Origin of the sequence: Actinoplanes cyaneus (genome assembly GCF_016862095.1) — a bacterium.
Classification (GTDB): Bacteria; Actinomycetota; Actinomycetes; order Mycobacteriales; family Micromonosporaceae; genus Actinoplanes; species Actinoplanes cyaneus.
In genome coordinates, this window is the sequence record NZ_BOMH01000017.1 from 1 (window position 1) to 56,588 (window position 56,588).

A 56,588-nucleotide genomic window follows, 5' to 3' on the forward strand; every position below is an offset into this window, starting at 1 on the left:
TGGATAAGGTCATGAGGGAGCTGACCGGACGGCCTCTGGGGGCAGGCGATGGGTGCGGGGTCTTTCGTGGTCACCGGCGGCGGCCGGGGAATCGGGCGGGCCATCGCCGAGCGGCTGGCCGCCGGCCAGGACACGGTGGTGGTGCTGGACAGCGACGCCGAGGCCGTCGGCTGGGTGGCGGCGCATCCGGCGCGGGAGCGGATCATCCCGGTGGTCGGTGACGCCACGGACCAGTCGGTGGCCGAGCTGGCGGCCGGGACCGCGGCGGCTGCCGCCCCGCTGCGGGGCTGGGTCAACAATGCGGCCGTCTTCCCTGCGGCGTGGCTGCACGAGACCTCGGCCGCCGAGATGAGCGCGTTGATCCGGCACAATCTCGACCTCGCGCTGACCGGATGCGCGGTGGCGCTGCGCTGGTTGCTGCCCGCCGGTGGGGCGATCGTGAACATGTCGTCACACCAGGCGCAGCGGGCGGTGCGCGGTGCTTTGGCGTATTCCACGGCGAAGGCTGCGATCGAGGGGCTGACCAGGGCGTTGGCGGTCGATTACGGGCCCCGGGGCGTACGCGCGAATGCTCTTGCCCTGGGGTCTGTCGCGACCGAGCGGTCGGCGGCGTACCTCCGGGGGCTCCCGGAAGCGGACCGCCTCGCCTTCGACCGGGAGATCCGGTTGCTGCAACCGCTGGGCCGGATGGGGAGTCCGGCGGAGGTGGCCGAGGTGGTCGCGTTCCTGCTGTCGGATGCGGCGGGCTTCCTGAACGGGGCCGTCATCCCGCTGGACGGGGGCCGTTCGGCGGTCGGGCGGGATCCGGAGGAGGCTTGAGCCCCGGCCATTCCTGAAGCGCTCCCCAATACCGGGATGCGGCGGGGACGGCGGGACCTCCGAGCGCACCGGCCAGGGCTGGACGGTGGGCAACCGCGCTCACGGCATGGCGGGGCCGCCTCTAGACTTCACGGGATGGAGTCGCCCACGACGATCCGGGACCGGGCTGTCGCGGTCGCCGACTACCTCCTCGCGGTGCGCGCGCAGATGGACCGCCCGGCTCGCACCGTGCCCTCGGATGCCCATTGGCTGAACGGGTTGCCCGCCCACCCGGACTGCCAGGCCGGTCCCGGTGCGGACGGTGCGTCCTGGCTGCGGGTGGGCCGGCCCGAGTTGCCGGGGCCGGTGAAGGTTCCGGCTGACCTGCGCCGGCGTCTTCGTGGCGATGTCACCGCCGCTGCCGAACCCGCGGTGGATCGTGGCGCGGCAGTCGCCGGATCCAGCGTGGACCAGGCGCGGGAGGCCGCCGCTTCAGAGCCGGCGGAGGATCACGCGGATGCGTTCGAGCGGTGGCGTGACGAGACCTGGCGCCCCTGGTCGCAGCTGACCACGGCGGCCGAGCAGACCCGTGAGCTGCACCGGAAGCTGTTCGACCGGATGCACCAGCTCGACATGGCCGCCGCGACCACCGAGATGGTCTGGGGTCACGGCATCCTGGAGACCACGATCGACGGGGCCCGGGTGAGGTATCCGCTGGTCGCGACGCCGGTCCTGATCGAGTACGACGCGGACCGCGCCCTGATCTCCGTTTCCCCGGCTGGGCCGTCGCGGCTGCAGACGGATGCTCTGCACGGGCTCGACGAGCGTCACCTCGGCCAGCTCCAGGGACTGGCCGGCCCCGGTGGGGTGGTCGAAGTGGATCTGTGGAACGACTTCGAACGCCGGGAGTTCTTCGAGCGCGCGCTGACCCGTCTCGGCTACGACCGGCTGATCCTCAAGCCCGGCGAAAGGCCGGAAACGGGCCAGGAGTCAGCGTCCGGCAGGCAGCCGACGCCCGGCGAGGAGGCAGCGGAGGCGGTGCCTGGCCAAGGCCCCGCGACCGGCGACAAGGCGACTGGCGGAAGAGCGAGCGGCGATAAGGCGACCGGCGGAAGAGCGAGCGGCGACAAGGCGACCGGCGGAAGAGCGAGCGGCGACAAGGCAACCGGGAAAGCGGATACCGCAAGGAGCGCCACAACCTTCATCAGGGACACCGCCGTCCTCTTCGCCCGTCCCCGCCAGCGCCAGCTCCGCGGCTTCCTGGAGAACCTCCGGAACCGCCTCACGGAGAAGCACGCCACCGACGGTGTCGGCGCCCTGGCCGCCGTTCTCGCCCACGAGCCGAGCCGCCTGGTCATGCCCGACGACCATCCGGAGGCCTGGACCCGGGTCGGCGAGCGTCTGCTGATGCCGCTGCCCACGAACGAGGCCCAGGAGTCGATCGCGCGAAGGCTGGCCCAGCATCGCAACGTCGCTGTTCAGGGTCCGCCGGGCACCGGCAAGACGCACACCATCCGCAACCTGATCTGCCACCTGATGGCGAACGGCAAGCGGGTCCTGGTCGTCGCGCAGAAGGAGGAGCCGCTCCGGGTCCTGCGGGACGGTCTGCCCGAGGAGGTCCAGGCGCTCTGCCTCGCGGTTCTGGGTCGCACCACCGATCAGCTGGTCCAGTTGCAGCTGGCCGCGCGGGAGCTCTCCGATCGGGCGGCGACGCTGGACAAGGACGCGGAGGCACGCCAGGTCGAGCGGCTCACCGCGAATCTGGAGGAGGCCGAGCGCGAGCTGGCCACGGCGATGGCGGGTCTGCGGCTGATCGCCGAGAGTGAGGCCGCGACGTACCAGATCGGTGGTGTCGGGCTGCTTCCCGCCGAGGTCGGGGCCTGGTTGCGGGAGCGCGCCGCGGCGCACGGTGGCATTCCGGATCCGATCTCGGGCCCGCCGCCGCTGACCATCGAGGAGTTCGCGTCGCTGCTCAAGCTCGCGGCGCGGATCACGCCGGAGGACCGGGCAGCCTCGATGCGGCCGTTGCCGGAGATCGTGGATCTTCCGGACGAGGCCACGGCCTCGGCCCGCCGGGCCGGGATCGCCGAGGCCGAGGCGCGGCTGTCACGGTTGGCCGACCAGGGCGTCGATGTCGATTTTGTACGGTCGCAGCACGGCCCCGCCCACACCGAGCTGATGAACGATCTCCGCGACGCGGTGTCGTGGCTGCGTCGTCGCGAGGGCACCTGGACGGACCGTCTGGGCCGGCTGATGGACGACCAGCACTGGCGCACGTTGTGGGCGGATCACGTCGCGGGGGTCTCGGCTCTGCTCGACGAGCTGGCCGTGAGCGCGAAGGAGCAGGCCGGTCACCGGGTGACGATCGGCGAGCAGCTGATCGCCGAGCCGAAGCTGCTGCTGGCGCGCTTGGGTGAGATCCGTCAGCGGTTCGCGGCCGGCAAGGGGCTGAACCGGCTGTTGCAGTCCGCCCTGTTCCGGGTCGCGGAGGAGATCCGGGTCGACGGCGAGCCGATGCGCACGGCCGGGGACGTGGACCTGGTCGTGGCCCGGGTGCGGCGGTTGCAGGCGCATCGGCGGCTCGGTGACGTGTGGGCGGACTGGGTGGAGCGCCTGCGGATCTCCGAGCCGGCCGGCGGCTGGACCGACCCGGAGGTGTGGTCCGGGTTGCTGCTGACCGAGGCGGCGCAGTCACTCGAGTTCGATCTGCGGCGCTGGCCGCCGCTCGTGGAGCGGATGGCCAGGGTCGTACCGCAAGCTGATCTTGAATTGGATGCCGAGCGACTCGCGGCGGTGGCCGAGCTGATCGACGGCGCCGGCGAGGTCTTCGCTCTGGAGCGGGCGCGGGCCGCCGAGCGGGAGGTGGCCGGGCGGCTGACGCCGTGGCCGGAGCTGGCGCGGGCGTGGCAGACCCTCGACGGGTGGGACGAGGCGATCGTGGAGATCACCCGGGTGGCACTGTTGCAGCCGGACGTGCTGCGGTTCCACGCCGTGCACGACCGGCTGGTGAACGCGGCGCCGGAGTGGGCCGCCAAGATCGCCACGGGGCAGCATCCGGTGGTCTCCGGTCAGGCGTGCCTGGAGGCGTGGGAGTGGCGGCGCGCGCAGACCTGGTTCGACGACGTGGTCGGCGACGTCGACCCGGCGCTGCTGGCCCGGCGGGTCGAGCGGGCCCGGGCGAAGATCCGCCGGCTGACCGGTGAGCTGGTCGTCGCCTCCGCCTGGCTGGAAGTGGCCCGTGCCCTGAACGACCGGCGCCGGGCCGCCCTCGCGGACTGGACCACCGCCCTGCGCAAGATCGGCAAGGGCACCGGTCGCAGCGCCGCGCTCTGGCAGGCGCACGCCCAGCGGGCGATGGAGTCGGCGGTCTCGGCCGTGCCGGTCTGGGTCATGTCGGTGGACCGGGCGATCGAGCAGTTCGCCGGCGGTGCCCGGAGCGGGGTCGGTCAGACCAGCCACTTCGACGTGGTGATCGTCGACGAGGCGTCCCAGGCGGATCTCTTCGCGTTGCCGGTGCTGTCGCTGGCCGAGCGGGCCGTGGTGGTCGGCGACGATCAGCAGATCGGTCCGCAGCTCGGCTTCGTCGGCTCGGTGCAGGGGCTGATCCAGCGGCACCTGACCGACGTGCCGTCAGCCGAACACTTCGACCCGGATTCGTCACTTTATGATCACGCGGTGCGACGGTCGCCGGAGCGGATCCTGTTGACCGAGCACTTCCGGTCGGTGCCGCAGATCATCGAGTTCTCGTCGCGGAACTACTACGACGGCAAGATCATGCCGCTGCGGGCGGATCGTCCGGCGCTGCCGCCGATCCGGGCCGAGTTCTGCGCCGACGGTGCCCGGGTGACCCTGCCGGGCGTCGGTGACATCAACCCCGCGGAGGCAGACGCCCTGGTCGACCGTGTCACGAAGATCATTTCCGATCCGCGGTACGACGGCAGGACGCTCGGCGTGATCAGTCTGCTGAGCACCAGCGGTCAGGCGGGGCACCTGCTCACCCGGCTGCGGGAGGCGATCGGGGAGGACGAGCTCCAGGCGCGGCGGTTGCGGGTCGGTGACGCCTACACATTCCAGGGCGACGAGCGTGACGTGATGCTCGTATCAATGGTCGTGTCCGAGAATGATCCTCGAATCGCGGCGTTCACCAAACGCGATTACCACCGCCGGATCAATGTGGCGGCGTCCCGGGCCCGTGACCAGTTGTGGATTTACCATTCCGTCCGGCCGGAGAGGTTGCTCCCGGATGACGCACGGGCGCTTCTGTTGTCGTACGCGCTGAATGTCTCGGTGGAAACCACGGTGAGCGATCCGGCGGCCCGGTGCGAAAGCGATTTCGAGCGCGACGTGCTGCGCCTTCTCGCGATGCGGGGCCACCGGCCGATTCCGCAGTTCCGGATCGGCGGGTACCGGATCGACTTCGTGCTGAACGCGCCGGACGGGCGGCGGCTGGCGATCGAGTGCGACGGCGACGCCTACCGGGGCCCGGAGCAGTGGGAGAGCGACATGCGCCGGCAGGCGGTGCTGGAGCGGGTCGGCAACTGCGTGTTCGTCCGGATTCGCGGCAGTGTCTTCGCCCGTGAGCCGGAGGCGGCGATGCGGCCGGTGTGGCAGCGGATCGCCGAGTTGGAGATCACGCCGGCCGGGGAGTGAGGATCACCCAGCGCAGGGTTCCGGGGACGGGGTGTGCATGTGGACGGCGCCTTGCGGGTAGGAAACTGCACAAGGTTTTCCACTCGACACAAACAGTGACTGTCTGTCATGGAGGGTGAGACGCTTTTCGGTGCAATTGGGCGGTAAAGCGGTCCGCCGTTCGGTTGTTTCGATACTCTGGATGGGCGATAATTCCCTGCTCCTGGCCTCGCCTGCGGATACGTCAAAACTTTGACTATGGCGTTGACTGTTACTACGGCCCGGTGACAGGTCGTAATAGGTAGGGGACTTCGGTGGCTGGGGGAACAGTCGTGCGCGAGGGGGGAGGTGCTGCCGTATGACCGTGCCCGAGGAACGCGAGCGCTGGGCGCCGCCGGCCGCCTCGCTGCCCGAGCCGCGCCCACCGGCCGAGGACCGGGCGGCCTGGTTCTCCTACACCGCCGCCAACGATCAGATCGTCTGGTCGGCGGCCCTGTCCGCGCTGCTCGGCCGGGTGCCGGCGCAGGGCGGGATGACCCGGCAGGTCCTCGCTCACTTCGTGCACCGTGACGACCTCGCCGCCGCGCTCGGCGCGATCACCGAGGCCTGGACCACCCGGGCCACCGTGCGTGCCACGGTCCGGTTGATGCGCCACGACGGTGGCTGGTTCGACGTCGACTGCCGGATCGAGCCGATGATGAGCCCGGACGGCACCGTCCGCGGCATCCGCGGCACCGTCCGCGACGTCACCGACCGCGAGCGCGCCCGCCGCGAGGACGCCCGGCTGACCCGTCGCGGCGAGACCGTGCAGACCTCTCTGGTCGAGCCGGACCCGGCGACCGGTCTGCTGACCCGGGCCCGGTTCGCCGACGAGATCGACCGGGCGCTGCGCCAGGCGGCCGGCGCGCTGCTCGTGCTGCGCGTGCAGGCCGAGGGCGGCGGCGACGAGCTGCTGCACCGGACCGCCCGCAGCCTGGAGGACCGGGTCGGCCCGGATCAGCTGCTCGGCCGGGTCGGCACCAACGAGATCGCGGTGCTGCTTGCCGCGTGCACCTGGCAGGCGGCGTGCGCGCAGGCGGACACCCTGGTCGAGGCGGTGCGCGCGGACTCCGGCGCGCAGGTCTGGGGCGGTCTGGTCCGCTTCCGGCCGGACGGCGAGGCCGGCAGCCACGACCTGCTGATCGACGCCGAGCAGGCCTGGCGCCAATCACGCGAGGCGGACTGCCCGATCACGCTGGTGGCGCATCCGGTGCCGGCCCGCGACCGGCAGGGCTCCTACCGGAACCGGGTCGCCGACGCGCTCGGCACCGACCGGTTCACGCTCTACTCCCAGCCGATCCTGGAGCTGCAGACGAACCGGGTGACCCGGCACGAGCTGCTGCTGCGGGTGCTCGACGAGGCGGACGGGCCGCAGTCGCCGACCCAGGTGCTGGACGCCGCGGAACGGCTCGACGCGGTCTTCGACATCGACCTGTGGGTGGTCGAGCGGGCCATGCGGCTGGCCGCCGAGCAGCCCGGGATGGGCCTGCAGATCAACCTGTCCGGCCGCTCGGTCGGCGACCCGCGGCTGACCGCCGAGGTGGAGCGCCTGCTCGCGCAGTACGAGGTGAACCCGGAACAGCTCACCTTCGAGATCACCGAGACCGCGCTGATCGGGAACCTGAGCGAGGCCCGCCGGTTCGCCGACCGGATCCGCGACCTGGGGTGCTCGCTCGCGCTCGACGACTTCGGCTCCGGCTACGCGTCGTTCCGTTATCTGCGGCTCTTCCCGATCTACCTCGTCAAGATCGACGGGGAGTACGTCGTCGATCTGGTCGGCAACCCGCAGGATCAGGTGCTGGTCCGGGCGCTGGTCCAGGTCTGTCAGGCGTACGGGATCCACACCGTCGCCGAGTTCGTCCAGGACGAGGCGACCCTGCGGATGCTGCGCGAGCTCGGTGTCGACTACGTCCAGGGATACCTGATCGGCCGCCCGTCCCCGGTGGTTCCGGGCGGCCTGGCGTAGACCGTGGCCCGCCGGGATAGCGTGCTCGGCATGGAGCACTACGTCATCGCCACCGTCGCCGAGCAGAGTCCCGACTTCCGCCGGGTGCTGTGGACCGGTAAGCACACCCAGCTCGTCATCATGACCGTCCCCGCGGGCGGCGAGATCGGCGAGGAGATCCACCACGTGGACCAGATCCTCACCTTCGTCAGCGGCGTCGGCAAGGCGATCGTCGGCGGGGAGACCCGCACGGTGCAGCAGGGCGATCTGGTCGTCGTCCCGGCCGGCGTCCAGCACAACTTCGTCAACGACGGGCCGAACCCGCTGGTTCTGCACACCGTTTACGGCCCGCCGGAGCACGCGGACGGCGCCGTGCACAAAACGAAGGAAGAAGCGGACTCTCTCGAAGAGGCCGGACTTGACAATCCGCCCGCCTGAATTTCGGTTTCTGCGCGTTCATTTCTGAACGCTTTGTTTTCCCTTTAGGTGCACGACGCCGGAACCGGCCGAGGCCCCCCAGCCAGCCGGTTCCGGCGTCGTGTCGAGGTGGAAAGTCCTCGGACAGCCTACTCGGTGAGGTTCACGTAAGTCGATCGATTCGGTGACCCGCTGTGGAATGCTGTCCACCCGGCCCATGCTGGACTGTCCGAACGCCACTAATCTGCCAGCATGGAAGAGCCCCGCTGGTTGTCGCAGGAGCAGCAGGAGGCCTGGCGGAACCTGGTCGAAGTGCTGGTCAAGGTGCCCGCGGCGCTGGAGGCGCAGCTCCAGCGGGACGCCGGGCTCACGCACATGGGCTATCTGGTCATGATGACGCTCTCCGAGCATCCGGACCGCCGGCTCCCCATGAGTCACCTGGCCAGACGCGCCTGCGCCTCGCTGTCCCGGCTCTCCCACGTGGTGGCCCGGCTGGAGGGCCAGGGCTGGCTGCGCCGGGAGCGTGACCGGGCCGACGGCCGGGTGCAGATCGCGGTGCTCACCGACGAGGGGTTCGCCAAGGTCGTCCGGAGCGCCCCCGGCCACGCCGAGACGGTGCAGCAGCTGGTCTTCGACCGGCTCACCCCGGCTCAGGCCCGCCAGCTCGGCAAGCTGGCCGAAGCGTTGCTGAAAACTCCGTAAGGTCTCGGCTATGGGAAAAGGTGCGTGCGACAGATGAGTCAGCGGGTGCGGGGCGTGATCGCCCGGGAGAAGGGCAAGCCGGTCGAGATCGCCACGATCGTGGTGCCCGACCCGGGACCGGGCGAGGCCGTGGTGAAGGTGCAGTCGTGCGGGGTGTGTCACACCGACCTGCACTACCGGGAGGGCGGGATCAACGACGAGTTCCCGTTCCTGCTCGGTCATGAGGCGGCCGGGGTCGTCGAGGCGGTCGGTGACGGTGTGACCGACGTCGCGCCCGGTGACTTCGTGGTGCTCAACTGGCGTGCGGTCTGCGGCAACTGCCGCGCCTGCGACAAGGGCAAGCCGTGGTACTGCTTCAACACACACAACGCGAAGCAGAGGATGACCCTGGAGGACGGCACCGAGCTGTCCCCGGCGCTCGGCATCGGCGCGTTCGTGGAGAAGACGCTGGTGCACGCCGGCCAGTGCACGAAGGTGGACCCGCAGGCCCGCCCCGCCGCTGTCGGCCTGCTGGGCTGCGGCGTGATGGCCGGCCTCGGCGCCGCGATCAACACCGGCGGGGTGACCCGGGGCGACTCGGTCGCGGTGATCGGCTGCGGCGGGGTCGGCAACGGCGCGGTGGCCGGTGCGGCGCTGGCCGGGGCCACCACGATCATCGCGATCGACACCGACGACCGGAAGCTCGAGTGGGCGCGTGGCTTCGGCGCCACCCACACGATCAACGCGCGCGAGCACGACGTGGTCGAGCGGGTGCGGGAGCTGACCGGCGGCTTCGGCGCCGACGTGGTGGTCGAGGCGGTGGGCCGGCCGGAGACGTACAAGCAGGCGTTCTACGCCAGGGACCTGGCCGGCACGGTGGTGCTGGTGGGCGTGCCCACGCCGGACATGACGGTCGAGCTGCCGCTGCTCGACGTCTTCGGCCGCGGCGGCGCGCTGAAGTCCAGCTGGTACGGCGACTGCCTGCCCAGCCGGGACTTCCCGATGCTGACCGAGCTGTACCGGCAGGGGCGGCTCGACCTGGACGCGTTCGTCACCGAGGAGATCCCGCTCGACGGCGTGGAGCAGGCCTTCGCCAAGATGCACACCGGCGACGTCCTGCGCTCCGTGGTCGTCTTCTAGAGGATCAACTTCAAGATCTTCATTGCCTATCTCCGCCGGGGTACGGACCGTCGCTCCCGCGGGGACCCTTCCGGGCTTCGCAGGGCCGCGAGGCGGCCCAGAACGCGAAACCCGCAAGGGCGACGTCCGTGGGTGGTCGCGCTCAGAAGGACCCACGCGATCCCCGCGGGTGGTCCCGGCAGTGCCGCGCTCACCCTCCCGGCTGGTTCTCATGGGCGTTATGAGGCACGAATAACGCCCATGAGAACCAGCCGCGGGCCGCGAGTCACGCCGGACCGGGGGTCCCCTGAGCGCGGAGTGCCGATCGCCGGCGCAGGGGAACGGTCACACCGTCAGTCCGCCCGGGCGTAGGCGGGCGCCGACCGATCGGCCAGCAGGTCCAGGCACAACGCCGCGGTCCAGCTGAACGTCGGCGCGCCCAGCCCCTGCCCGGTCTCCGGGTGGAAGTACTCGTAGTGCCCGTGCTCGTGCACCAGCCGCAACATCGCCCGCCGCAGCTGCTCCGCCTCCCCGCGCCGGCCGTGCACCTGCATCCCGCGGCGCAGCAGCCAGTTCACGTTCACCCAGACCGGCCCCCGCCAGTACCGGTGGGTGTCGAAGCTCCCGTCGGTCCGGTCCACGCTCGGCGCCGGCAGCCCGAACCGCTCCGAGCGGGCCTCGGCCATGATCGCCTCCACCTGGTCGGCGGGCAGGTCGGGCAGCATCAGCGGGAGCAGCCCGCTGACGCAGCGGACCGGGCTGAGCCGTCCGGTGCGGGCGTCGCGGGCACGGAAGGTCCGGCTCTCCGGCTCCCACAGGCGGCGGGAGATCGCCGCGGTGATCTCGCGGGCCCGGTCCCGGTGCCGCCGGGCGTCGCCGGTCCGGCCGAGCACGCCGGCGATCTGGGCGAGGGCCAGCTCGGCGACACCGAGGATGCTGTTGAAGGCCGGGCACTCGACCGCGAACGGGTGCCGCCGCACCAGCTCGGTGTCCGAGTAACCGCCGTCGCGGTAGTTGAGGATCAGGCCGACGTACCGCGCGTGGTCCTCGTCGGTGGGCCGGTGCGCGGCGTCCGAGACGGCCAGGTCACGCCGCGGATGACGATCGAGCAGGGTCAGGTCGGCCGGCACCCCGGCGAGCGCCTGGTCCCAGGCCGGGCTGTTGTCCAGGCCGGATTCCCACGGGTGCACGATCGAGGCCAGACCACCGCCGGCGGCGTCCCGGCGCTCGGTCAGGTACTCCTGCTGCCGCACCAGCCGGGGGTAGAGCCAGGCCAGCTCGGTACGCGCCGCGCCGGCGCAGGCCGCGCCGTGCGCCGACGCATGGCGGTAGACCTCCCACGCGGCGAGGGCGTGCAGCGGCGGCTGGACGATGCCGGTGCTGCGCCGGGCGGGGCGACCGGCCAGGACCGGCAGGTTCCAGAAACCGGGCCCGGGGAAGTAGTCGTCCTCCGCGGTCGCCGGGTCGAACACGATGTGCGGCACCCGCCCGTCCGGCCACTGCGCCTCGAACAGGGTGTGCAGGTCGTGCCAGGCCCGGGTCGGGTTCACGTAGGCCAGCCCGACCGCGGTGAACGCGGTGTCCCAGCTCCACTGATGCGGATAGAGACGCCGGGACGGCACCGTGTGCTCACCGGACCAGTTGGTGTCCAGCACCCGCACCGCGGACTGCCACAGCTCGGCGGCCGGATCGGGGACGGCGACGGGGGACGAGGGCGGGTACGGGTGCATGCTGAGGTCGTTACCCTTTCCACTGCGGTCGCAGGCTTTCCCCCGCCATCGGGCGAGCCGCAGTGCTCCTGAACGAAACTGCCGGTTGCATCTTCGGTACCGCCGCTCCGGGGTGCGCGACCGGGGTGCCCCTCAGCTCACCGTGATCTCGCGCCACAACCGGCTCGCCCGGCCGGGCAGGTAGGGCGAGTCGAGCCGCTTCGCCACCACGCCGGACAGGCCCTGCGACCGGGCCGCGTCCAGGGCGAACTCCCCACCGCCGGGGAAGAACGGCGGGGTCTGCCAGTGCTCCCCGGCGCACGCGAGGCCGTCCAGCAGCTCGCGGCGCTCGGCGTAGCGCAGCAGCTCGGTCGTGGTGTGACCGTCGAGCCACAGAAGGTCGTACAGCAGGAATTGCACCGGGTCCTTCTCGCTGCTCCTCTTCGGATTCTTCGCGGTGGCGCGCCGGGTCAGCCGATCCGGGTCCGGGCGGGCGCCGTCGAACGCCACGAGCTCGCCGTCGAAGACCGCCTCGACCGGCGCGAGCGCCGGGCCCAGCGCCCGCACCTCCGGGAATATAGAGGTCAGATCCTCGCCGCCGGCGCCGCCGAGACGCACCCTTCCCCCGGAGACGTACGCGAGACAGCGCCGCCCCGCCCAGCGCATCTCGTAACCCCAGTCGGCGTCGTCGGTGGGCAGCCCGGCCGCGCGGGTGGCCAGCATCGGCCGCAGATCGGCGGGCATCGGCTCCCAGCCGGGCTCGGGAGGATCCATGCGGCGGACCATCCAGTCGGCGCCACCGGTCCGGAAGAAGACGTACCGCCCCCTGGTCCGATCGCCGTGGAACGTGACGCTGATCTCGTCGTCACGCCATTTGCCGGTCTCGTAGGTGCCGCGGTCGAAGATTGTCATCCGGCCGCCGCCATACTCCCCGGCCGGGATCTCGCCGGCGAAGGTGAGGTATTCCAGGGGATGGTCCTCGGTGTGTTTGGCCAGGTTGTTGCGGGCCTGATCGCGGGGCAGGCCGCGCGGGACGGCGAACGAGACGAGCACGCCGTCACGTTCCAGCCGGACGTCCCAGTGCAGGCTGCGCGCGTGGTGCTGCTGGATCACGAAGCGCGACAGCTCGGTCGGCTTCTCCGATTCCGCGGGAACCGGCTCGGGGGTACGGGCGGGGTCCCGCTTGCGGCGGTATTCGTCGAGACGGTCCGGCATACCGGGGATTCTGCCGGTCGCCGCACGGACCCGGAATTGTCGTACCCCGATGGTTGGGTGCCCGCATGACGGGGATGGAACTGCTGCCGCACCTGCCGCGCCGGGTGATCCGGGCGCGCCGGGCCGTTGCTCTCGCTCGCGCCGGGCGCGCGTTCGCCGCCGTGGAATTACCCGCAGGGGTGACACCACTGTGGTCAGGAGCCCAGGGCCTGGCCCGGACCGGACTCGATGTTGATCGTGGCTTTCCCGCGGAGGTGGCAGGCGGTAGTGTTCTGGCTCCGACGCGTATCCATCGACAGGAAGGCGTTGGCCGATGACCTTGCGCATCCTCGTGGTGGGCGCCGGCATCGCCGGTCTGGCCGCGGCCCGGGGCCTGCGAGTGGCGGGCTTCCGGCCGGATGTGGTGGAGTCGCTACCCGCCAGCATGAGTCCCGGCGCCGGCATCTATCTCCCGGGGAACGCCTCCCGCGCGCTGCGCCTGCTCGGCCTGGACGTTCCGCTGCGCCCGCTCGGCGACCTCATCTTCCGGCAGGTCTTCCTGGACACGCGCGGTCGCGAGCTGTTCGAGATGGACGTCGCCGCGCTCTGGGCCGGCGTCGGCGAGTCCCGCGCCCTCTCCCGCGCCGACCTGCAGCAGGTGCTGCTCACCGGGGTCGGCGGCGAGGTGCGGTACGAGACCGAGGTCCGCGACGTGCAGATCGTCGAGGGCGCCGCCAAGGTCGAGTTCTCCACCGGCGCGATCGCGGAATACGACCTGGTCGTGGGCGCCGACGGCCGCCGCTCGACGATCCGCGACCGGATCGGCCTCGGTGGCCCGGCCACGCCGACGGGTCAGATCGTCTACCGCTCGGTCGTCTCCGGTGGCCCGCCACTGACCGACTGGACCGCGGTGCTCGGCCGCCGGGCCCAGTTCGTCGCGATGCCGATGGGCGGCCGCAAGATCTACTGCTACGCCGACGAGACCGCGCCCGAGACGCCGAACCCGGCCGATCCGCGTGCGCGGCTGCAGGAGATCTTCGGGTCCTTCGGCGGCCCGATCCCGGCGATCCTCGAGCGGATCGAGAAGGTGTCGGTCGCCCGCACCGACGAGGTGGTCCTGCCCACCTGGTCGCGCGGCCCGGTCGTGCTGGTCGGCGACGCTGCGCACGCCACCGCGCCGACCCTGGCCCAGGGCGCCGCCATGTCCTTCGAGGACGGCTGGGTGCTGGGTCAGGAGCTGCGGCAGTCGCAGGCCGACATCCCGGGCGCCCTGCGGGCGTACGAGGAGCGCCGCCGGCCGCGCTGTGCCCAGGTGCGCGACCGCACCCGCGAGCGGGACCGCACCAGGGACGTGCCGCCGACGCTGCGCGATCCGATGCTGCGCCGTCGCGGGCTGCAGATCTTCACCGACCACTACAAGGAGCTCGTCGCGCCGGTCTGAGCGCGGGCCGTTCCGTCGATCATGGATCACCTCGCCGGCGGGCCGGCAAGGGTGGTCGATCTTCGCTGGCTGACGTTCGTCCTGGGTGGCCCTTCGGTCACCCCGCGAGCACCCCGCGAAGGCGAGGGGTCGGTGGGGGACTATTCTGCCAGCGAGGTACGCCTGATCTTTGGTGTGCCGAGTGGGTCGAACGAGACAACGGAGGCAATTCGTGACGACCGTTGCGCCGTCGCCGATCGCGACCCGTCCGTATCCAGTGCGACGGACGGTCAGGGGTTCGGCACTCGCCCGGATCCTGCGCACGACGGACGCGAAGCAGATCGGGATCATGTACATGATCACCGCCTTCGTGTTCTTCCTCTTGGGCGGCCTCATGGCGCTGCTGATGCGCGCCGAACTGGCCCGGCCGGGGATGCAGCTGCTCTCACCGGAGCAGTACAACCAGCTGTTCACCATGCACGGCACGATCATGTTGCTGTTCTTCGCGACACCGATCGTGTTCGCGTTCGGCAACTACGTCGTACCGATCCAGATCGGTGCGCCGGATGTGTCCTTCCCCCGGCTGAACGCCTTCGCCTACTGGCTGTACCTGTTCGGCGGCCTCATCACCATCGGCGGGTTCCTGACCCCCGGCGGCGCCGCCGACTTCGGCTGGTTCGCCTACACCCCGCTGAGTGACTCGCTGCACTCGCCGGGCGTCGGCGGCAACATGTGGGTGGTCGGCCTGGCGATCTCGGGTCTGGGCACGATCCTCGGCTCGGTGAACCTGATCACCACGATCCTGACCCTGCGCGCGCCCGGCATGACCATGTTCCGGATGCCGATCATGACCTGGAACATGCTGGTCACGGCGCTGCTCGCGGTGATGGTCTTCCCGTTCCTGGCGGCCGCGCTCTTCGCGCTGGCTGCCGACCGCGTCCTCGGCGCGCACGTCTTCGACGTGGCGACCGGCGGGCCGATGCTCTGGCAGCACCTCTTCTGGTTCTTCGGCCACCCCGAGGTGTACATCATCGCCCTGCCGTTCTTCGGCATCATCACCGAGGTCATCCCGGTCTTCAGCCGCAAGCCGGTCTTCGGCTACAAGGGCCTGGTCGCCGCGACGCTGCTGATCGGCGCGCTGTCGATGTCGGTGTGGGCGCACCACATGTTCGTCACCGGCCAGGTGCTGCTGCCGTTCTTCAGCTTCCTGAGCTTCCTGATCGCGGTCCCGACCGGCATGAAGTTCTTCGTCTGGATCGGCACGATGTGGCGCGGCCAGATCAGCTTCGAGCCGCCGATGCTGTTCGCGATCGGCTTCCTGGTGACGTTCCTCTTCGGTGGTCTCTCCGGTGTGCTGCTGGCGGCCCCGCCGATCGACTTCCACGTCTCCGACTCGTACTTCGTGATCGCGCACTTCCACTACGTGCTCTTCGGCACGATCGTGTTCGCGGTCTTCGCCGGCATCTACTTCTGGTTCCCGAAGATGTTCGGCCGGTTCCTCGACGAGCGCCTCGCCAAGATTCACTTCTGGCTGACGTTCATCGGCTTCCACACCACGTTCCTGGTGCAGCACTGGCTCGGCACCAAGGGCATGCCCCGCCGGTACATCGACTACCTGCCCAGCGACGGCTTCACCACGCTGAACACGGTCTCCACGATCGGCTCGTTCATCCTGGGCCTGGCCACGCTGCCGTTCCTGTACAACATCTGGAAGTCGTACAAGGTCGGCCGGGTCGCGGTCGCCGACGACCCGTGGGGCTTCGGCAACTCGCTGGAGTGGGCCACCACGTCGCCGCCGCCGCTGCGCAACTTCGACCGGATGCCGCGGATCCGCTCCGAGCGGCCGGCCTTCGACCTGAAGTTCCCGGAGCTCGCGGCCGGTGAGCAGGGCGCGGTCGCCGGCCCGCCCGAGGGTGGGGCCCGGGTGCTGTCGCACGAGTCCGACGGTGGCGCGACCTACCAGGAAGACACCGAGAACAACAAGCACTGATTTTCCGTACGACGCCGGCCCCGCCCTCCCTCATCGGAGGCGGGGCCGTTTCGTTTCCGGATTGTTCCGGGCATTCCTCGCACCGCGCCCGGTGGCCGACGTGAGCTGCACTAAACGCGTTGGTTTATGTCGTACCCCTGGGGGAGGATCGCTGGCGGAGGTCAGGATCGTCATGCTGCTCAAGCCTTACCGGGAAACCCTCGCGCTGCCCAAGGTCACATCCTTGCTGGTGGTCGCCACGCTGGCCCGCATCCCCATCGCGGCCGCCACCGTGGTGCTCACGCTGCACGTCGTCACCGACCTGGGCCGGGGCTACGGTGCGGCCGGGCTGGTGGGCGCGGCGGCGACCATGGGCGGCTCGTTCGGCGCCCCGGTGATGGGCCGGCTCGTCGATCGGCGCGGGCTGCGCCCGGTGCTGGTGCTGACCACCATCGCCGAGGTGATCTACTGGCTGGTGGCCCAGGCGCTGCCCTACTGGGCGCTGCTCCCGGTCGCCGTGATCGGCGGGTTCCTGGCCCTTCCCGCGTTCTCGGTGGCGCGGCAGTCGATCGCCGCGCTCACCCCCGAGTCGCACCGGCTGCCGGCCTTCGCGTTGGACTCGATGACCACCGAGCTGTCGTTCATGGCCGGCCCGGCGCTCGGCGTGCTGATCGCCACCAACGACCACGCCGGCCCTCGCGTGGCCATGCTCACTCTGGCCGGCGGGATCCTGCTCGCCGGTCTCGGGCTGTGGCTGCTCAATCCACCCACCCGTGCCGAGCACGAAGCCCCCGTCTCGGCCGGCGAGCGGGTCCCCCGGCGGGATTGGCTCAAGCCCCGCTTCGTCGCGATCCTCGCCGTCACCATGGCCGCCACGCTGGTCCTCTCCGGCACCGACGTGTCGGTCGTCGCGGTGCTGCGCGCCTCCGGCGAGCTCGGCTGGAGCGGGCTGGTGATGACACTGTGGGCGCTGTTCTCCCTGATCGGTGGCTTCGCCTACGGCACGGTTCGCCGCGGCCTGCCGGTGCTCGCCCTGTTCATCCCGATGGCGGTGCTGACCATCCCGGTCGGTCTCGCCGGCTCGCACTGGTGGCTGCTGGCGCTGCTGCTGATCCCGGCCGGAGCCCTGTGCGCCCCGACGATCACCGCCAGCTCGTCGGCGATCAGCCGGATGATCCCGGCCGCGGCCCGTGGCGAGGCGATGGGCCTGCACAACTCCGCGCTCACCGTCGGTGTCGCTCTGGGCGGCCCGCTGGCCGGCCTGGCGATCGACAACCTGGGGCCGAAGTGGGGCTTCGTGGCGGTCGGCACGGTCGGCGTCCTGGTGGCCCTCCTGGTCCTGCCGGCCGAGCTGCGCCGCCGCAACACGCCTGCCGCCTCGGCCTCCGGCTCGGATCCGTCACCGGCTGCCGCCTCCGAGGCCTCTTCGCCCGGTGGACCCGGTTCGCTGTCTCCCGGTTCGCTGCCTGCCGGCTCGTCGTCTCCCGGCTCGTCGTCTCCCGGCTCGTCGTCTCCCGGCTCGTCGTCTCCCGGCTCGCTGTCTGCCGGCGAGCCTGGCTCGTTCGCGGCCTCCGCTCCGGAATCTGTTCCGGCGGTCACTGAGCCGGCCGCGACCGAGCCGGCTCGCTAGATCGGGCCTCGGGCCGGCGCGTCCACCGCCCGTAAGCGGTGGCGCGCGCGCCGGCGGCCCCTGGCCGCTGGGCCGTCTGCTTCCGGAGCGAGCGCGACCGGGGAAGTGGCTTGCCGTGGTGGCCGGTGAGCCGGGCGAGATGGGCTGCCGTGGTGGCCGGTGAGCCGGGCGAAATGGCTTGCCGCGGTGGCCGGTCAGCCGGGTAGGTTGGGCGGGAACTCCGAATCTCCGGGCCTCGGAAACATGTCGCAGGCGGGCCCGGCGACCTTGCCATGAGCGGGGAGGAGGTGGCGACGTCAGTCGTTGCTACCTGCTTTTCGGAAGGACAGAACCATGGAATTCGGCCTCGGGCTGCCCATCAGTGACCCCGCCCGGCTCCCGGAGTGGGCCCGGCTCGCGGAGGAGCACCGGTTCGCCACGGTCGCTCTGCTGGACCGGCTGGCCTACGACAACCCGGAACCGCTGACCGCTCTCGCCGTGCTTGCCGGTGCCACCACCCGGATCCGGCTCCAGACCGAAGTGCTGCTCGGCCCGCTGCGGTCCACGGCGCTGCTGGCCAAGCAGGTCGCCACCCTGGACCGGATGTCGGCTGGCCGCTTCGTGCTCGGCATCGGCATCGGCGGCCGGGAGGACGATCATGCGGCGGCCGGGGTGCCCCTCAACCGGCGGGGGCGGCTCCTCGACACCCAGCTGGCCGACCTGAGGAGCATCTGGCGCGGCGACCCTTACCGGGCCGCGCAGTCGATCGGCGACGGCGCGAAGCGGGACTGGGGCCTGGGCCCCACGGAGTCGGGCGCGGCTGCCGCGATCGGGCCTCGCCCAGCCGCCGCGATCGGGCCTCGCCCAGCCGCCGTGATCGGGCCCCGGCCGGTCACGGCGGGCGGGCCGCCGATCCTGATCGGTGGGTTCGCTCCGGAGGCGTTGCGCCGGGTGGCGCAGTTCGCGGACGGGTTCATCTGCGCGGCGCCGCTGACCTGGGCCGACGGGCTCGTCCGTACCGTCAACGAGCAGTGGGAACAAGCCGGCCGGGCGGGCCGCCCACGGCTCGTCTGCCAGATCAACACGGCGGTGGGCAGCCCCGGCACGGTCGAGCGCGGCCGCCGGGCGGTCGCCGACTACTACGCCTTCACCGGGCGGCCCGGCTGGGGCGCGCCGCTGTCCGATCCGGCCCTGATCGCCGAGACGGTCGCGGCCTATCACGAGTTCGGCGCCGACGAGCTGATCTTCTACTGCTACGGCGACGATCCCCGCCAGGTGGAGCTGCTCGCCGGGATCGTCAGCGGGTGATCCGCGGGCTGGGCCGGGGCTGACCGCCCACGCGAGCAGGGATCGTCAGCGGCTGATTCGCGGGGCTGGGCCGGGGCTGACCGCCCACGCGAGCAGCGATCGTCAGCGGGTGATTCGCGGGGTCGGGGCGGGACTGACCGCCCACGCGAGCAGCGACGGCCACGGCCCGTACCCGGACTCGTGATTGAGGTGGGCGCCGCCCCGGAGCAGGTCGGTGTCGAGGGACAGCGGCGTGCCGTAGTCCCCGGCGGCGCCCTCCGGCAGGTACGGATCGTCGTCGGCGAAGACCAGCCGGGTGTGACCCGCCGCGGCCGCGACCGACTCCGGCCGCAGCGGCGGGGGCGCGAACGCGGCGATCTCCGGATTCGACAGGGTGACCGACACGGACGGCGGCGCGACCAGCAGCACCCGGTCGACCGGCTCGGTGATCACGCCGCGGGCCACCCCGTTGAGCCAGAGCAGGCAGCCGAGGCTGTGGCAGATCACGGTCCGCGGCTCGTCCAGGCCGTGAACCCGGGTGGCCAGTTCGTCCAGCCACCGGTCCAGGTCGGGCTCGTCGGGGTCGGGCAGTTGCGGGTAGTCGACCTGGTGACCGAGCTCGGTCAGTTGCCCGGCCAGCCAGTGCTGCCAGTGCGCGGGCGGCCGGCGGTTCTGCCAGCCGTGCAGGATGAGGTAGCCCATGCGGCTCAGAGCTCCAGGTACATCACGTGCAGGCCGACCCGCCCGAGCCCGGGATGCTCGAACGCCCGCGGCACGGTGCCGATGATCTCGAACCCGAGGCGGCGGTAGACGGTCACGGCGGCCACGTTCGACTCCGCGACGGCGTTGAACTGGATGCCCGCGAACCCCTGCGCCCTCGCCCAGTCGATCACGAAGCGGCAGAGGGCCGCGCCGACGCCGCGTCCACGGCTGCCGGCCGCGACCATGAAACTCGCGGTGGCGACGTGAGCGCCGGGGCCGCCCCGGTTCGCGCCCATCTTCGCGGTCCCGGCGATGCGTTCCGGGGAGCCTTCGGTCGCGACCACGGTGAGGCCGGGCGGCTGCTCCACCCAGACGGCGCGGGCGTCCGTCTCGCTCATCGTGGTGTCGTAGGTGTACGTGTCACCGGCGCGCACCACGTCCCGGACGATCGGCCAGACCTGTTCCCAGTCGGTGCCGGTGAACGGCCGGATCACCGCCGAGGGCCGGTCGGCGAGCTCAGGACGGGTCGACAACCGGTGCTCCCGTGGTCTCGATCGACGCCGCGCGGAACTGCTCGAGAGCCGCCTCGGTGGTCGCCCTCGCCACCCCGGCGGTCAGCTCCAGCAGGACCGTCGTCGCGAAACCCTCGGCGGCGGCGTCGAGCGCGGTGGCCCGTACGCAATGGTCTGTCGCGATGCCGACGACCTCGACGTCGGTGACCCCCTTGGCCCGCAGCCACCCGGCGAGGGTCTCGCCCGACTCCGTCCGGCCCTCGAAACCGGAGTAGGCGGCCTGGTGCGCGCCCTTGTGGAAGATCGCCTCGACCCGGTCGGTGATCAGCTCGGGGTGGAAGTCGGCGCCCGAGGAGCCGACCACGCAGTGCGCCGGCCAGGTGTCGACGAAGTCCGGGTGTTCGCTGAAGTGCGCGCCCGGGTCGATGTGGTAATCCTTCGTCGCGACGACGTGGTCCCAGCGCTCACCGGCTCGGTCGAGCACCAGCGAGATGCCCTTGGCGACCGCGGCGCCACCGGCGACCGGCAGGGAGCCGCCCTCGCAGAAGTCGTTCTGCACGTCCACGATGATCAGCGCGCGTGACATGGGTAACCCCTAGGCGGTGGGAATGATGACGACGGGGATGGCCGGATCGCCCGCGGAGAGCTTGAGGCCCTCCCACGGGATGGAGATCAGGCACTGCCGCAGGTGATCGCGGGACTCCTGCAGGGTGGGGCGGGTCTGCGGCTCGCCGCCGACGATGAAGGCGCGCTGCAGCAGGCGGTCGTTGGTCTGATGGTCGGGCACGCCCTGGGAGACGATGATCTCCTCGGTGGCCGTGCCGGTGGGCTTGTGCCGGCGCACCGCGGTCTTGCGGCCGCCGACTGTCGCCTTGTTCTCCGAGCGCTTGACGACCGGGCGGCCGGCGACCTCGACCAGCTTGTAGACCAGACCCGCGGTGGGCGCCCCGGAGCCGGTGACGACAGCGGTGCCGGCACCGTACATGTCGACGGGCTCGGCCGCGAGGGTGGCGATCGAGTACTCGTCCATGTCGCCCGAGACGATGATCTTCGTCTCCGTGGCGCCGAGCGAGTCGAGCAGCTCCCGGGACTGCTGGGCGAGCACGGACAGGTCGCCGGAGTCGATCCGGACGGCGCGCAGGTCCGGCCCGGCGACCGCGATCGCGTTCCGGATGCCCTGACTGATGTCGTACGTGTCGACCAGAAGAGTGGTGTTCTTGCCCAGCGCCGCCACCTGCGAGCCGAACGCGGTCGGCTCGTCGTCGTGCAGCAGGGTGAACGCGTGCGCCGACGTGCCGGTGGTCGGGATCCCGAACTGCCGGCCGGCGGCGAGGTTGGACGTGGACGCGAAGCCGGCCAGGTACGACGCGCGGGCGGCGGCGACCGCGGCCTGCTCGTGGGTGCGCCGGGAGCCCATCTCGATGATCGGGCGGCCGCGGGCCGCGGTGACCATCCGCGCGGCGGCGGCGGCGATCGCGGAGTCGTGGTTGAGCACCGACAGGATCAGCGTCTCCAGCACCACGCACTCGGCGAACTTGCCGCTCACGGTGAGGATCGGGGAGCCCGGGAAGAAGAGCTCACCCTCGGTGTAGCCGTCGATGTCACCGGTGAAGCGATAGTTCGCCAGCCAGTCGGCGGTCGTCTGGTCGACCACGCCCGAGGAGCGCAGGAAGTCGATCTCGGCCGGGTCGAACCGGAAGCCGGCGATCATGTCGATCAGCCGGTCCGTGCCGGCGACCACGCCGTACCGCCGGCCGGTGGGAAGCCTTCGGGCGAACACCTCGAAGACGCATGGGCGCTCCGCGGTGCCGTCCCTGAGGGCAGCACTGATCATGGTCAGCTCGTAATGATCGGTCAGCAGAGCCGGCCCCGAGGTATTCACGGCACCTACCCTAATGCGTGTCTCCGGACGGCGCCGCGACCTGCGGTTCGGTGCTCCGGTTCACAGATCCGGCGGCAGCGGTGGCACCATGGGGGCATGGCGTTGCCTCAGGTTGCTCCCGTCGAGACGCCGGAGATCGAAGAAGTCCCCGCCGAGGACCGGCCTTGGGTGACCATCGTCTGGGACGATCCGGTCAATCTCATGTCGTACGTGACGTGGGTCTTCCAGAAGCTCTTCGGCTATAACAAGGACAAGGCCGAGAAGCTGATGATGGACGTGCACACCAAGGGCAAGGCGGTCGTGTCCAGCGGCGCCCGCGAACGTATGGAGATGGACGCCAACCAACTGCACGGATACGGTCTTTGGGCAACTGTGGACCGAGCCTGACAAAGCGGGTGGGGAAGAGCATGTTCCGACGCAGCGGCGGTCAGTGTGTGGCCACGTTCGCACACGATGAGGTGCGTGTCCTGCGGAAAGTGGCCGCCGAGGTGGTGGGCCTGCTGACCGACGGGATGGACCACACCGATCCGGTGGTGGGCCGTCTCTTCCCGGACATCTACCCGGACCGGCCGGACGACTCGAGCGAGTTCCGGCTGTACACCGAGGGTGACCTGAAGACCGCCAAGATCGATCAGGCCGGGGCGATCCTCGCGGCGCTGCCCGACGAGGGCGAGGGTGAGGTCCGGCTGGACGGCGAGGCCGCCGAGGCCTGGTTGCGGGCGATCAACGACGCCCGGCTGGCGATGGGCACCCGCCTCGACATCCAGGCCGACACGGATCTGGCCGAGGAGCTTGACGACGCGGTGCTGGAGGATCCGGGCTCCAGCCGGGTGTTCCAGCTGTCGGTCTACGCCTATCTGGGCTACCTGCAGGAGTCGCTGCTCAACGCACTTCCGGAGATCAAGTAGCGCACGGAGTGTGTGCCTCGCCACGCGCGGAGTGGCGAAATACTTCGGTAATGTGAACGCCGTGCTGACCATCGACAGTGCGATCGTGCGTGCGATCGTCGCCCACGCCCGCCGGGACCATCCCGACGAGGCCTGTGGCGTCGTCGCCGGCCCGATCGGCAGTGACGTGCCGGCGCGGCACATCCCGATGGACAACGCGGCCCGGTCGATGACGTTCTACGAGTTCGACTCGATGGAGCACCTGCGAGTCTGGCGCGAGATGGACGACAACGACGAGGAGCCGGTGGTCATCTACCACTCGCACACCGCGACCGAGGCGTACCCGTCGCGCACCGACATCTCCTTCGCCGGTGAGCCGAACGCGCACTATCTGCTCGTCTCGACCCGTGAGCCCGATTCCGAGGAGATCCGCTCGTTCCGTATTCTGGACGGTGTGGTGACCGAGGAAGAGGTCAACATCGTGGATGCGACGGTGAAGTCGTGAAGGTGAGTGCCGTGCAGTCGTACATGTTCGGGCAGAGCCCGGCTTCGGTCTTCTATGAGTGTCCCTGCCTCTAGAAGCCGACCGACTCCCTGCCCGATACTGATCGACTCTCCAGGAGCATGACAATCATGGCCATCGAAGTTCGCGTTCCCACCATCCTGCGCAGCTACACCGGCGGTTCCAAGATCGTGGAGGGCGCCGGCGACAGCCTCTCCGCCCTGATCGACGACCTGGACGCCAAGCACAACGGCATCAAGGGCCGGCTGATCACCCCCGAGGGTGGCCTGCACCGGTTCGTCAACATCTACGTCAACGACGAGGACGTGCGGTTCCTCGGCGCGCTCGACGCGAAGCTGAGCGACGGCGACTCGATCACCATTCTCCCGGCCGTCGCGGGTGGCGCGCTGGGCTTCGCGGCCGCTGCCGCGCTGCTCGGCCGCTGACACTTCAGCACCCACGACGTACTGAAGGCTGGTTTTTCTGATGGCTCGTTTCGAGAGCCTGCTGGACGCGTGCGGGGGCACGCCGCTGGTCGGCCTGCCCCGCCTCTCCCCGGTGGTGCCCGAAGGGGCGCCGCCGGTGCGTCTCTGGGCCAAGCTGGAGGATCGCAACCCCACCGGCAGCATCAAGGATCGGGCCGCGCTCTACATGGTGCGCGAGGCCGAGGAGTCCGGGCATCTGCGCCCGGGCGACACGATCCTCGAGCCGACCAGCGGGAACACCGGGATCGCCCTGGCCATGGTGGCCAAGCTCCGGGGTTACCGGCTGGTCTGCGTGATGCCGGAGAACGTCTCGTCCGAGCGCACCCAGCTCCTGCGGATGTACGGAGCGGAGATCATCTTCTCGCCGGCCGCCGGTGGCTCCAACCAGGCCGTGGCGACCGCCAAGCAGATCGCGGCCGAGCATCCCGATTGGAAGATGCTCTTCCAGTACGGGAACCCGGCGAACGCCCGTGCGCATTTCGAGACCACCGGTCCTGAGCTACTGCACGACCTGCCCACGATCACACACTTCGTGGCGGGGCTGGGCACCACCGGCACGCTGATGGGCACCGGCCGTTTCCTCAAGGAGAAGGTCGACGGCATCCAGATCATCGCTGCCGAGCCGCGGTACGGCGAGCTCGTCTACGGTCTGCGCAACATCGACGAGGGGTACGTTCCCGAGCTGTACGACGCCACGGTCCTGGACCGCCGGTTCTCCGTCGGCACCCGCGACGCGGTGCTGCGGACCCGCCAGCTCGTCGAGGTGGAAGGGATCTTCGCCGGCTTCTCCAGCGGCGCGATCCTGCACGCCGCCCTGGCCGTGGCGCACGAGGCGGTCAAGGCCGGGCGGCGGGCGGACGTGGCGTTCGTGATCTGCGACGGCGGCTGGAAGTATCTGTCGACCGGCGCCTACGGCGGCACGCTCAACGACGCCGAAGAGGCCCTCGAGGGCCAGCTCTGGGCCTGACGGCTCAGTTGCTCACGGCCAGCATCAGCGCCCCGAACATCGGGGGCGCCGCGGCGGCCAGCAGGATCCACGGCAGGGTGCGCTGGTGGACGGCGAGGAACGCGCCGACCGCCAGCCCCACGCTGAACATCGTCAGCATCGCGAGCGCCGGCAGGTACCACCCGGGCGCCCCGCGGAGAACCGCGACGATCGCGTAGAGACCCACGCCGACACCCATCAGTCCGAGCATCGCGGAATAGCCCGCCATCGCCAGCACCCGCCCCGTGCCGGGCGCCGGATCATCTTCGGTGGGAAATCGAAAAACCGCAGGATCTTCGTCCCGCGAGGGTTCGAAGGGCATGATTTCGGGTATCGCGCTGCGGGAGATGCGGGTCGGCTCGACCGCGGTCACGTCGCCTCCATCGGATCGGTTTCCATCCCTCACCCAGAGCAACGCAGAGGGCTTACCGGACGTGACGGTAAAAATGAGACGACCCAGGTCACAGTGGTTGTGATGTGCGTTGTCGATTTGGCGACAAATCGATCAGTTGTTTACGTCAGGCAGTGGTCAGCGCGTACGCTTCGCTCCGTGATTGACTGGTCTGACAAGTCCAGCGCGGACCGGTCGGGCGGGGCGTGGACGACCCATCAAAAGGGGACGACCCAGTGGCCGGCCCAGTGTGAGTCAGAGGGACCCGCATGCGACTAACCGTTCTCGGTTGTGCCGGCAGTTTCCCCGGCCCCGAGTCGGCTTGTTCGGCCTATCTCGTGGAAGCCGAGGGATTCCGGCTGCTGATCGACTTCGGCTCGGGATCGCTCTCCGCCCTGCAGCGGTATTCGGACATGCGCGCCGTCGACGCGATCCTGCTCACCCACCTGCACTGCGATCACATGCTCGACGCGTGCACCTATGTGGTGGTCCGCCGTTACGACCCGGCCGGCCCGCTGGCGCCGCTGCCGGTCTACGCCCCGCTGGGCGCGGCCGAGCGCATCGCGGCCGCCTACAGCGCCGAGGGTGAGCCGGTCGACGACGTCTACACGTTCTACGGGCTGCAGCCGGGCACGTTCCCGATCGGCCCGCTGACGGTCACCGTCGATCGGGTCAACCACCCCGTGGAGACGTACGGGGTGCGGGTCGAGCACAACGGGCGGGTCATCGCGTACTCGTCGGACACCGCGCCCTGCGAGCCGTTGCTGCGCCTCGCCGCGGGCGCCGACCTGTTCCTCTGCGAAGCCAGCTACATGGACGGTGTGGAGAACCCGCCCGACCTGCACCTCACCGGTGGCGAGGCGGGCGAGGCGGCCACCAAGGCGGACGTCGCGCGGCTGCTGCTGACTCATCTCGTGCCGGCCTGGGCCAGCGAGGCGGCTATCGTCGAGGCGGCCGGGGCCGCTTACGCGGGACCGGTCGAAGTCGTCCGCCCGGGTGCCAGATACGATCTCTGAGCCGGTACGGGGGTGGATCGGCTAACACCGGTGCACCACGTGTCGTGACCTTGGAGTTGTTTGGATGCGCATAGTTCGCCTGGCCAACTTCGTCACGGTTCACACCGGCGGCCTGCGGACCACCCTGCGCGAGCTGGGCAAGGGTTATGAGGCGGCCGGCCACGAGGCGGTCCTGATCATTCCCGGCCGCAAGTTCGACGACCAGCAGACCGCGCAGGGCCGCGTCATCACCCTGCCGAGCGCACCCGTCCCGCGCAGCGGCGGCCACCGGGTGCTCGCCGGCCGACGCGAGCTGATCAAGCTGCTGGACAGCCTCGAGCCGGACCGCATAGAGGTCTCCGACCGCACCACGCTGCGCTGGACCGGCACGTGGGCCCGCCAGCGCGGGGTCCGGTCGATGATGGTCTCCCACGAGAGCCTCGCCGGCCTGCTCGGCGTGTGGGGCATGCCGAAACGCGACGCGCTCGCCGACCGGCTCAACAGGCGGACCGCCGAGGTCTTCGACACGATCGTCTGCACCACCGCGTTCGCCGCCGCCGAGTTCCGCCGCCTCGGCGTGCCGAACCTGGTGGAGGTGCCGCTCGGCGTCGACCTGGACATGTTCCACCCGCGGCGCCTGGACATCGCGGTGCGCTCCCGTTACGCCCGGCCGGAGGAGCTGCTGATCGTCTTCGCCAGCCGGCTCTCCGCGGCGAAACGGCCCGAGCTGGCCGTGGACATGGTGGGCGTGCTGCGCAACGGCAAGGTGCCGGCGGTGCTCGTGGTGGCCGGGGACGGCACGAGGCGGACGTCTCTGGCGTACCGGGCGGCCCGGCTGCCCGTCCGTTTCGCCGGGCACATCGCCGATCGCCAGGCCGTCGCCGCGCTGCTCGCCTCGGCCGACGTCGTCGTCGCGCCGGGCCCCGTGGAGACGTTCGGCCTCTCCGCCCTGGAGGCGCTGGCCTGCGGCACCCCGGTCGTGGTGGACGAGCAGAGCGCGCTGCCCGAGGTGATCGGCGACGCCGGGATCGCGGTGGCGGGCACCGCCGAGGCGTTCGCCGACGGCGTCTCCCGGCTGATCCAGCGTCCCCGCGACGACCGGCGGGCAGCGGCTCGCGCCCGCGCGGAGATGTATGGCTGGCCGCGCGCCGTCGAGGGTTTCCTGCACGCGCACGGCGCCGAGGTGAGCCCGTCGCTGATCCGCCCGGCGGTGCCGCGACCGCGTCTGGTGACGCCGCCGGCACGCGGGCCCGGGGCGGACGAAGCGGACGCACCGCGCTACGCATAGGGTTGGGGTCATGGCGCGACCCGACGGCCGAGCGGCCGACCAGCTGCGGCCGGTGACCCTGACCCGGCATTGGAGCATCCACCCCGAGGGGTCGGTGCTGGTGGAGTTCGGCAACACGCGAGTGCTCTGCACCGCCAGCGTCACCGAGGGGGTGCCGCGCTGGCGCAAGGGATCCGGCCTGGGCTGGCTCACCGCGGAGTATGCGATGTTGCCTCGCGCCACCAACACCCGCGGTGACCGCGAGAGTGTGAAGGGCAAGGTCGGCGGGCGGACGCAGGAGATCTCCCGCCTGATCGGCCGCAGCCTGCGGGCCTGCATCGACCTCAAGGCGCTCGGGGAGAACTCGATCGTCCTGGACTGTGACGTCCTGCAGGCCGACGGCGGCACCCGGACCGCCGCGATCACCGGGGCCTACGTGGCGCTGCACGACGCCGTCACCTGGCTGGCCGGGCGCAAGTCGCTGGCCGGCAAGGTGGAGAAGGTGCTGCACACCTCGATCCAGGCGGTCAGCGTCGGGATCATCGACGGCGAGCCGCGGCTGGACCTTCCCTATGTGGAGGACGTCGCCGCCGAGGTCGACATGAACGTGGTCTGCACCGGTGCCGGCGACTTCGTCGAGGTCCAGGGCACGGGGGAGAACGGCGTGTTCAAGCGCGCGCAGCTCGACGCGATGCTCGACCTCGGCCTGGCCGGCTGCGCCGAGCTCGCCATCGCGCAGCAGAAGGCGCTCGCCGCATGATCGACCGCAAGAACCTTCTTGGAGGTACGGCGTGAGCGCGCGACTTCTCCTCGCCACCGCGAACAAGAAGAAGCTCGTGGAGTTGCAGCGCATCCTCGATGCCGCGCTCGGCATGAGCCAGATCGAACTGGTCGGCCTCGGCGACTTCCCCGGTTACCCGGACGTTCCGGAGACCGGCCTCACGTTCGGTGAGAACGCGCTGATCAAAGCCCGGGAGGGCGCCAAGCGCACCGGCCTGCCGACCGTCGCCGACGACTCCGGCCTGGCGGTCAACGCGCTCAACGGGATGCCGGGCGTCTTCAGCGCCCGCTGGTCCGGCGGTCACGGCGACGACGCGGCCAACCTGGACCTGGTGCTGGCCCAGATCGGTGACGTCGGCGACGAGCACCGCGGGGCGTCGTTCGTCTGCGCCGCCGCGCTGGTCCTGCCGAACGGGCGGGAGCATCTGGTGGAGGGCCGGCAGAGCGGGCGGCTGCTGCGGTCGCGGCGCGGCGAGGGCGGGTTCGGCTACGACCCGATCTTCGTCGGCGACGGCCAGGACCGGACGAACGCCGAGCTCAGCCCCGTCGAGAAGGACGCGATCAGCCACCGTGGCAAGGCGTTCCGGGAGCTGGCGAAGGTCATCGCGAAGGAGCTTCCCCGGTAACTTGACTCTGCCCCTGGGGCAGAGTCCAACATCGACCCATGGTCTCGTTCATGGTCGATCGGAGGCCACTCGCGGTCCCGGCGTTCCGCCGGCTGTGGGTGGCCTCGCTGGTGTCCGCGGTGGGTGGCTCGTTCAGTGTGGTGGCGGTGCCGGTCCAGCTCTATGCGTCGACCGGCTCCTCGGCCACGGTCGGCGCGGCAGCGGTCGTGTCCTTCGCCGCCATGGCGTTCGCCGCCCTCGGGGCCGGGGCGATCGCCGACACCCGGGACAGGCGACGGGTCCTGCTGGCCGGCCAGTCCGGGCTGGCGGTGGTCTATCTGGCGCTGTGGGCCCAGGCGGCGCTCGGCGGCGCCCCGCTGCCGGTGCTCCTGCTGCTGGTGGCCGGTCAGGGGCTGAGCTCCGGCACGATCGGCACCACCTCCGGCGCGGTGCTGCCCCGGCTGGTCCCGGCCGGGTTGCTGCCCGCGGCGAACAGTTTGAACTCCCTCGTCCGCTACCTCGGCTACATCCTCGGCCCTACCGTGGCGGGCCTGCTGATCCCGGTGGCGGGCCTTCCCACCCTCTATCTCTGCGACGCGCTCGCTCTGCTCGTCGTCCTCTTCGCCGTCCACCGCCTGCCACCGCTGCCCGCCGCGCCGGCGGCCGGGCGCGACCAGGGCGTGACGCGGCAGGTCCTGGCCGGGTTCCGCTATCTGGCCGGCAGCCGGATGCTGGTCGCGGTGCTGACCGTCGATCTCGCCGCGATGGTCTTCGGGATGCCGACGGCGCTCTTCCCCGAGCTCGCCCAGCGGGAGTTCGGCGAGTCCTCGGTCGGCCTGCTCTATGCCGCCTATCCGGCCGGGGTGGTGCTGGCCGGGCTCGGCTCGTCGCTCTTCACCAAGGTGCGGCGGCACGGGCTGCTGATGGCCGGTGCGGCCGTGGCCTGGGGCGTGACGGTCGCCGTGTTCAGCCTGATGACCTGGCTGTGGGCGGCGCTCGTGGTGCTGGCCGCCGGTGGCGCTGTCAACTTCGTGCTGAGCACCTTCCGGAACGCGATCTCCCAGGCGTACACCGACGATGCGATGCGTGGCCGGATCCAGGGCGCGCTGACGATCGTCCTGCTCGGCGGCCCGCAGCTGGCGAACCTGGTGCACGGCGGGATCGGCGCGCTCATCGGCCCGCGCCTGACCATCGGCATCGGTGGTCTGCTCACCGTCGTCACCGTGCTGGTCGTCCTGCGGGTCGCCCCCGAGCTTCGGCGATATGCCGTCGACCCGCCCGAGCAGCCAGGCCAGTCAGCGCCCGGGGCGGTAGAGCCCGAGGCGGCAGCCTTGCGGGAGGCAGAGCGTGAATGAGGTGACGGGGGTTCAGTCTTCGCGGATGGCCGAGCCGTGAGGGGCCGCGGCGGTCTGCCGGGGCTGGGCTGCGGCGCGGCGCGAGGTCCTGAGCTGGTTCTCACCGTTGTTGTGAGGGACGAACGACAACGACGAGAACCAGCCGGGAACCGCGGCCCGGGTCAGTGGAGCCGGTCGACGGTGGCCTCGATGGTGGCTCGCAGCTCCGGGCCGGCGATGACCGCGCGGGCCTGCTCCAGGACCGGGGCCAGGAAGACGTCCGGGCCGGGGCGGCCCCCGAAGGGCTCGACGGCGGCGACCGCGGCGCGGCCGGCCGGGGAGGGCGTCATCGGGGCGCGCAGTTGCAGGCCCCGCACGGCGGCGAGAAGCTCGACGGCGAGCAGGCTGGTCAGGTTGTCCAGGACGGTGCGCAGCTTCTTGGTGGCGGACCAGCCCATCGAGACGTGGTCCTCCTGCATGCCGCTGGTCGGCAGCGAGTCGACCGAGGCGGGGCCGGCCAGGCGGCGGTTCTCGGCGACGATGCCCGCCGCGGTGTACTGGGCGATCATCAGGCCCGAGTTCACCCCGGCGTCCGGGGAGAGGAAGGGCGGCAGTTCACGGCTGCGGGTCACGTCGAGCAGCCGGTCGACCCGGCGCTCGGCGATCGCGCCGACCTCGGCCGCGGCGATCGCCAGGAAGTCGGCCGCGAAACCGAGCGGCGCGCCGTGGAAGTTCCCGGTCGACTCGACCCGGCCGTCGGGCAGCACCACCGGGTTGTCGACGACCGAGACGAGTTCCCGGGCGGCGGTGACGCGGACGAAGTCCAGGGTGTCCCGCGCCGCCCCGGCGACCTGCGGCGCGCACCGGATGGAGTATGCGTCCTGCACCGCGTGCGCCAGGTCGTCCCGGTGCGAGTCCATGATCACGGAGTCCTGCAGCAGCCGGTGGATGTTGGCCGCGGAGGCCGCCTGCCCCGGGTGCGGCCGGATCGCGTGCAGCTCGGGGAGGAACGGCCGCTCCGAGCCGAGCATCGCCTCGGTGGCCAGCGCCGCCGTCACGTCCGCCATGGTGAACAGGTGTGCCGCGTCCGCGATGGCGAGCAGCAGCATGCCGAGCATGCCGTCGGTGCCGTTGATCAGTGCCAGCCCCTCCTTGGCGGCCAGCTCCAGCGGCCGCAGCCCGGCCGCGTGCAGGGCCTCGGAGGAGGCCATCCGGGCGCCGTCCTTGCCCAGCACCCAGCCCTCGCCGAGCAGCACGATCGCGCAGTGCGCGAGCGGCGCGAGGTCGCCGGAGGCGCCCAGCGAGCCGTGTTCCGGCACCCACGGGGTGATCCCGTGATTGAGCAGGTCGACCAGGCCCTGCGCGAGCACCGGCCGGACCCCGGAGCGGCCCATGGCGAGCGAGCGCACCCGCAGCAGCATCATGGCCCGCACCACCTCGCGGGGCATCGGCGCGCCGATGCCGGCGGCGTGCGAGCGGATCAGCGCGTGCTGCAACTCGGCGCGGCGCTCCGGCTCGATCGAGGTGCTGGCCAGCGCGCCGAAGCCGGTCGACACGCCGTAGACGGGCCGGCCGGAGGCTTCGATGCCGTCCACGATGGCGCGGCTGGCAGCCATCGCCTCGACGGCGGCGGGGGAGAGCTCGACGTGGGCGTCCTCCCGCGCTACGGCGAGAACGTCGGCGGGCTCGACCCCGGTGGGCTGAACGATAACGGTCATTGCGGCACTCCGTCGTGCTTGGTGGTTCCGGCGGCGCCAAGGGGGCGGCCGCGGTCTTGCTCGGTGGTTCCGGCCGCGGGTGAGGGGCGGCCACGGTGATGTTCGGAAGCGGCGCCGTTGTGCTCGGCGGCTGCGGGGGTGCTGGGCCGGCCGCTGCTGTGCTCGGGGGCTGCGGCGGTGCTGGGCCGGCCGCCGTGGATGACGTCGCGGATCAGCGGCACCCCGGGGCGGTAGGCGAGGTGCAGGTGCGACGGCGCATCCAGGATCAGCAGGTCGGCGCGCGCGCCGGGGCGGATCACGCCGAGGTCGTCGCGACGCAGCGCCCGCGCGCCACCGAGGGTCGCCGCGCGGACGGCTTCGGCCGGGGTCATCCGCATCTCGCGCACGGCGAGGGCGATGCAGAAGGACATCGACGAGGTGTAGGACGACCCCGGGTTGCAGTCGGTGGCGAGCGCGACCGTCACCCCGGCATCGAGCAGCCGCCGCGCGTCCGGGTACGGCGAGCGCGTGGAGAACTCCGCGCCCGGCAGCAGCGTGGCGACGGTCCGGCCGGAGCCGTCGTGGCACATGCAGTCGGCACCCGAGGCGGCGAGCGCGTCCACGTCCGCGTCGCTCAGGTGGGTGCAGTGGTCCACGCTGGCCGCGTCCAGCTCGACGGCCAGCTGGACGCCCGGGCCCGGGCCGAGCTGATTGCCGTGCACCCGCACGCCGAGACCCATCTCCTTGCCGGCCAGCAGGATCGTGCGGGCGCGGTCCTCGTCGAACGCGCCGCGCTCGACGAACGCGTCCACCCACTTGGCGTGCGGCGCCGCCAGGGCCAGCATCGGCCCGCAGACCAGGCTGACGTAGTCGTCCGGCCGGTCCTGGAACTCGGCCGGCACCACGTGCGCGCCGAGGAAGGTCGTCTCCGCCGTGAACTCCGCCGCGATCCGCAGGGATCGGGCCTCGTCGGCGACGTTCAGGCCGTACCCGGATTTGATCTCGATCGTGGTCGTGCCCTGCCGCAACGCCTCGCCGACCAGGCGCCGGGCGTTGTGGCGCAGCTGCTCGTCGGTCGCCGCGCGGGTCGCGCCGACGGTCGTCCGGATCCCGCCGCCGGTGTAGGCCTCGCCGGCCATCCGGGCGGCGAACTCGGCGGCCCGGTCGCCGGCGAACATCAGGTGCGCGTGGCTGTCGACGAAGCCGGGCAGCACGGCCGCGCCGCCCGCGTCGATCCGCTCGTCGGCGGCCGGCGCCCCGGTGGCCGGGCCGACCCAGGCGATGCGGTCGCCGTCCACGACCACGGCGGCGTCGTGCGCCAGCTCCCGGCCGTGCGCGTCGTTGGTGAACAGCTCACCGATGTTCGTGATCAACAGGCTCATGCCGTCACCTCCGCTGCACTCCGGCGTCGCCCGGCAAGCCCGCTCATGGGAGCACCGCCGTGATCGCCGTCCGCAGCGCCTCCGGGACGTCGATCGTCCGGTGCCGGCCCTCGGTGACCACCGGACGCCCGTCGGCGATCACGTCGGTGACGTCCGCCGCGGTCGCCGCGAAGACCAGCCCGGCCGGGTCGATGCCCGCGGTCCGCACGCTGGACAGGGACACCGCGACCAGGTCGGCGCGCTGCCCGACGGCGATCTGCCCGGCATCGGCCCAGCCGAGCGAGGCGTGCCCGTCCCGGGTCGCCGCCGCGAGCAGCTCGTCCGCGCCGAAGTGCCCGCGCAACCGGGTCGCCAGCCGTTCGTCCAGCTCGACGCCGCGCGCCTCCTCGAAGAGGTCGATCACCGCGTGGCTGTCGCTGCCCAGCGTGAGCGTCGCGCCGCCGTCGGCGAGCGACCGCGCCGGCCCGATGCCGTCGGCCAGGTCGCGTTCGGTGGTCGGGCAGAAGCAGACGTACCGCCCGGCCAGCAGTCGGCGATCATTCTCGGACAGGTGGGTCGCATGAACAGCGGTGGTCATCGGCCGCCAGAGTCCCATGGAGTCGAGCAGTTCGGCGGGGGAACAGCCGTGCACGGCCCGGCACTGCTCGTTCTCGGCCGGCTGCTCGGAGAGGTGCACGTGCACCGGCAGCCCGTCGGTCCACGCGGCGAAGGCCGCCATGCCGCCGGCCGGGGCCGCGCGCACCGAGTGCAGGGCCGCCCCGATCCGCGCGTGCCCGCCGCCGCACAGGTCACCGAAGCGGTCGTGCCAGCCGTCGTAGTCGCCGTCGCCGAAACGCCGCTGCACGCCTTCGAGGGGCTTCCCGTCGACGCCCGAGGTCAGGTAGACGGCGTCGAGCAGCGTGATCCGGATCCCGGCCTCCGCGGCGGCCGCGATCAGCGCGTGGCCCATCGCGTTCGGGTCGGCATAAGGCGTGCCGTCCGGCCCGTGGTGCAGGTAGTGGAACTCGCCGACGCAGGTGATCCCGGCCAGCGCCATCTCGCCGTAGACGGCTTTGGCCAGCGCGAAGTAGTTGTCCGGGTCGAGCCGCCCGGCCACCTGGTACATCAGGTCACGCCAGGTCCAGAAACTGCCGCGGTCGCCGTGGGTGCGGCCACGCAGGGCGCGGTGGAAGGCGTGCGAGTGCGCGTTCGCCATCCCCGGCAGCACGAGCCCCGGCAGCCGTACGCCGGATCCGTCCGGGGTGCCGGCCGAGACGGCGGAGAACCGCCCGTCCGTCACCTCGATCCGGACGTCCCGCGCCACCCGGCCGTCCAGCCAGGCGTGTTCCGCGACATAGACGGTCACGTCAGTGACTCCAGGACACGCGCGAGCGCCTCGACCCCCGCCTCGCAGTCCTCGTTGGACGCCCCCTCCGCCGGGGCGTGCGAGACCCCGGTCGGGTTGCGGACGAAGAGCATCGCCGTGGGCACGTGCGACGACATCACCCCGGCGTCGTGACCGGCCCCGGTCGGCAGGATCGGCGCGTCCCCGAGCAGCGCGGACAGCCGCCGCGCCAGCTCGGTGTCGAACGCGACCTCGTCGGTGACCGACTCGGCGACGACAGACAGTTCCGTGCCGTCCCGCCCGGCCCGCTCGGTGGCCCGTTTGATCACCGATTCGAGCAGCCGGTCCAGCGTCGCGGTGTCCGCGGCCCGCGCGTCGAGCCAGCCCCGGACCATCGACGGGATGGCGTTGGTGGCGTTCGGCTCGGCCTGCACCCGGCCCACGGTGGCGTGCGCGCCGATCAGCCGGGCCTCCTCGTTCGCTGCGAGCACGGTGTGGGCGAAGGTCAGCATCGGGTCGCGGCGATCGGTCATCCGGGTCGTCCCGGCGTGGTCCCCTGCCCCGGCGAACTCCATCCGCCAGCGTCCGTGCGGCCAGATCGCGCTGCCCACCCCGACCGGGACGTCCAGCGCGCGGCCCTGCTCGATGTGCAGCTCCACGAAGGCCGACAAATGAGATATGCCGCTGATCTGTCCGGTGGGGGTGGAGCCGAGCGCCTCCCCGAAAGTGATCCCGTCACGATCGGTCAGAGCGGCGGCCCTGGCGGGCGTGATCGCGCCGGTCATCAGCCGCGACCCGAGGCACGGCACGCCGAACCGCCCGCCCTCCTCCTCGACGAACGCGCCGATGGCGAGGTTGCGCGGCGACGCGATCCGGTCCAGCGCCAGGAACGCGCTGACGATCCCGAGCGGCCCGTCATAGCCGCCACCACCGGGAACGGAGTCGAAGTGCGACCCGGTCAGCACGGTCCCGGGCGCCCACGGCTCCCCGCACCAGGCGAAGAGGTTGCCGTTGCCGTCCTCGGTCACGGTCATCCCGCGCCGGCCGGCCTGGCCCCGGAACCAGTCGCGCAGGGTCAGCTCGGGCGGGGTCAGGGCGTAACGCCGGTAGCCACCGTCCGCCGACCGCCCGACTGCCACGATCTCCGCCCACAGGGCCGCGAAGTCACTCATCGCGCATCGGAACCCGTACGCCGGAAGCCGCCTCTGACTCATAACCGGCGTCGACGTGACGCAGCACGCCCGTCGCCGGGTCATTGGTCAGCACCCGTTCGATCTTCTGCCCGGCCAGCGCGGTCCCGTCGGCCACGCAGACCTGACCGGCGTGGATGCTGCGTCCGATCCCCACCCCGCCACCGTGGTGGATCGACACCCAGCTCGCCCCGGAAGCCGTGTTGACCAGGGCGTTCAGCAGCGGCCAGTCGGCGATCGCGTCGGAGCCGTCGAGCATCGCCTCGGTCTCGCGGTACGGCGAGGCCACCGACCCGGAGTCGAGATGGTCGCGCCCGATGACGATCGGCGCGCTGAGCTCGCCGCTTGCCACCATGTCGTTGAAGCGCACCCCGGCCTTGTCCCGCTCGCCGTATCCGAGCCAGCAGATCCGCGCGGGCAGCCCCTGGAAGTCGACCCGCTCGCCGGCCATCCGGATCCACCGTGCGAGCGGCTCGTTCTCCGGGAAGAGGTCGAGCACGGCACGATCGGTCGCGGCGATGTCGGCCGGATCGCCGGAGAGCGCCGCCCAGCGGAACGGGCCCTTGCCCTCGGCGAACAGCGGCCGGATGTAGGCCGGCACGAAGCCCGGGAAGTCGAACGCCCTGGTGTAGCCGGCCAGTTGCGCCTCGCCGCGGATCGAGTTGCCGTAGTCGAAGACCTCGGCGCCGGCGTCCTGGAAGCCGACCATCGCGGCGACCTGCTTGGCCATGCTGGCCCGGGCGCGGTCGGTGTATTCCTCTGGCTTGTCGCGGGCAAAGGAGGCCGCGTCCTCGAGCTCGACACCCACCGGCACGTAGGAGAGCGGGTCGTGTGCGCTGGTCTGGTCGGTCACGATGTCGATCTCGACACCGCGCGTGAGCAGCTCCGGGAAGACGAGCGCCGCGTTGCCGACCACGCCGATGGAGATCGCCTTGCGGTCGGCCTTCGCCCGCAGCGCCTGAGCGACGGCGTCGTCCAGGTCATCCGCGATCACGTCCAGGTAGCGCTTGTCGACCCGCCGCTGCAACCTGGTCCGGTCCACGTCCACGATCAGGCAGACGCCACCGTTCATGGTCACGGCCAGGGGCTGGGCGCCGCCCATCCCGCCGCACCCGCCGGTCAGCGTCAGTGTCCCCGCGAGATCTCCGCCGAACCTCTTCGCCGCCACGGCCGCGAACGTCTCGTACGTGCCCTGCAGGATCCCCTGCGTGCCGATGTAGATCCACGAGCCGGCCGTCATCTGCCCGTACATCGTCAGCCCGAGCTGCTCCAAGCGGCGGAACTCCGGCCAGGTCGCCCAGTCGCCGACCAGGTTCGAGTTCGCGATCAGCACCCGCGGCGCCCACTCGTGCGTGCGCAGCACCCCGACCGGTTTGCCGGACTGCACGAGCAGCGTCTCGTCGTCGCGCAGCGTGTCCAGCTCGCGGACGATCGCGTGGAACGACGGCCAGTTGCGCGCGGCGCGGCCCGTCCCGCCGTACACCACGAGATCTTCCGGCCTTTCGGCCACCTCCGGGTCGAGGTTGTTCATCAACATCCGCTTGGCGGCCTCCTGCGGCCAGCCCTTGGCGGTGTACGACGTACCGCGAGGTGCACGAATCTCGGACAAGGTCTCCTCCATCACGCCGTGAAGATGTTCCGCCGGGCCGCGGACGCCTCGAACTCCTCCAAGCGACGCTGCACCGGCTCGGGCGCGGCGTCACACATCGCCTCCAGCAGCACCATGGCCATCGCCATCGGCCCGGTGTGCAGGTCGAACACGAGCCGCGTGCCCACCGCGGCCGGCAGCACCACGTCGGCGTCACCGGCCACCGGGCTGACCGCGGAATCGGTGATCGCGACCACCGCGAACCCGGCCGCCTTCGCCTCGCGGACCGCCTCGACCGACTCGCGCGGATAGCGCGGCAGCACGATCGCCAGCATCGCACCGGCGCCGGCCGCGCGGGCCTGATCCAGCCGGTCGTGCAGCCCCGTCCCCCCACTGTCCAGCACTCGCACGTCCGGGAAGACCTTCGCCGCGAAGTACCCGAAGTACGCCGCGAGCGGCGCCGCCGCCCTCAGCCCCAGCACCGGCAACGGCCGGCTGGCCGCAAGAAGATCAGCTGCCCGGCGTACGTCGTCAGGCCGTTGGAGCTCCTCGGCCAGCCGCCGCAGGTGGTCGGCCTCGGCAAGCACCGCCCGCTGCATGGTGTTCTCACCGGCCGGCTCACTGGGCGCGTCCGAGGCGAGGGCCCGCAGCTCACGGCGCAGCGCCGGGTATCCGGAGTAGCCCAGCGCCATCGCGAACCGGGTCACCGACGGCTGACTCACCCCGGCCAGCTCGGCCACCTCGGCGGCGGACAGGTAGGCGGCCTTGGCGGCATGCTCGACCAGGCTGTGCGCGATCCGCCGCTGGGTGGGCGTGAGCCGGGCCCCTTGGAACAGGTCAAGCACCCGCTCCGCCGTCCTGACCACTCCGTCATTCACGGCGACAGCTTATGCATGATTTCTTTCAGCCCGCTAGACGCCAGGACTCACGTCTACTTCTGAAAGCTGCACAAAACAGCCGAAGCCGCCGTGACCCTCGCCCGATCGGCCCTCGGGACAACTCCGCGCCGGCAACCGGCGTTACTGCCACCAGGCTCAGCCGGCAGTTTCGGACGTTCAGGCGAGAACCGGTCCGGGCGTGCTCGACGTCAATTCGGTGCCATCGGTGTCGTGGCGAGCACGTGCCGGATGGCCGCGGCGATGTCAGCCTCGATGACGGTGGGGCGGTAGGCCGTCTCGCTCCAGGCCCGGCCCAGCGAGATCCACGTCGACGGCAGACCGAGCGCATGCGCCCCGCCGATGTCCGCGGCTGCCGAGTCGCCGATCATCCAGGCGCTGCCCAGCGGTCGTCCCGCCCGACCCGCCGCGACCCGGAAGATCTCAGCGGACGGCTTCCGGTGGCCGACCTCCTCAGAGATGACCCATCCGTTGACCAATCCATCGAGACCGGTGTTCTGGATCTTCGCGGTCTGCTGTGCGACCCGCCCGTTCGTGACGATCGCCGAGGCCCATCCCGCCGAGCGCGCGTCGATCAAGGCGTCCCGGACCGGTTCAGTCAGCCGGACCCGCTCCGCCGCGCCGTTGTCCAGGAACCATTCGACGGCCGCGGCCGGCACCGCGTCTCGATACCGCTGCGCGAGCGCCGCCGCCACCGAAGCCCGCGGCGTGTACCCGCCGGCGTCGACACCCATCAGCCACTCGAGATCAGCCGCCGGCTGACCGTGCGCCGCGAGCAGTGCGGCGGCCGAGGCCCGGAATGCCGCGTCCCGGTCGATCAGCGTGTTGTCCAGATCGAGCAGCAGAAGCATCAGCCGCAGTCGCGCGCCACGAAGTGATGGGTGACGGTCAGCTCGCGCTCGATCAGGTAGGAGTCGTCCTCCGGATAGAACACGGCCCGCTCGATGTCCTCCCCGGCGAACGCGCGGATCACGTCGATCGACGCCCACCAGCTCACCGTGGTCACCTCGGAGCGGCCGTCCCCCAGGTCGCGGGTCCACATCTGGGCCCCGAGGTTGCCGGGGGTCTTCCGGTATTCCGCCAGGCCGGTCCGCTCGATGTACCCCACATACGCCTCGACCTGGTCGGTGCGCACCCATCCCCGCCACATCCGTGTGATCACCGGCCCACCCTATTCCGGCAACATGAAAGAGAGCTGACTCCCGGAACGTGAAAAGCTTGGGGCATGCGGATCGCCGAGCTGCACACGTACCCGGTCAAGGGCTGTCACCGCCTCGACCACGCGGAGGCCGTCGTCGAGCCGTGGGGCCTGCGGGACGACCGCCGCTGGATGATCGTGAACGCCGACGGCGTCGGCATCACCCAGCGGGACACGCCGCGCCTGACCCAGTTGCGCGTCCACCCGCGTCCGGGCGGCCTGCGACTGTCGGCGCCCGACCTGCCCGGCCTCGACCTGGACGAGCCGGCCGACGGCGCCAAGATCATGATTCGGGTGTTCCGCAACAAGCCGGAGATTCCCGGGCGGGTCGCCGAGTCCGAGTGGGTCAGCGCGTTCCTGGGGGTGGACGCCCGCCTGGTCTGGCAGTCCGATCCGACGAGCCGCACCATCCCGGAGTTCGCCGCGCCGGACGACCGGGTCAGTTTCGCCGACGGCTACCCGGTGCTCCTGGCGAACACCGCCTCGCTGGACGCGGTCAACGACTGGCTGGCCGAGGCGGGGGAGGAGCCCGTCCCGATGCACCGCTTCCGGCCGAACCTCGTGGTGGACGGCGCCGAGGCCTGGGCCGAGGACGGCTGGCTGGGCGGGCGGCTGCGCATCGGCGGGATGACCTTCCGCGTCGCCAAGCACTGTGCCCGGTGCCGGGTCACCACGATCGACCAGGAGACCGGGGAGATCGGGCGGCAACCGCTGCACATCCTGGGCCGGCATCGCCGGATCGGCGGCGGCCTGATGTTCGCGGTGAACCTGATCCCGGATCTGGCGGCGGGTGACGTCGGGGTGTTGCGGGTCGGCGACACGGTGACACCGCAGGAGTGACGCGGCACTCATTAGCGGTACACCTGTCTTAGGAGTGTCTTAGAAGATTTGCCGCAAGCGCCCCGCCCGGCAAGTATCGCTGAGCGTGAGTGCTCATCGACGCCCGTTCCCGACCCGTTGGCTCGCCGCCGGCGGCGCCGCTGTCCTCGCCGGCATCATCGGCGTGGCGCTGCTGTTGCAGACCGGTGGGTCGGCGTGCGCCGCGCCGCCGAGCACCAGCGCGAAATCCGGCAAGGCCACCTTCTACGACCTGGGCGGCACGTCCGGCAACTGCTCGCTGGAGACGCCCGCGGACGACCTCTATGTGGCGCTCGGCCCCGATCAGTACGCCGACGGCGCCGCCTGCGGGGCGTACCTCGACGTCAAAGGCCCCAAGGGCACGGTCCGCGTGAAGGTCTTCGACTCCTGCCCCGAGTGCGACGCGGGCCATCTCGACCTGAGCCGCACCGCGTTCAAGAAGATCGGCAGCGAGGTCGCGGGCATCATTCCGATCACTTACAACCTGGTCAAGAACCCGTCGGTGCCCGGCCCGATCACGGTGCGGATGAAGGAGGGCGCGTCACAGTTCTGGTTCGCGGCGCGCATCGACAACCACGCCAACCTGCTCTCCTCGGTGCAGGTGTCGAGCTCGGGCGGCTCGTTCAAGTCCGCCCACCGCACCGACTACAACTACTGGCTGATCGACGGCGGTGCCGGCTCGGGCCCGTACAAGGTGAAGATCACCGACGTCTACGGCAACGCGACGACGGTCTCCGGCATCACGATGAAGCCCGGCGTGGTCCAGAAGACCTCCACGTCCGTTTCCGGCAAGTCGACCACGCTCAAGACGACGACCAAGGCCACGCCGTCGTCCCCCGCGGCGAAGAAATCCTCCTCCGTCCCCGCCAAGCCCACCACCGTTCCCCCCGCGGCGTCCTCGGTGGCCCCGCTGCCCGAGTCGGCTGCCGCCGCACCGGGCACCACCGAGGACGCCCTCCTCGACCTGGCCGCCGAGCCCCGCCCCGCCAGCTGCGGCTAGCATTTCGCGCCCGCTCCACCCGAAGATCAAATTCTTCAGGTCCCCGCTCCGCTGTGGTCAAGCTGGGCTGCTCCCGCGGGGACCCTTCCGGGCCGAGCAGGGCGCTGGCGCGCCCAGAACGCTCAGCCCTCCAGGGCGGCCTTCCTGGGTGGTCCCGGTCAGAGCACAAGATCCGTTCACGGGCTCGAGCCGGCCGACTGGTCCCGCCCGTCGACGCCCGCGGCGAAGCCGGTGGTCACCGCGGCGACGCGCTCACCCCGCCGGCTGGTTCTCATGGGCGTTATTCGTGCCTCATAACGCCCATGAGAACCAGCCGGAGAGCCCGCGCCGCGCCGCGGACCTCAGCCCCGGCGCAACCTCGCGACCCGTCCAGGCGTCGCGACCCCGCTCGGCGTCCGCGTCGCGACCCCGCCCGGTATCAGCGTTGCGACCCGCTCGGAGTCGGTGCTGGGGTCCCGCGGCGTCGGTGTTGGGATCCCGCTCGGCGTCGGCGCCGTGGGACTCCGCCGGTCTTGATGGTGCGTGGGCTGTCCGGCTTCGCTTCTCGTCGGGGTGCCGGAGGGCTGTGCACAACCTGTGGACAAGCGCGTTTCACGAACAGTGGTCGGTGCGGGAGAAGGGACTCGAACCCTCACGCCCTCTCGGGCACGGGCACCTAAAACCCGCGCGGCTGCCATTTCGCCACTCCCGCCCGTTCTGCCCAGCAGGGCAAAGCGTTGGCTGGCAGTCTAATCGGTCCCGCCGTCCGGTGGCGCCTCGGTTCTGCCCGTTCGTGTCGGCCGCCGATGCCGCGTGCCGGGTCGCGCCCGTGGAACGGTTCTCTGCTCTGACCGTGCCCCGCCACGGAGGCCGCCCTGGAGGGGTGAGCGTTCTGGGCGCGCCAGCGCCCTGCTCGGCCCGGAAGGGTCCCCGCGGGAGCAGCCCAGCTTGACCACAGCGGAGCGGGGACATGAAGATCTTGAATGTCCATCATCGGAACGCAGCTCGGCCTGATGGCGCGCGGTGACGCGATGGCGTGATGGTTGTGCACGGCGGCCGCCTTGCGGGTTGGCTACCGCATGACGACCGCCGTGAGCCCGGGAACCGGCCGCCGCCGGTGTGGAGTGCCCTCCTCATCGGCGCGATCGGCCCGGACCTGCGGACTTTCCCGAAGTTCGGACGAGGTCAATCCAGGCCGAGGTCGCGCCGGAGTTTGGCGACGTGGCCGGTGGCTTTGACGTTGTAGAGGGCCCGCTCGATGGCGCCGTTCTCGTCGATGACGAACGTGGAGCGGATGACGCCGGTGACCGTCTTGCCGTAGAGCTGCTTCTCGCCGAACGCGCCATACGCCGTCAGCACACTCTTGTCCTCGTCGCTGACCAGCGGGAACGTGATCGCGTCCCGCTCGCGGAACTTCGCCAGTTTGGCCGGCTTGTCGGGGGAGATGCCGACCACCTCGTAGCCGGCGGCCTGCAGCGACGCGAGCGAGTCGCGGAAGTCGCAGGCCTGCTTGGTGCAGCCGGGTGTCATCGCGGCCGGGTACGCGTAGAGAACGACCTTGCGCCCACGCAGGTCCTTCAGTGCGAGGCTGTCGCCGTTGTCGGTGGGCAGGGTGAAGTCGGGCGCGGCGTCGCCGGCGCTGAGACGAGTCATGCACCGACGATAGTGCGACGTCAGACGGCAGCCCGGCGGCCGCTCCAGAGTCGCTCGGCGGCGGCGAGATCGCGCGGCCACTCCTCGCCGCGGCGCCGCAGCAGATGCTCGCTGATCTCGAAGTCACCGACGAGCCGGCGGAACTCGGCGAGCACGTCGGCCTCCCGGAACGGCTTGCAGGAGAAGACGTTGACGAAGATCTCCCGCAGGTGCGGGTAGGTGTGGATCGCGGCGTGCGACTCGGCCAGGATCACCACGGCCGATTTGCCGGCTTTCTCCGGTGGCCCGCCCTCGGTGGCGACCATCGGGCCGGCGATGACAGTCATGCCGATCCGGGTCACGAGGTCACGCATGAAGGTTGTCAAGGCCAGATCGTCGTCGAGCGCGGTGATGTCGGCGATGCCGGACAACCGCAGGGTCAGCTCATCGCCGTAGTGGTCATTCTGCATGACGCCTCCCGTGGCCGTTAAGGACACGTTACCGGTCTCCAAAGCGCCTGAATGTGCCACGTTTTCCCAGCTAGAAGCCAATGTAGGAATCCGTTTCCGCATAACGTGATCGCACCGCTTTCCGTATTCCGGCCATGGTGGACGGCGCGAATTCGTGTGTTCCTGCGCGGACAGTCGGATACCGGTCTGGCGGCCGGCCGTGGATCTTCAGTACGCTCCCCGCGAAGTACGCGAGTCTGCGTCGAGAGCGGAGAACCAGGGTCATGACCGAGCCCACTGGCACCACCCCGGTGAACGGGAACACCACTGTCTCCGGCGAGGTGGTGGAGAAGATCGCCGCCGCTGCGGCGCGCGCCGTGCCCGGCGTCGCGGACCTGGGTGGCGACGTCGCCCGGTTCTTCAACAGCGTGCTCGACAAGGTCGGCCTGAACACCGTCGGCGACGCCGCTCGTGGCGTCTCGGCCGACGTCAAGGAGGGCACGGCGACCATCAACGTCGTGGTCGTGCTGGCCGCCGGCACCGTGGTCGCCGAGGTGACCTCCGCCGTCCAGCGCAAGGTGACCGAGGCCGTGGAGAGCTACGGCCTGCGCGTCCTAGCCGTCCACGTGAACGTCGACGACATCGCCATCCAGGGTTAGGCCCATCCGACGCTGTAGTTTCTGTTGTCCGGGGGCCGGAGCGCCGTCTCCCAGATGTGGTTGTCGTAACCGGCCGGCATCGGCGCCCCGCCTCACCGGTGTGGAGCGCCGCCGTCGTCGTCCTCTGCTGGCTCGCGGTGCTCGCTGTCGCCCCGGGCCGTCCGCCCGCCGGGCTCGTGCACGACGTCGCTCTCTTCGTGCACCTGAGCTCGATGGTGGTCGGCCTCGGCGCGGTGCTGCTGGTCGACTGGTTCGGGCTCCGGTGGCTGGCCGGCCGCGCGACGTTCGCCGACGTGCTGCGGACCGCGCAGGGGGCGCATGTCCCGACGTGGGCCGGGTTCATCGGCCTGCTCGTCTCGGGCCTGTTCCTGGGGGCGCCGGCCGGCCCGAAAGCGATCGCCGTGCTGATCGTCGGCCTCAACGGAATCTACGCCGGGATGCTGCTGTCCCGGTTGAGCCGTTGCGCTGACCCGCCGACAGCACTGTTGATCCGCTCGGCGATAGCGACGGTCATCTCCCAGCTCGCCTGGTGGACCGCCGTGGTCCTGGGCTACCTCAACTCCCGATAGGGGCCGGCTCGGGGACGGCGTCGCGCATGCGGAGGAGGCCGGTCAGGGCCAGCGCGCCACCCGCGGCGACGGTCATCGCGACGCACGCGCGGGCCAGCCAGCCCGGGCCCGCGGCCGGCACCACGGCCGCCAGGAACGCGTCGGAGCTGCCGAGCCCGGCGAACGCCACCAGCACGAAGCCGGACAGCGCCAGGAAGAACGGCGGATGCTTCCAGGCCGCTCCGAGGGCGAGCGCACCCGTGACGAGCAGCACCCCGGACCAGCCGGCGCCGTCCAGGCCGCGCATCACCGCGTACCCGATGACGGACAGTCCCGCGAGAGCCGCGAGCGGCGCCACCAGTCGGGGCCGGAGGCGGACCAGGAGCGTGAACAGCAGGCCGAGCAGGACCGCGCCGGCCCACCATGCCCAGGTCACCGGCGGCGGCTCGTAGTCCAGCGTCCCGCGGATCTCGAACACCCGGGTCTGGTCGCGCAGCGGCACCGCCCAGTCCCGCAGCCGGTGCGGGTGGCCGGGGTCGGCCACCGCCTGGGGCGGACGCGCCGTCCCGAGCCAGTGTGTCCGCTGGTCGTGCCAGCGGATCGTGGTGCCGGAGGAGATCTTCTGCCAGGTCGGCGGCATGGTCACGTCGGCCGTGGCGGGGACCGGGGTGTCGCCGGCCAGGGTCTGGTTGACGTAGGTCGCGGGGGAGGAGGTGTTCTGGTAGACGCCGTCGGGCCTGAGCTCCAGGTACGGCTCACCGGAGTAACCGAGCACCTCGATCGCCCGTCCGGTGTCGTTGACGAGTTCGAGCCGCGCGCCGCCCTCGACCGTGCGGACCGTGAGGCCGTCCATCGGGTTGCTGATGCCGGCGACCGTCGTCCGGTACGACGTGACGTTCGCCCCTTCCCCGCCGTGCGCGAACGCGGGCGTGGCCGGCGCGAGCACCGCACCGGCCACGACGAGCGTCACGAGGAACCGCCTCACCCGGCCGCCTTGTCGAGGGTCTGGGTGAGCAGCGCGTCGGTCGGCAGGGTGTCGCCGGGCCCGACCAGCTGCTTCCCGTTGATCACGATGGTCGGGGTGCCGGTGTAACCGCGCGAGGCGAACGTCTCGGTCACCTTGGTTGCCCATGCTTCGTAGGTACCGCTGTTGACCGCGTTCGCGAAGTTGTCACTCGTCAAGCCTACCGATTTCGCCAGCTCGATGATCTTGGCGTTGCTGAGCCCGTCGCTGTTCTCCTCGGGCTGGTTGGCGTAGAGAACGTCGTGGAACTCGGTGAACTTGCCGTCCTCGGCGGCGGCCGCGGACGCCCCGGCCGCCCGGGTCGAGTACTTCGTGCCGTTCGACGCGCCGTCCAGGATGGAGACCGGGTGGTACCGCAGAGTGATCTTGTTGGACGTCAGGTAGCTCTTCAGGGTGGCGCCGCTCTGCTGCTCGAAGCGGTTGCAGATCGGGCACATGAAGTCCTCGTAGATGTCGACGGTGATCGGCCCGGTGCCGACCGCGAACGCCGTGCCCTCGTCGGCCGCGGCGCTCGGCGTGACCAGCGCGCCGGTGCTGGCGCTGTCCTGCTTGGAGAGCGTCGTGTAACCGATGAGGCCCGCGATGATCAGCACCGCGACCACCGCCACCGACGTCCAGAGGGTGACCTTGCGGCGTTTCTCCGCGGCTTTCTGCTGCTCGACGATCCGGCGGGCCTTATCCGCCCGATCGCGACTGCCCTTGCTCAAGACGACTCCCCCATCAGCACGCCATCGATCGAGAAACGGGACCGCGGCCGCCACAGCAGGATCCCGGAGAGTGCCAGAAAACCGAGGTCACGCAGGATGTCCAAGCCATACTCCGTGTCGCGCCCGGCGCCCAGCTCGCCACCCGAGCTGAAGCACCCGCAGTCGATGCGCAGCCCCTGCGACCAGGCCCAGACGATCCCGGCGATGAAGATCACCAGGAGCACTGCGGAGATCGCGGCGGTGAGCCGGGTGGAGAGACCGATCAGCAGCAGGAGGCCCAGCGCGATCTCCAGGAACGGCTGGACACCGCCGACGACCTTGGCCGCGTCGTACGACATCAGCTGGTACGCGTGCACCGCCCGCGCCGACTCGGCCAGGTCGTCGACCTTGGTCGCGCCGGCGATCAGCCAGACGGCGGCCAGCCCGAGCCTGGCCAGCGTGGAGATCCACGGCCAGACGGCGGGCCGCGTGGTGGTTTCCATGGTCACGCCCCGTTAGACGGACTGAATCGGGTCTCAGTTCCCGATCATCGTCGTTTCGGTGGCAGACGTCACGGACGTGCCGGAAGTCCCGTACCCCGGGGACTCTCGACAGGCCCGCGGCTCAGCTCGCCTGAGCCTTCGACACCGCTGTGATCAACTCGTCGCGAGCGCGCGCCACCCGGGAGCGAATCGTGCCCACCGGCACACTTTCGACTTCAGCGGCTTCGGCGTACGACAATCCGAGCACCTGGGTCAGCACGAACGCGGTCCGCCGTTCGTCGCTGAGCCGGCTCAGCAGATCGGCGCTGCTCAACCGGTGCGCCGGGTCGGGCGCCGGCCCCTCGGTGGCGGCCTGCGCGGCGAGCCGGACGTCGAGCCTGCGCCGCCGGACCACCGCCCGCAGATGATCCGCGCAGGTGCGCCGCGCGATGCCGAGCAGCCATGTCCGCACCGTCGACCGCCCCTGGAACGTGTCCAGCGCGCGGAACGCCCGGAGGTACGTTTCCTGGGTGAGATCGTCCGCGGCGCCCGGGTCGACGAGCGCGGCGGTGAAGCGCCAGACTTCGGCCTGGGTGGCGCGCACGAACGCGGCCTGCGCGACCGGGTCGCCGTCGCGGGCGGCCAGCGCCAGCGCGGTGGTCTCGTCCGTCTCCTGCTCACCAGCCGTCACGACTGCGCATCGTACGCGTCCCGGCTGGATCTGGAACCATGCGTAGGCCCCGCGCGACCCCCCGCACGTGGCCGAACCGAGGAGTGATCGGAGAACATGGCCGTCATGACCGTTGACCGACGCCGCGCAGCGACAGTCCTCCTCGGCCTGCTGATCGGCATGATCGGCATGCTGTTCTCGGCCGGGCCGGCCTTCGCGCACGCCGCGCTGGTCAGCAGCGACCCGAACAACGGCAACATCGTGCCGGACGCCCCCAACAAGGTGACGCTGACCTTCAGCGAGTCGGTGCAGCTGCTCTCCGGCAAGATCCGCGTGATCGCGCCGGACGGCTCCCGCGCCGACCAGGGCGATCCGACCGTCAGCGGCAACACGGTGACGATCCCGCTGCGCTCCGGCGGCGCCCGCGGGACGTACCTGGTGACCTATCGGGTGGTGTCGGCGGACACCCACCCGGTCGCCGGCACGATCACCTACTCGGTCGGCGCGGCCTCCACGCCGCCCTCGGCGGAGGACTCCACCGACGTCAAGGTCGATTCGCTGGTGCGGGGTCTCATCCCGGTCGGGAAGTATCTGGGGTACGCGGGTCTGGTCCTGCTCGTCGGCCCGGTCCTGGTGCTGGCGCTGCTCTGGCCGCAGCGGCTGTCACGCCGTGGCCCCGGGCGCCTGATCTGGACCGGCATCGGCCTGGTCGCCGGCAGCACCGTGCTCGCGATCTGGCTCCAGGCGCCGTACACCCTGGGCACCGGCCTCTTCGGCGTCCGCGTCGGTGACCTGCGCGACGTGCTGGGCAGCACGTTCGGTGCGGTGATGCTGGTCCGGCTGGCCGTCGTGGTCGCCGCCGGCTTCCTGCTCCGGCCGCTGCTGGTCGGCACCGGCAGCGAGTCGAAGCTGGACCTGGCCCTGCTCGGCGTCCTCGGCGTGGCGGCGCTCGCCACCTGGCCGCTGACCGGGCACCCCACCGCGTCGCCGGTGGCCGGGGTCTCGGTGGTGCTGGACGCGCTGCACCTGGCCGCCATGTCGGTCTGGCTGGGCGGGCTGGTCATGCTCTTCGCGTTCCTGCTGCCCCGGGCGAACGCGCGTGAGCTGGGCGCGATCCTGCCGATCTGGTCGCGCTGGGCGTTCACCGCGGTCGGCGCGCTGATCTTCGCGGGCGTGGTCCAGGCGCTGATCGAGGTCTCCACGCTCAACGGACTGTTCACCAGCACGTACGGGCGTCTGATCCTGGTCAAGGTCGCGCTCGCGGCGATCGTGATCGCGGTGGCCGCGTTCTCCCGCAAGCTGGTCAAGGACCGCTCCGCGGAGGAGTCGCCGCGCGGGCTGCGCCGGGTGGTGCTGGCCGAGCTCGGGATCACCGCCGTGGTGCTGGGTGTCACCGCGGCGCTCGTGCAGATCTCCCCGCCGCGCACCGCGAACGCGGCCGAGACCACGACCACCGACACCACGGTCACCCAGACGCTCACCGACAAGGCCATGTCGCTGCAGGTGGACATCTACCCGGCGACGGTCGGGAACAACTCCATGCACCTGTACGCGTACACGCCGGACAACAAACCGCAGCCGGTGGTCGAGTGGAAGGCGACGGCGGCGCTGCCGGACAAGGGCATCGAGCCGATCGAGATCCCGCTGCTGCGGATCACCGACTTCCACGCGATCGGGGACATCGCGCTGCCGCAGGCGGGGGACTGGACGTTCAAGTTCACGGCGCGCACGTCCGACATCGATCAGAGCACGTTCACGATGACCGCCAAGGTTCGCTGACGCGGCCGGTTCCCCTCGGTCAAGGGCTCATTTCCGTACGGAAATGAGCCCTTGCCGTATCTATCGAGGGCCGCCTGCTCGTTTGCCCAGTTTGGGGTTATTTGCCTCGGTATGGTGCGCGCAGTGGGGCCCGAGAAGGGGGAATGAACGATGCGGCTGATCCGGCCGGTCCTCGGCATGCTGCTTCTGACGATCGGACTGCCTGCGCTGCTGGCCGGCGGGTGCCTGTGGGCCGCCCTGCGGCACCGCGACGCCGGAGGCGCGTACAGCGCCGAGCTGCAGCGACTCGGCGCCCCCGGCTACGCGATCGTCGTCCCCGACGTCGACCGGCTGCTCCGCGACGACGCCTCGTTCGCCAGGCTCGGCGGCACCGAGCTGCGGATCACCGCGCTGACCGGCGCCGGACCGGCCTTCGTCGGGCTCGCCCCCTCCGCCGACATCGCCGGATACCTGCGCGACGTGCCGTACACCGAGGTCACCGGCGTTCAGGTCGGCACCGGTGAGCTGCCGATCAGCACGGTCGCCGTCGCCGGCGGGCGGGCCCTGCCGTCCGCCCCGGGACGCCAGGAGTTCTGGACCCGTATCGGCGGCGGCGCGCTGCGCTGGACCCCGGGCGACGTCCCCGGCGACTACAGCCTGGTGATCATGAACGGGACCGGCGAACCCGGCATCCGCCTCGACGGCACCGTCGAGGCCCGCCCGGGCTGGCTCGACCCCGCCGCCTGGGGGCTGCTCACGCTCGGCGCGATCCTGCTGATGGGCGGCGTGATCGTCCTCACCCTGCCGGGGCGCCGTCGCGAGATCGTCTACGTGGTCGAGCCCAGCCAGGTCCCGGACCTCATGCTCGCCATCGGGGCGCCACTGCCGCGCCGCGCCCTCGAGGCGCCGGCCGGCTTCGGCTCGGCAGCGCCCACCGCCTTCGGGCCGGGCACGCTGTTCGGTTTCGGTCAGGGACGCAAGCGCGGCTCCGGGCTGGGCGGTGCTCACCGGCCGCGGACGCTGGCCGACGCCCAGCAGCCGGTCCGGCCGCCGGCGCTGCCACAGTTCGCGTGGCCGCCGACCAGCCCCGAGAGCGCGGCAGGCGATGCGCTTCCGCCTTCCCCGCTTTCCCCGGGTTCGCCGAGCGCCGCCGGATCGTCCACTTCTTCCTCCGGTACGACCATGACCGCGCCCGCCAAGGGCATCGCCCCGAACGCCCTCACCCCCGTGGTCCCCGGCGCCCTCCCGATCCCGGCCCCGTCCCCGGCCGAGGCCCCTTCCGAGACCGCTGACCCCGCCCCCGAGTCCGCCCCGGCCGCTGAGCCCGCCTCCGCCATGGAGCCCAGCCCGGTCGCCGAGCCTGCTCCGACCACAGAAGCCGTCGCGGCCGCCGGATCTGCCGCGCTCGCGGGAACTGCCTCGGCTGCCGAGCCTGCGCCGCCCACGGGAACCGTCGCGGCCGTCGAGCCTGTGCCGGCGGAGAAAGCCACGGACTCTGCCTCGCTTACGGACAGCGTTGCGCGGGGCGCTCAGACGCCGGCCCCGGGAATCCCGTTGAGCCTGCTGGGGGAGACCCCCGCGGTCGCCGCCGAGCCCGCCGCCCGCCCGGGTCGCCGCCGTCTCCCGCCGCCCGCCGCCCTGCCGGAGTTCCACGCCACCGCGGTCGGCGCGTGGGTCGCGCAGACCGCCCCCGAACGCGCCCGCCAGACCGAGGCGCAGGCGGCGGCCGCGCTGGCTGAGGCCGCCCGGACCCGAGCCGCCAGGCTCACCCCTGCCGACCAGTTGATCCGCTCCACCAAGCCCGCCCTGCCGGAGGAGGCCGTCGACGACGCGGGCCAGGAGCAGGCCGGTGACGACTTGAGCGTGCCCGCGCTGCCCGGCGCGGACCAGGACCCTCAGAGCCCGAGGAAGGACGGCGTCACGCGCCGCCGCAGCGTGTGGCCGGCCCCTGTCCCGCGCCGGGTGGCACTGCTCACCGGCCCGAACGCCACCGACTGGTCGGCGTCCGGTCAGACCCGGATGGGTGGCAGCCGGCCGTCCCCGAAGCCCGGCCTTCCGGCGGCCGCCGATACCACCGGCCCGGACCAGCCGAAGACCTCTGCCACGCAGAGCGTCGCAACGGCCTCCGAAACCCCCGGGACCGAGGCCTCGGAGGGTGCCGTCATGACCGCTCTGGCAGAGGTCGAACCGGCGTCGGAAGCCTCGAGCGAGACGGTCCAGGAGGACACCACGACTCCGGAGATCGACAACTCCGATTCGCCGGCCGCGCCGTCCAAGCCGGTCCCGTCAGCTCGCACCGCCGAGTCGCAGAGCCCGTCGACGCCCGAGGTTGCTGAGGTGCAGAGCCCGCCGGCGCCCGAGGTTGCTGAGGTGCAGAGCCCGCCGGCGCCCGAGCCTGAAGTCGCGGAGTCGGATCGCCCGTTGACCTCCGAAGCCGAAGCCGAAGCCGAAGCCGAAGCCGTCGAGCCGGAGGGCCCGTCGATGTCCAAGCCCGAGATGCCGGCCGCCGAGCCGCAGCGCCCGTCCATCCACGAGGCCGAGACGGCCGACCTCCGGGTGGACCCGGAGACCGAGAAGGCCGAGACGTCTCCGGAACCGGCCCCCGCCCGGACGCCGAAGCAGCCCGAGGCCCGGACGGTCGAGGCAGTCGAGGCGGTCGAGGAACGCTCCTCGATCCACGCAGCCGAGTCCGCGCCGGCGCCCGAGGCATCCACCGGCGTCCAGGAGCCGCAGGCCAAGGCTGCCGCCAAGCCGGCGGCGAAACGAACCGCCGAACCGAACCGTCCCCTCTCCCGGGCCCAGGACCGTCTCGCCGGCACCACCGCCGGTCGCCAGTCCGGCTCGGCTACCGCCCGCAAGGCCCCCGCCGCCTGGATAAAGGCTGCCGAAAGCGTCGCGGCCCGGGCCGCTGCCCAGCCCACCGGTGACGCCGCGACCACCGAGCAGGCCGATTCCGCCGCGGACGCGTCCGCCCGGCCGGCTGCCCCGGCGCGGAAGCCCCGGCCCCGGACCGCCCGATCAGCGGCCGAGAAGTCCACGCCGAAGACCGCCGCCAAGGCCGGGCCCGCGGTCAAGCCCGAGCCGGCCACGGTATCGACCGAGCCGACCGCGACCGAAGCCGCGTCGGCCCAGGCGACCGCGGCCGAGCCGACCGCGGCCGAGCCGACCGCGACGGAAGCCGCGGCAGCCGAGGCCGCCGGCAAGAGCGCGCCGGAAGCCGCCAAGTCCGAGGCCGCCGAGGGCAAGGCAGGCTCCGGGACTGCGACCGCCACCAAGCCGGCGCCGCGGTCGCGCGGCTACCTCGGCGAGGCCGCCGAGCTTCTGGGCACCGCCACGGAACCCAAGCGCCGCCGCGCTGCGCCGCGCCGTCCGAAGGAAGCTCCCGACAAGGTCTGACCGCTTCGCGGGACCAGTCGGATCCACGAGGGCCGTCCGGAAGGGCGGCCCTCGTGCGCTTTCGTGGGGCAGGGCGCTTCACGACGTACCCGAGAAGCAATCGTCGAAGGCTGCCGGGGCTGAACCTGGCGGACCTCATGTCCAGGATTGATCAGGTCTGTGGCGGAACCCGAAGGGCCCTCCGCGCTGCCGACACGGAGGGCCCTGTACCGGGGGGAACGGAGTAACCGAAGGGGGCCTTCGTCCGTTAAGGGAACTTTACCCACGCAATCGGCCAAAGCGGAAGTCGGTTCACTGAAGCGGACAAACAACGCGAAGGTTCGCTGTGGCGACACTCGCGTCGAACAACCACGTCGCTCTCGGCGTACGCTGTCCGGGTGGCGGATCTTCTGGTGTGGATCGACTGTGAGATGACCGGTCTCGACCTGGGCAAGGACAAGCTCATCGAGGTCGCGGCGCTGGTCACCGATCCCGAACTCAACGTTCTCGGCGAGGGCGTCGACCTGGTCATCCACGCTGATGACGCGGCGCTCGACGCGATGCCGCCGGTGGTGCGCGACATGCACGCGAAGTCCGGCCTGACCGAGGAGGTCCGCCGTTCGGCGCTCACCATGAGTGAGGCCGAGGAGATCATCCTGGCGTATGTGAAAGAGCACGTCCCGAACCCGCGGACGGCTCCGCTGTGCGGCAACTCGATCGCGACCGACCGCGGCTTCCTGGCGCGCGACATGCCGGCGCTCGACGCCCACCTGCACTACCGCATGATCGACGTCTCCTCGATCAAGGAGCTGTGCCGCCGGTGGTATCCGAGGGTGTATTTCGGTCAGCCGGCCAAGGGCCTGTCGCACCGGGCGCTCGCCGACATCCGGGAGAGCATCCGCGAGTTGGAGTATTACCGCCGCACCGTCTTCGTCCCGCAGCCCGGCCCGGATGTGGAGACCGCCAAGGCGATCGCCGCCGAGCTCTGACCCGCCGGCGGTAACCCGCTCGACGACGGCCCGGAGAGAGCCGCTATGATTAGCCGGCACCACGGGAACTGGTTTCCCCGTGCGGGCATGGTGGTCGTAGCTCAGTTGGTAGAGCACCTGGTTGTGGTCCAGGGGGTCGCGGGTTCAAGTCCCGTCGATCACCCCATGTGAACGAGAGGCTCGGTCTTCGGACCGGGCCTTTTTCGTGTCCGCGGAGTGCTGCGGGGATCCCGAGTGGGGCCGGCGGCCCGACTGCATTCGCGCGGACGCCCCGGCGTACCGGGCCGGCCGGGCGAGAAAGTTCGTGGGAGCGCGCAACCTTTTGCCGCCCCGGGGCCACTGGTGAGTGATCACCGAACATCCCTGGCTTCGGGAGTCCTCTGATGCTCACCAAGCGTTTCGTCGTCCTGCCCGCGGTGGCGACAGCCGGCGCCGCGGTCTCGGGCGACCTGTGGTCCCACGCCAGGAGCAACCTGGACCGGCCGACCGGCGACGTCACGGTCCGGCCGCGTCCGAACCCGACCGATTTCACCACTGACCTGGCAGGGCGGGATGGCTCGACAAGACCAAGCATCTGTCCGGAACCGGGGTCTTCACCGGCTGGGCTCGGCTCGACGCCGGCCCGGTGACGATCAGCTGACCCGGTCCGCCTGCGGGCCCTCGACGGTCAGGACGAGCCGCGTGCCGGAGCACGACGCCGAGCGCGCCTTCAGGCGCTTCTTCGACGACCACCACACCGATCTGTCGCGCCTCGCGTACCTCGTCACCGGCGAGACTCAGGTCGCCGACGATCTGGCGTCGGACGCGTTCGTCGAGGTCTGGAAGCACTGGGAGCGGGTGCGGGCGGCGGACAGCCCGATCGCGTACGCGCGGGGCATCGTCACGAATCTGGCCCGTCAATGGATCAGGCGGCAGACCCGGGAGCGCGCCGGGATGCTGCGGCTCGGTCTGCTGCGCCGCGACCGGGGCGAGACCGACACCCCGGCGATCCTGGACGTACGCGCGGCGCTGGCGCGACTGCCGCTCCGGCGGCGCGAGTGCGTCGTCCTGCGGTACGCGTTCGACGTGCCGGAGAAGGAGGTCGCCGCGATCCTCGGCATCTCGGTCGGCGCGGTGAAGAGTCACACCTCGCGGGGCGCCGCGCAGTTGAGCGAGTTCCTGCGGGAGATGCCGCCGGCGACGGGAGGGGGCCACCATGGCTGAGGACCTGGGTGCGGTGCTGCGCCGGGAGGCCGGTCGGCACGTGCCGGACGGCGATGCCATGTTCGACCGGATCAACCGTCGCCGGTTCGCGCCCGGGCCGGTCACGGCGCCGCGCCCTGTCCCGCTGTTCACCGGCCTGCGCCCGGTCGCGGCGGCCGTGTCGGTGGTGGCCACCCTGGTGGCCGGCTTCACCGGGATCAGGATCCTGTCCCGTGAGGAACCGGAGAGGGCGCCGGCCGCGACGACCACGGCAACGCCGGCCGCGACGACCACCGTGACGCCGGCCGCGTCCATGCCCGCCACGAGTGCGCCGCCGCCGGCCAGGTCGTCGCCGGAGCCCGGGCACACCGGTGGCGGGACCGGGTCGTCGCCGCGATCCGCGCCGGCGAGCGCGTCACCGAGCTTCCAGCCGGTCTCGGGCTTTCTGCGGTCCCGGGGAGCGATCAACGCGCACTCGGCCCGGACCTGGGCGCAGAGCGACGTGACGATCACCACCACCGAGGAGATCACCGCGCTGGACCTGGCGATCAGCGTCGCCCGCACCGACGGTGTGCGGAGCACCGGCAGTTGGAGCACCGTTCCCGGCGAGATGATCACGCTGACGGTGACCGCGCGCAAGGACGTGCTGATCTACCGGTTCACGCTCGAGCCGGGCGGCAGGCTGGCGGCCGGTGACTACACGTTCGCCGGGCAGTACGAGCACGCCGACGGCAAGCGCGACGCCGGCGCGGATCGCTACGGCGCGATCTGCTGGGCGGGAGATCGGAAGGCGGAGGTCACGGGAACCTTCGCCGGGAGCTGACCGCCGATTCCCGGGGCCCGGAGCGGAAGCCGCTGCCGCCGGGCGCGGCTGGTGCGCACGGTTGTCATGCGGACGAACGACAACCGTGAGCACCAGCCGACGCCCCGCGCGGGCGGTCCGACGGTGGTCAGTTCGCCGAGTCCAGTCCGCTGTCGGCGCACACCTGGGACATGTCGGCCGCTGCCGCGCTCACCGCGGCGATCGCGTCCGGCTCACTCTGCGTCCCATGGGAGAGCACGGCTTTCCGGTACGCCTCGTCCAGCGCCGCGGCGGCATCCGCGACCGGCGCGTCAGCGGTGCCGCCGGCCGCGACGACGGCCTGGATGACGCCCGGCTCCATCAGTGACGCGTCCCGCACCGCGGCAGCCAGCGCCCGGCACGTGAGCGTTCCTGGCGGGTCGTCGGCGGGCGCCGCGGAGACGACCGGGCTGGGTGCGGGCGCCGGGGTGCCGGGCTGGTTCTCCGCACCGCACGCGACGAGCCCGGCCGGAAGAAGCAAAGCGGCAAAAGCCGTGAAACGGTGCATCCTTTCAAACTAGAAGCCGGCCAGGAACGCGTCCAGTTCGGCCACCATCTCGTCCGCGGTCAGGTGCCCCGCCAGCACGTGCACCGTCAGCCCGTCCACCATCGCGTGCAGCCGCCGGGCCGAGCCCTGCAGCCGGGTCGCGTCCGCGTCCGGGGCCAGGATGGCCACCACTTGCAGGCAGAGCTCGAACATGCTGCCGAACATCAGTCGCTGCACCTGGGCGATCTTGGGGTCGCCGAGCCCGAGCGCGAGGAATCCGAACGCGATCGCGGCCTCGGTGTGCCGCTCGGGGTCGGCCGGCATCGTCTCGAGCAGGACCCGCCGCGCGACGTCGTGTGCCGACCCGTCCATCGGCATGGCCCGGATTCGCGCGGTGACCTGCTCGATGACCTGCTCGCAGGCGAACACCAGCAACTCGTCACGGGTCGCGAAGTAGTGCCGCAGCGCGCCTGAGGACCAGCCCGACTCGGCCGCCACGGTACGGATCGACACCTCGGCGACACCGTCGCGCGCGATCACCCGCTGCACGG

General features: G+C 71.4%; 50 protein-coding genes, 2 tRNA genes and 2 pseudogenes (1 of these 54 running past the window's edge). 30 read left to right on the plus strand and 24 right to left on the minus strand.

The annotated features are described in order from the left end of the window. Nucleotides 1–48: 48 nt before the first annotated feature. The 6 genes from Acy02nite_RS11180 (at nt 49) to Acy02nite_RS11205 (ending at nt 9,649) form a co-directional block, all read left to right on the plus strand. Entirely contained in the window at nt 49–819 is a 771-nt protein-coding gene (locus tag Acy02nite_RS11180; RefSeq protein WP_203739893.1) for an SDR family NAD(P)-dependent oxidoreductase, read from the plus strand. A gap of 135 nt (nt 820–954) precedes the next feature. After that, nucleotides 955–5,448 carry a PDDEXK-like endonuclease domain-containing protein gene (locus Acy02nite_RS11185; RefSeq protein ID WP_239174573.1) on the plus strand — a complete coding sequence of 1,498 codons (4,494 nt, stop codon included), beginning with the start codon at nt 955–957 and terminating at the stop codon, nt 5,446–5,448. A 337-nt stretch (nt 5,449–5,785) separates the two neighbouring features. Then, nucleotides 5,786–7,432: an EAL domain-containing protein gene (locus Acy02nite_RS11190; protein ID WP_203739894.1), complete on the plus strand. Its 1,647-nt coding sequence runs from the start codon at nt 5,786–5,788 to the stop codon at nt 7,430–7,432. 30 nt (nt 7,433–7,462) lie between these two features. Further along, on the plus strand, nt 7,463–7,849 hold the full coding sequence (locus tag Acy02nite_RS11195; protein WP_203739895.1) for a cupin domain-containing protein: 387 nt from the start codon (nt 7,463–7,465) through the stop codon (nt 7,847–7,849). 231 nt (nt 7,850–8,080) lie between these two features. Further along, the gene (locus tag Acy02nite_RS11200) at nt 8,081–8,530 is read left to right on the plus strand and encodes a MarR family winged helix-turn-helix transcriptional regulator (protein WP_203739896.1); all 450 of its coding nucleotides are present in this window, start codon (nt 8,081–8,083) and stop codon (nt 8,528–8,530) included. A gap of 33 nt (nt 8,531–8,563) precedes the next feature. Further along, nucleotides 8,564–9,649: an S-(hydroxymethyl)mycothiol dehydrogenase gene (locus tag Acy02nite_RS11205; protein WP_203739897.1), complete on the plus strand. Its 1,086-nt coding sequence runs from the start codon at nt 8,564–8,566 to the stop codon at nt 9,647–9,649. Between the two features lie 332 nt (nt 9,650–9,981). On the opposite strand, the gene Acy02nite_RS11210 is transcribed toward Acy02nite_RS11205, so the two are convergent. Both Acy02nite_RS11210 and Acy02nite_RS11215 read right to left on the minus strand, forming a co-directional pair. Continuing rightward, nucleotides 9,982–11,358 (minus strand): MGH1-like glycoside hydrolase domain-containing protein, encoded by a 1,377-nt coding sequence (locus tag Acy02nite_RS11210; protein ID WP_203739898.1) that lies wholly within the window; start codon nt 11,356–11,358, stop codon nt 9,982–9,984. Nucleotides 11,359–11,490: 132 nt separating this feature from the next. Then, complete coding sequence (locus Acy02nite_RS11215; RefSeq protein ID WP_203739899.1) at nt 11,491–12,552, minus strand: DNA polymerase ligase N-terminal domain-containing protein; 1,062 nt, start codon at nt 12,550–12,552, stop codon at nt 11,491–11,493. A gap of 313 nt (nt 12,553–12,865) precedes the next feature. Between Acy02nite_RS11215 and Acy02nite_RS11220 the strand changes: the two genes are divergently transcribed. The 4 genes from Acy02nite_RS11220 (at nt 12,866) to Acy02nite_RS11235 (ending at nt 18,837) form a co-directional block, all read left to right on the plus strand. Beyond that, nucleotides 12,866–13,972: an FAD-dependent monooxygenase gene (locus Acy02nite_RS11220; RefSeq protein ID WP_203739900.1), complete on the plus strand. Its 1,107-nt coding sequence runs from the start codon at nt 12,866–12,868 to the stop codon at nt 13,970–13,972. A 211-nt stretch (nt 13,973–14,183) separates the two neighbouring features. Beyond that, nucleotides 14,184–15,941 (plus strand): aa3-type cytochrome oxidase subunit I, encoded by a 1,758-nt coding sequence (gene ctaD / locus Acy02nite_RS11225; protein WP_203739901.1) that lies wholly within the window; start codon nt 14,184–14,186, stop codon nt 15,939–15,941. Nucleotides 15,942–16,113: 172 nt separating this feature from the next. Further along, on the plus strand, nt 16,114–17,550 hold the full coding sequence (locus Acy02nite_RS11230) for an MFS transporter (protein WP_203739902.1): 1,437 nt from the start codon (nt 16,114–16,116) through the stop codon (nt 17,548–17,550). Between the two features lie 333 nt (nt 17,551–17,883). Then, nucleotides 17,884–18,837: an LLM class flavin-dependent oxidoreductase gene (locus Acy02nite_RS11235; protein ID WP_203739903.1), complete on the plus strand. Its 954-nt coding sequence runs from the start codon at nt 17,884–17,886 to the stop codon at nt 18,835–18,837. Between the two features lie 102 nt (nt 18,838–18,939). Here the strand turns inward: Acy02nite_RS11235 and Acy02nite_RS11240 are convergent, their stop codons facing one another. Genes Acy02nite_RS11240 through Acy02nite_RS11255 form a run of 4 tightly spaced genes read right to left on the minus strand, consistent with a single transcriptional unit; the run spans nt 18,940 to nt 21,912 of the window. Then, entirely contained in the window at nt 18,940–19,518 is a 579-nt protein-coding gene (locus Acy02nite_RS11240) for an RBBP9/YdeN family alpha/beta hydrolase (RefSeq protein WP_239174576.1), read from the minus strand. 5 nt (nt 19,519–19,523) lie between these two features. Next, nucleotides 19,524–20,051, minus strand: a complete 528-nt coding sequence (locus Acy02nite_RS11245; protein ID WP_425548130.1) for a GNAT family N-acetyltransferase — start codon at nt 20,049–20,051, stop codon at nt 19,524–19,526. Next, nucleotides 20,035–20,616 (minus strand): isochorismatase family protein, encoded by a 582-nt coding sequence (locus Acy02nite_RS11250; protein WP_203739904.1) that lies wholly within the window; start codon nt 20,614–20,616, stop codon nt 20,035–20,037. The genes Acy02nite_RS11245 and Acy02nite_RS11250 overlap by 17 nt, the downstream gene beginning before the upstream one ends. Before the next feature lie 9 nt (nt 20,617–20,625). Further along, complete coding sequence (locus Acy02nite_RS11255; protein ID WP_203739905.1) at nt 20,626–21,912, minus strand: nicotinate phosphoribosyltransferase; 1,287 nt, start codon at nt 21,910–21,912, stop codon at nt 20,626–20,628. Nucleotides 21,913–22,008: 96 nt separating this feature from the next. On the opposite strand from Acy02nite_RS11255, the gene clpS reads away from it, so the two are divergent. From clpS to Acy02nite_RS11280, 5 genes and pseudogenes are all read left to right on the plus strand, one after another. Then, nucleotides 22,009–22,299: an ATP-dependent Clp protease adapter ClpS gene (gene clpS / locus Acy02nite_RS11260; protein WP_203739906.1), complete on the plus strand. Its 291-nt coding sequence runs from the start codon at nt 22,009–22,011 to the stop codon at nt 22,297–22,299. Between the two features lie 20 nt (nt 22,300–22,319). Then, nucleotides 22,320–22,820: a DUF2017 domain-containing protein gene (locus tag Acy02nite_RS11265; protein ID WP_203739907.1), complete on the plus strand. Its 501-nt coding sequence runs from the start codon at nt 22,320–22,322 to the stop codon at nt 22,818–22,820. A 61-nt stretch (nt 22,821–22,881) separates the two neighbouring features. Further along, nucleotides 22,882–23,378 (plus strand): annotated as a pseudogene (locus tag Acy02nite_RS11270) (M67 family metallopeptidase). Nucleotides 23,379–23,432: 54 nt separating this feature from the next. Further along, on the plus strand, nt 23,433–23,747 hold the full coding sequence (locus tag Acy02nite_RS11275; RefSeq protein ID WP_203739909.1) for a MoaD/ThiS family protein: 315 nt from the start codon (nt 23,433–23,435) through the stop codon (nt 23,745–23,747). A 40-nt stretch (nt 23,748–23,787) separates the two neighbouring features. After that, on the plus strand, nt 23,788–24,753 hold the full coding sequence (locus tag Acy02nite_RS11280; protein WP_203739910.1) for a PLP-dependent cysteine synthase family protein: 966 nt from the start codon (nt 23,788–23,790) through the stop codon (nt 24,751–24,753). A gap of 4 nt (nt 24,754–24,757) precedes the next feature. Here Acy02nite_RS11280 and Acy02nite_RS11285 read toward each other — a convergent pair whose 3' ends face one another. After that, the gene (locus Acy02nite_RS11285; RefSeq protein WP_203739911.1) at nt 24,758–25,144 is read right to left on the minus strand and encodes a hypothetical protein; all 387 of its coding nucleotides are present in this window, start codon (nt 25,142–25,144) and stop codon (nt 24,758–24,760) included. A gap of 287 nt (nt 25,145–25,431) precedes the next feature. Between Acy02nite_RS11285 and Acy02nite_RS11290 the strand changes: the two genes are divergently transcribed. From Acy02nite_RS11290 to Acy02nite_RS11310, 5 genes are all read left to right on the plus strand, one after another. Beyond that, nucleotides 25,432–26,178, plus strand: a complete 747-nt coding sequence (locus Acy02nite_RS11290) for an MBL fold metallo-hydrolase (protein WP_203739912.1) — start codon at nt 25,432–25,434, stop codon at nt 26,176–26,178. 64 nt (nt 26,179–26,242) lie between these two features. Next, complete coding sequence (locus Acy02nite_RS11295) at nt 26,243–27,445, plus strand: glycosyltransferase (RefSeq protein WP_203739913.1); 1,203 nt, start codon at nt 26,243–26,245, stop codon at nt 27,443–27,445. Between the two features lie 10 nt (nt 27,446–27,455). Beyond that, on the plus strand, nt 27,456–28,184 hold the full coding sequence (rph, locus tag Acy02nite_RS11300; RefSeq protein ID WP_203739914.1) for a ribonuclease PH: 729 nt from the start codon (nt 27,456–27,458) through the stop codon (nt 28,182–28,184). A 31-nt stretch (nt 28,185–28,215) separates the two neighbouring features. Then, on the plus strand, nt 28,216–28,830 hold the full coding sequence (gene rdgB / locus Acy02nite_RS11305) for an RdgB/HAM1 family non-canonical purine NTP pyrophosphatase (protein WP_203739915.1): 615 nt from the start codon (nt 28,216–28,218) through the stop codon (nt 28,828–28,830). A gap of 38 nt (nt 28,831–28,868) precedes the next feature. Then, entirely contained in the window at nt 28,869–30,164 is a 1,296-nt protein-coding gene (locus Acy02nite_RS11310; RefSeq protein WP_203739916.1) for an MFS transporter, read from the plus strand. A 161-nt stretch (nt 30,165–30,325) separates the two neighbouring features. Here the strand turns inward: Acy02nite_RS11310 and hutH are convergent, their stop codons facing one another. The 8 genes and pseudogenes from hutH to Acy02nite_RS11350 form a co-directional block, all read right to left on the minus strand. After that, complete coding sequence (gene hutH, locus Acy02nite_RS11315; RefSeq protein WP_203739917.1) at nt 30,326–31,861, minus strand: histidine ammonia-lyase; 1,536 nt, start codon at nt 31,859–31,861, stop codon at nt 30,326–30,328. 182 nt (nt 31,862–32,043) lie between these two features. Then, nucleotides 32,044–33,222, minus strand: a pseudogene (hutI, locus tag Acy02nite_RS11320) (imidazolonepropionase); the annotation flags it as partial. A 43-nt stretch (nt 33,223–33,265) separates the two neighbouring features. After that, nucleotides 33,266–34,567: a formimidoylglutamate deiminase gene (locus Acy02nite_RS11325; protein WP_203739918.1), complete on the minus strand. Its 1,302-nt coding sequence runs from the start codon at nt 34,565–34,567 to the stop codon at nt 33,266–33,268. Continuing rightward, complete coding sequence (locus Acy02nite_RS11330) at nt 34,564–35,718, minus strand: allantoate amidohydrolase (protein WP_203739919.1); 1,155 nt, start codon at nt 35,716–35,718, stop codon at nt 34,564–34,566. The genes Acy02nite_RS11325 and Acy02nite_RS11330 overlap by 4 nt, the downstream gene beginning before the upstream one ends. Then, the gene (gene hutU, locus Acy02nite_RS11335; protein ID WP_239174578.1) at nt 35,711–37,345 is read right to left on the minus strand and encodes a urocanate hydratase; all 1,635 of its coding nucleotides are present in this window, start codon (nt 37,343–37,345) and stop codon (nt 35,711–35,713) included. Before hutU ends, Acy02nite_RS11330 begins: the two co-directional genes overlap by 8 nt. A gap of 11 nt (nt 37,346–37,356) precedes the next feature. Beyond that, complete coding sequence (locus Acy02nite_RS11340; RefSeq protein ID WP_203739920.1) at nt 37,357–38,202, minus strand: MurR/RpiR family transcriptional regulator; 846 nt, start codon at nt 38,200–38,202, stop codon at nt 37,357–37,359. 209 nt (nt 38,203–38,411) lie between these two features. Then, nucleotides 38,412–39,071 (minus strand): HAD family hydrolase, encoded by a 660-nt coding sequence (locus Acy02nite_RS11345; RefSeq protein ID WP_239174580.1) that lies wholly within the window; start codon nt 39,069–39,071, stop codon nt 38,412–38,414. Further along, nucleotides 39,071–39,382 (minus strand): hypothetical protein, encoded by a 312-nt coding sequence (locus Acy02nite_RS11350; RefSeq protein WP_203739921.1) that lies wholly within the window; start codon nt 39,380–39,382, stop codon nt 39,071–39,073. The genes Acy02nite_RS11345 and Acy02nite_RS11350 overlap by 1 nt, the downstream gene beginning before the upstream one ends. A 63-nt stretch (nt 39,383–39,445) precedes the next feature. Between Acy02nite_RS11350 and Acy02nite_RS11355 the strand changes: the two genes are divergently transcribed. Then, nucleotides 39,446–40,258: an MOSC domain-containing protein gene (locus tag Acy02nite_RS11355; RefSeq protein ID WP_203739922.1), complete on the plus strand. Its 813-nt coding sequence runs from the start codon at nt 39,446–39,448 to the stop codon at nt 40,256–40,258. 85 nt (nt 40,259–40,343) lie between these two features. Then, complete coding sequence (locus tag Acy02nite_RS11360; RefSeq protein ID WP_203739923.1) at nt 40,344–41,276, plus strand: expansin EXLX1 family cellulose-binding protein; 933 nt, start codon at nt 40,344–40,346, stop codon at nt 41,274–41,276. A gap of 608 nt (nt 41,277–41,884) precedes the next feature. Here Acy02nite_RS11360 and Acy02nite_RS11365 read toward each other — a convergent pair. From Acy02nite_RS11365 to Acy02nite_RS11375, 3 genes are all read right to left on the minus strand, one after another. Beyond that, nucleotides 41,885–41,967: transfer RNA gene (locus Acy02nite_RS11365), tRNA-Leu, on the minus strand. A gap of 473 nt (nt 41,968–42,440) precedes the next feature. Continuing rightward, nucleotides 42,441–42,908 carry a thioredoxin-dependent thiol peroxidase gene (gene bcp, locus Acy02nite_RS11370; protein ID WP_203739924.1) on the minus strand — a complete coding sequence of 156 codons (468 nt, stop codon included), beginning with the start codon at nt 42,906–42,908 and terminating at the stop codon, nt 42,441–42,443. 20 nt (nt 42,909–42,928) lie between these two features. Further along, a complete protein-coding gene (locus Acy02nite_RS11375) occupies nt 42,929–43,357 on the minus strand; it encodes an S-adenosylmethionine decarboxylase family protein (RefSeq protein ID WP_203739925.1) in 429 nt (142 codons plus the stop codon). Nucleotides 43,358–43,620: 263 nt separating this feature from the next. Here Acy02nite_RS11375 and Acy02nite_RS11380 point away from each other — a divergent pair, with 263 nt between their 5' ends. Both Acy02nite_RS11380 and Acy02nite_RS11385 read left to right on the plus strand, forming a co-directional pair. After that, the gene (locus tag Acy02nite_RS11380) at nt 43,621–43,995 is read left to right on the plus strand and encodes an Asp23/Gls24 family envelope stress response protein (protein WP_203739926.1); all 375 of its coding nucleotides are present in this window, start codon (nt 43,621–43,623) and stop codon (nt 43,993–43,995) included. A gap of 56 nt (nt 43,996–44,051) precedes the next feature. Further along, nucleotides 44,052–44,564 (plus strand): hypothetical protein, encoded by a 513-nt coding sequence (locus tag Acy02nite_RS11385; protein ID WP_203739927.1) that lies wholly within the window; start codon nt 44,052–44,054, stop codon nt 44,562–44,564. Here the strand turns inward: Acy02nite_RS11385 and Acy02nite_RS11390 are convergent. From Acy02nite_RS11390 to Acy02nite_RS11405, 4 genes are all read right to left on the minus strand, one after another. Further along, nucleotides 44,551–45,528, minus strand: a complete 978-nt coding sequence (locus tag Acy02nite_RS11390) for a hypothetical protein (protein ID WP_203739928.1) — start codon at nt 45,526–45,528, stop codon at nt 44,551–44,553. The two genes, Acy02nite_RS11385 and Acy02nite_RS11390, sit on opposite strands and share 14 nt — an antisense overlap. Then, complete coding sequence (locus Acy02nite_RS11395) at nt 45,525–46,274, minus strand: DsbA family protein (protein ID WP_203739929.1); 750 nt, start codon at nt 46,272–46,274, stop codon at nt 45,525–45,527. The genes Acy02nite_RS11390 and Acy02nite_RS11395 overlap by 4 nt, the downstream gene beginning before the upstream one ends. Beyond that, on the minus strand, nt 46,271–46,756 hold the full coding sequence (locus tag Acy02nite_RS11400; protein ID WP_203739930.1) for a MauE/DoxX family redox-associated membrane protein: 486 nt from the start codon (nt 46,754–46,756) through the stop codon (nt 46,271–46,273). Before Acy02nite_RS11400 ends, Acy02nite_RS11395 begins: the two co-directional genes overlap by 4 nt. 121 nt (nt 46,757–46,877) lie before the next feature. Beyond that, nucleotides 46,878–47,426 carry a sigma-70 family RNA polymerase sigma factor gene (locus Acy02nite_RS11405; protein WP_203739931.1) on the minus strand — a complete coding sequence of 183 codons (549 nt, stop codon included), beginning with the start codon at nt 47,424–47,426 and terminating at the stop codon, nt 46,878–46,880. Between the two features lie 96 nt (nt 47,427–47,522). Between Acy02nite_RS11405 and Acy02nite_RS11410 the strand changes: the two genes are divergently transcribed. The 6 genes from Acy02nite_RS11410 (at nt 47,523) to Acy02nite_RS11435 (ending at nt 55,532) form a co-directional block, all read left to right on the plus strand. Next, on the plus strand, nt 47,523–49,184 hold the full coding sequence (locus tag Acy02nite_RS11410; protein ID WP_203739932.1) for a copper resistance CopC/CopD family protein: 1,662 nt from the start codon (nt 47,523–47,525) through the stop codon (nt 49,182–49,184). Between the two features lie 150 nt (nt 49,185–49,334). Then, nucleotides 49,335–52,559: a hypothetical protein gene (locus Acy02nite_RS11415; RefSeq protein WP_203739933.1), complete on the plus strand. Its 3,225-nt coding sequence runs from the start codon at nt 49,335–49,337 to the stop codon at nt 52,557–52,559. Between the two features lie 377 nt (nt 52,560–52,936). Continuing rightward, entirely contained in the window at nt 52,937–53,527 is a 591-nt protein-coding gene (orn, locus tag Acy02nite_RS11420; protein WP_203739934.1) for an oligoribonuclease, read from the plus strand. Between the two features lie 90 nt (nt 53,528–53,617). After that, nucleotides 53,618–53,693 (plus strand) — tRNA-His (locus Acy02nite_RS11425). A 515-nt stretch (nt 53,694–54,208) separates the two neighbouring features. Next, nucleotides 54,209–54,730, plus strand: coding sequence for a SigE family RNA polymerase sigma factor (locus Acy02nite_RS11430; RefSeq protein ID WP_203739935.1), 522 nt, complete (start codon nt 54,209–54,211; stop codon nt 54,728–54,730). Then, nucleotides 54,723–55,532, plus strand: a complete 810-nt coding sequence (locus Acy02nite_RS11435; RefSeq protein WP_203739936.1) for a hypothetical protein — start codon at nt 54,723–54,725, stop codon at nt 55,530–55,532. The genes Acy02nite_RS11430 and Acy02nite_RS11435 overlap by 8 nt, the downstream gene beginning before the upstream one ends. Before the next feature lie 127 nt (nt 55,533–55,659). On the opposite strand, the gene Acy02nite_RS11440 is transcribed toward Acy02nite_RS11435, so the two are convergent. Both Acy02nite_RS11440 and Acy02nite_RS11445 read right to left on the minus strand, forming a co-directional pair. After that, nucleotides 55,660–56,058, minus strand: a complete 399-nt coding sequence (locus tag Acy02nite_RS11440; protein WP_203739937.1) for a hypothetical protein — start codon at nt 56,056–56,058, stop codon at nt 55,660–55,662. A 9-nt stretch (nt 56,059–56,067) separates the two neighbouring features. Further along, nucleotides 56,068–56,588, minus strand: the 3' portion of a protein-coding gene (locus Acy02nite_RS11445) for a TetR/AcrR family transcriptional regulator (protein WP_203739938.1). 49 nt of this gene lie beyond the right edge of the window; only the last 521 of its 570 coding nucleotides appear in the window; its start codon lies beyond the right edge, outside the window; it ends in the stop codon at nt 56,068–56,070.

Coding starts and splice junctions, on each gene's coding strand:
- Acy02nite_RS11180 (WP_203739893.1), top strand. CDS start 49: ATGGGTGCGGGGTCTTTCGTGGTCACCGGCGGCGGCCGGGGAATCGGG.
- Acy02nite_RS11185 (WP_239174573.1), top strand. CDS start 955: ATGGAGTCGCCCACGACGATCCGGGACCGGGCTGTCGCGGTCGCCGAC.
- Acy02nite_RS11190 (WP_203739894.1), top strand. CDS start 5,786: ATGACCGTGCCCGAGGAACGCGAGCGCTGGGCGCCGCCGGCCGCCTCG.
- Acy02nite_RS11195 (WP_203739895.1), top strand. CDS start 7,463: ATGGAGCACTACGTCATCGCCACCGTCGCCGAGCAGAGTCCCGACTTC.
- Acy02nite_RS11200 (WP_203739896.1), top strand. CDS start 8,081: ATGGAAGAGCCCCGCTGGTTGTCGCAGGAGCAGCAGGAGGCCTGGCGG.
- Acy02nite_RS11205 (WP_203739897.1), top strand. CDS start 8,564: ATGAGTCAGCGGGTGCGGGGCGTGATCGCCCGGGAGAAGGGCAAGCCG.
- Acy02nite_RS11210 (WP_203739898.1), bottom strand. CDS start 11,358: ATGCACCCGTACCCGCCCTCGTCCCCCGTCGCCGTCCCCGATCCGGCC.
- Acy02nite_RS11215 (WP_203739899.1), bottom strand. CDS start 12,552: ATGCCGGACCGTCTCGACGAATACCGCCGCAAGCGGGACCCCGCCCGT.
- Acy02nite_RS11220 (WP_203739900.1), top strand. CDS start 12,866: ATGACCTTGCGCATCCTCGTGGTGGGCGCCGGCATCGCCGGTCTGGCC.
- Acy02nite_RS11230 (WP_203739902.1), top strand. CDS start 16,114: ATGCTGCTCAAGCCTTACCGGGAAACCCTCGCGCTGCCCAAGGTCACA.
- Acy02nite_RS11235 (WP_203739903.1), top strand. CDS start 17,884: ATGGAATTCGGCCTCGGGCTGCCCATCAGTGACCCCGCCCGGCTCCCG.
- Acy02nite_RS11240 (WP_239174576.1), bottom strand. CDS start 19,518: ATGGGCTACCTCATCCTGCACGGCTGGCAGAACCGCCGGCCGCCCGCG.
- Acy02nite_RS11250 (WP_203739904.1), bottom strand. CDS start 20,616: ATGTCACGCGCGCTGATCATCGTGGACGTGCAGAACGACTTCTGCGAG.
- clpS (WP_203739906.1), top strand. CDS start 22,009: ATGGCGTTGCCTCAGGTTGCTCCCGTCGAGACGCCGGAGATCGAAGAA.
- Acy02nite_RS11265 (WP_203739907.1), top strand. CDS start 22,320: ATGTTCCGACGCAGCGGCGGTCAGTGTGTGGCCACGTTCGCACACGAT.
- Acy02nite_RS11275 (WP_203739909.1), top strand. CDS start 23,433: ATGGCCATCGAAGTTCGCGTTCCCACCATCCTGCGCAGCTACACCGGC.
- Acy02nite_RS11280 (WP_203739910.1), top strand. CDS start 23,788: ATGGCTCGTTTCGAGAGCCTGCTGGACGCGTGCGGGGGCACGCCGCTG.
- Acy02nite_RS11290 (WP_203739912.1), top strand. CDS start 25,432: ATGCGACTAACCGTTCTCGGTTGTGCCGGCAGTTTCCCCGGCCCCGAG.
- Acy02nite_RS11295 (WP_203739913.1), top strand. CDS start 26,243: ATGCGCATAGTTCGCCTGGCCAACTTCGTCACGGTTCACACCGGCGGC.
- rph (WP_203739914.1), top strand. CDS start 27,456: ATGGCGCGACCCGACGGCCGAGCGGCCGACCAGCTGCGGCCGGTGACC.
- Acy02nite_RS11310 (WP_203739916.1), top strand. CDS start 28,869: ATGGTCTCGTTCATGGTCGATCGGAGGCCACTCGCGGTCCCGGCGTTC.
- hutH (WP_203739917.1), bottom strand. CDS start 31,861: ATGACCGTTATCGTTCAGCCCACCGGGGTCGAGCCCGCCGACGTTCTC.
- Acy02nite_RS11330 (WP_203739919.1), bottom strand. CDS start 35,718: ATGAGTGACTTCGCGGCCCTGTGGGCGGAGATCGTGGCAGTCGGGCGG.
- Acy02nite_RS11345 (WP_239174580.1), bottom strand. CDS start 39,071: ATGCTTCTGCTGCTCGATCTGGACAACACGCTGATCGACCGGGACGCG.
- Acy02nite_RS11355 (WP_203739922.1), top strand. CDS start 39,446: ATGCGGATCGCCGAGCTGCACACGTACCCGGTCAAGGGCTGTCACCGC.
- bcp (WP_203739924.1), bottom strand. CDS start 42,908: ATGACTCGTCTCAGCGCCGGCGACGCCGCGCCCGACTTCACCCTGCCC.
- Acy02nite_RS11375 (WP_203739925.1), bottom strand. CDS start 43,357: ATGCAGAATGACCACTACGGCGATGAGCTGACCCTGCGGTTGTCCGGC.
- Acy02nite_RS11380 (WP_203739926.1), top strand. CDS start 43,621: ATGACCGAGCCCACTGGCACCACCCCGGTGAACGGGAACACCACTGTC.
- Acy02nite_RS11400 (WP_203739930.1), bottom strand. CDS start 46,756: ATGGAAACCACCACGCGGCCCGCCGTCTGGCCGTGGATCTCCACGCTG.
- Acy02nite_RS11410 (WP_203739932.1), top strand. CDS start 47,523: ATGGCCGTCATGACCGTTGACCGACGCCGCGCAGCGACAGTCCTCCTC.
- Acy02nite_RS11415 (WP_203739933.1), top strand. CDS start 49,335: ATGCGGCTGATCCGGCCGGTCCTCGGCATGCTGCTTCTGACGATCGGA.
- Acy02nite_RS11435 (WP_203739936.1), top strand. CDS start 54,723: ATGGCTGAGGACCTGGGTGCGGTGCTGCGCCGGGAGGCCGGTCGGCAC.
- Acy02nite_RS11440 (WP_203739937.1), bottom strand. CDS start 56,058: ATGCACCGTTTCACGGCTTTTGCCGCTTTGCTTCTTCCGGCCGGGCTC.